The organism is Butyrivibrio sp. NC3005, assembly GCF_000424545.1.
Classification (GTDB): domain Bacteria; phylum Bacillota; class Clostridia; order Lachnospirales; family Lachnospiraceae; genus Butyrivibrio.
Window position 1 is genome coordinate 115,343 of the sequence record NZ_AUKC01000003.1, and the last position, 57,671, is coordinate 173,013.

The 57,671-nt window shown below is 33.4% G+C and carries 48 protein-coding genes and 1 pseudogene (2 of these 49 running past the window's edge); 5 read left to right on the forward strand and 44 right to left on the reverse strand.

Going from position 1 to position 57,671, the window contains the following annotated elements; translation table 11 throughout:
- From G634_RS0100470 to G634_RS17400, 26 genes are all read right to left on the reverse strand, one after another.
- Window positions 1-265, reverse strand: partial view of a hypothetical protein gene (locus G634_RS0100470; RefSeq protein ID WP_026503640.1) — the start only. Its footprint begins 1,160 nt before the window's first position; the window shows 265 of its 1,425 coding nt (coding positions 1-265); its start codon is at window positions 263-265; its stop codon lies off the left edge, out of view.
- A 119-nt stretch (window positions 266-384) separates the two neighbouring features.
- Window positions 385-1,416 carry a hypothetical protein gene (locus tag G634_RS0100475; RefSeq protein ID WP_026503641.1) on the reverse strand — a complete coding sequence of 344 codons (1,032 nt, stop codon included), beginning with the start codon at window positions 1,414-1,416 and terminating at the stop codon, window positions 385-387.
- A 9-nt stretch (window positions 1,417-1,425) separates the two neighbouring features.
- Window positions 1,426-2,886 carry an MBOAT family O-acyltransferase gene (locus G634_RS0100480; protein WP_026503642.1) on the reverse strand — a complete coding sequence of 487 codons (1,461 nt, stop codon included), beginning with the start codon at window positions 2,884-2,886 and terminating at the stop codon, window positions 1,426-1,428.
- On the reverse strand, window positions 2,883-3,041 hold the full coding sequence (locus G634_RS21035; protein WP_155830469.1) for a hypothetical protein: 159 nt from the start codon (window positions 3,039-3,041) through the stop codon (window positions 2,883-2,885). Before G634_RS21035 ends, G634_RS0100480 begins: the two co-directional genes overlap by 4 nt.
- A 409-nt stretch (window positions 3,042-3,450) precedes the next feature.
- On the reverse strand, window positions 3,451-5,124 hold the full coding sequence (locus G634_RS0100490) for an LIC_10190 family membrane protein (protein WP_026503643.1): 1,674 nt from the start codon (window positions 5,122-5,124) through the stop codon (window positions 3,451-3,453).
- 117 nt (window positions 5,125-5,241) lie between these two features.
- Entirely contained in the window at window positions 5,242-6,864 is a 1,623-nt protein-coding gene (locus G634_RS0100495; RefSeq protein WP_026503644.1) for a glucosyltransferase domain-containing protein, read from the reverse strand.
- A gap of 43 nt (window positions 6,865-6,907) precedes the next feature.
- Window positions 6,908-11,374, reverse strand: coding sequence for a hypothetical protein (locus G634_RS0100500; RefSeq protein WP_026503645.1), 4,467 nt, complete (start codon window positions 11,372-11,374; stop codon window positions 6,908-6,910).
- Between the two features lie 13 nt (window positions 11,375-11,387).
- Window positions 11,388-12,104 carry a DUF6063 family protein gene (locus G634_RS0100505; RefSeq protein ID WP_026503646.1) on the reverse strand — a complete coding sequence of 239 codons (717 nt, stop codon included), beginning with the start codon at window positions 12,102-12,104 and terminating at the stop codon, window positions 11,388-11,390.
- Between the two features lie 136 nt (window positions 12,105-12,240).
- Window positions 12,241-13,845 (reverse strand): hypothetical protein, encoded by a 1,605-nt coding sequence (locus G634_RS0100510; RefSeq protein WP_026503647.1) that lies wholly within the window; start codon window positions 13,843-13,845, stop codon window positions 12,241-12,243.
- The gene (locus G634_RS0100515; RefSeq protein ID WP_026503648.1) at window positions 13,842-14,852 is read right to left on the reverse strand and encodes a Wadjet anti-phage system protein JetD domain-containing protein; all 1,011 of its coding nucleotides are present in this window, start codon (window positions 14,850-14,852) and stop codon (window positions 13,842-13,844) included. The genes G634_RS0100510 and G634_RS0100515 overlap by 4 nt, the downstream gene beginning before the upstream one ends.
- Before the next feature lie 26 nt (window positions 14,853-14,878).
- Window positions 14,879-15,322 (reverse strand): AAA family ATPase, encoded by a 444-nt coding sequence (locus tag G634_RS0100520; RefSeq protein WP_026503649.1) that lies wholly within the window; start codon window positions 15,320-15,322, stop codon window positions 14,879-14,881.
- 168 nt (window positions 15,323-15,490) lie between these two features.
- Window positions 15,491-16,513: a glycosyltransferase family 8 protein gene (locus tag G634_RS0100525; RefSeq protein WP_026503650.1), complete on the reverse strand. Its 1,023-nt coding sequence runs from the start codon at window positions 16,511-16,513 to the stop codon at window positions 15,491-15,493.
- A 21-nt stretch (window positions 16,514-16,534) separates the two neighbouring features.
- Entirely contained in the window at window positions 16,535-17,542 is a 1,008-nt protein-coding gene (locus tag G634_RS0100530) for an acyltransferase family protein (protein ID WP_026503651.1), read from the reverse strand.
- A gap of 26 nt (window positions 17,543-17,568) precedes the next feature.
- Entirely contained in the window at window positions 17,569-18,618 is a 1,050-nt protein-coding gene (locus G634_RS0100535) for a glycosyltransferase family 8 protein (protein ID WP_026503652.1), read from the reverse strand.
- 363 nt (window positions 18,619-18,981) lie between these two features.
- A complete protein-coding gene (locus G634_RS0100545; RefSeq protein ID WP_026503654.1) occupies window positions 18,982-20,508 on the reverse strand; it encodes a lipopolysaccharide biosynthesis protein in 1,527 nt (508 codons plus the stop codon).
- 25 nt (window positions 20,509-20,533) lie between these two features.
- Complete coding sequence (locus G634_RS0100550) at window positions 20,534-21,436, reverse strand: glycosyl transferase family 90 (protein WP_026503655.1); 903 nt, start codon at window positions 21,434-21,436, stop codon at window positions 20,534-20,536.
- 183 nt (window positions 21,437-21,619) lie between these two features.
- A complete protein-coding gene (locus G634_RS0100555) occupies window positions 21,620-21,847 on the reverse strand; it encodes a hypothetical protein (RefSeq protein WP_026503656.1) in 228 nt (75 codons plus the stop codon).
- A gap of 181 nt (window positions 21,848-22,028) precedes the next feature.
- Window positions 22,029-22,169, reverse strand: coding sequence for a hypothetical protein (locus tag G634_RS21040; protein WP_155830470.1), 141 nt, complete (start codon window positions 22,167-22,169; stop codon window positions 22,029-22,031).
- Window positions 22,170-22,329: 160 nt separating this feature from the next.
- A complete protein-coding gene (locus G634_RS0100565) occupies window positions 22,330-23,151 on the reverse strand; it encodes a glycosyltransferase (RefSeq protein ID WP_026503657.1) in 822 nt (273 codons plus the stop codon).
- A gap of 194 nt (window positions 23,152-23,345) precedes the next feature.
- Window positions 23,346-24,389, reverse strand: a complete 1,044-nt coding sequence (locus G634_RS0100570; RefSeq protein ID WP_026503658.1) for a glycosyltransferase — start codon at window positions 24,387-24,389, stop codon at window positions 23,346-23,348.
- Between the two features lie 116 nt (window positions 24,390-24,505).
- Window positions 24,506-25,987 carry a B12-binding domain-containing radical SAM protein gene (locus G634_RS0100575; RefSeq protein ID WP_026503659.1) on the reverse strand — a complete coding sequence of 494 codons (1,482 nt, stop codon included), beginning with the start codon at window positions 25,985-25,987 and terminating at the stop codon, window positions 24,506-24,508.
- Window positions 25,988-26,143: 156 nt separating this feature from the next.
- A complete protein-coding gene (locus G634_RS0100580; protein WP_026503660.1) occupies window positions 26,144-27,736 on the reverse strand; it encodes an AAA family ATPase in 1,593 nt (530 codons plus the stop codon).
- 4 nt (window positions 27,737-27,740) lie between these two features.
- On the reverse strand, window positions 27,741-28,700 hold the full coding sequence (locus G634_RS0100585; protein ID WP_035798368.1) for a glycosyltransferase: 960 nt from the start codon (window positions 28,698-28,700) through the stop codon (window positions 27,741-27,743).
- 268 nt (window positions 28,701-28,968) lie between these two features.
- Window positions 28,969-30,558, reverse strand: a complete 1,590-nt coding sequence (locus tag G634_RS0100590; protein WP_026503662.1) for a hypothetical protein — start codon at window positions 30,556-30,558, stop codon at window positions 28,969-28,971.
- A gap of 309 nt (window positions 30,559-30,867) precedes the next feature.
- Entirely contained in the window at window positions 30,868-32,076 is a 1,209-nt protein-coding gene (locus tag G634_RS0100595; RefSeq protein WP_026503663.1) for a glycosyltransferase family 4 protein, read from the reverse strand.
- Window positions 32,054-33,181 (reverse strand): AAA family ATPase, encoded by a 1,128-nt coding sequence (locus G634_RS17400; protein ID WP_035798372.1) that lies wholly within the window; start codon window positions 33,179-33,181, stop codon window positions 32,054-32,056. The genes G634_RS0100595 and G634_RS17400 overlap by 23 nt, the downstream gene beginning before the upstream one ends.
- 210 nt (window positions 33,182-33,391) lie before the next feature.
- Between G634_RS17400 and G634_RS0100605 the strand changes: the two genes are divergently transcribed.
- Entirely contained in the window at window positions 33,392-34,498 is a 1,107-nt protein-coding gene (locus G634_RS0100605; RefSeq protein WP_026503664.1) for a glycosyltransferase family 4 protein, read from the forward strand.
- A gap of 82 nt (window positions 34,499-34,580) precedes the next feature.
- Here the strand turns inward: G634_RS0100605 and G634_RS0100610 are convergent, their stop codons facing one another.
- From G634_RS0100610 to G634_RS17405, 5 genes are all read right to left on the reverse strand, one after another.
- Window positions 34,581-36,269: an AAA family ATPase gene (locus tag G634_RS0100610; RefSeq protein WP_330364719.1), complete on the reverse strand. Its 1,689-nt coding sequence runs from the start codon at window positions 36,267-36,269 to the stop codon at window positions 34,581-34,583.
- Window positions 36,229-37,473, reverse strand: coding sequence for an acyltransferase family protein (locus G634_RS0100615; protein ID WP_026503666.1), 1,245 nt, complete (start codon window positions 37,471-37,473; stop codon window positions 36,229-36,231). The genes G634_RS0100610 and G634_RS0100615 overlap by 41 nt, the downstream gene beginning before the upstream one ends.
- Before the next feature lie 11 nt (window positions 37,474-37,484).
- Complete coding sequence (locus tag G634_RS0100620) at window positions 37,485-38,552, reverse strand: acyltransferase family protein (RefSeq protein WP_026503667.1); 1,068 nt, start codon at window positions 38,550-38,552, stop codon at window positions 37,485-37,487.
- Window positions 38,552-41,533 (reverse strand): YfhO family protein, encoded by a 2,982-nt coding sequence (locus tag G634_RS0100625; RefSeq protein WP_026503668.1) that lies wholly within the window; start codon window positions 41,531-41,533, stop codon window positions 38,552-38,554. Before G634_RS0100625 ends, G634_RS0100620 begins: the two co-directional genes overlap by 1 nt.
- A gap of 263 nt (window positions 41,534-41,796) precedes the next feature.
- Window positions 41,797-43,320 carry an AAA family ATPase gene (locus tag G634_RS17405; protein WP_330364720.1) on the reverse strand — a complete coding sequence of 508 codons (1,524 nt, stop codon included), beginning with the start codon at window positions 43,318-43,320 and terminating at the stop codon, window positions 41,797-41,799.
- A 212-nt stretch (window positions 43,321-43,532) separates the two neighbouring features.
- On the opposite strand from G634_RS17405, the gene G634_RS0100635 reads away from it, so the two are divergent.
- The gene (locus tag G634_RS0100635; RefSeq protein ID WP_026503669.1) at window positions 43,533-43,736 is read left to right on the forward strand and encodes a hypothetical protein; all 204 of its coding nucleotides are present in this window, start codon (window positions 43,533-43,535) and stop codon (window positions 43,734-43,736) included.
- 64 nt (window positions 43,737-43,800) lie between these two features.
- Window positions 43,801-44,031 (forward strand): hypothetical protein, encoded by a 231-nt coding sequence (locus tag G634_RS0100640; RefSeq protein WP_026503670.1) that lies wholly within the window; start codon window positions 43,801-43,803, stop codon window positions 44,029-44,031.
- A gap of 435 nt (window positions 44,032-44,466) precedes the next feature.
- Here the strand turns inward: G634_RS0100640 and G634_RS0100655 are convergent, their stop codons facing one another.
- The 3 genes from G634_RS0100655 to G634_RS0100665 all read right to left on the reverse strand — a co-directional run bounded on the left by G634_RS0100655 (window position 44,467) and on the right by G634_RS0100665 (window position 48,032).
- Complete coding sequence (locus tag G634_RS0100655) at window positions 44,467-46,128, reverse strand: ATP-binding protein (protein WP_026503672.1); 1,662 nt, start codon at window positions 46,126-46,128, stop codon at window positions 44,467-44,469.
- Window positions 46,129-46,576: 448 nt separating this feature from the next.
- Complete coding sequence (locus G634_RS0100660; protein WP_026503673.1) at window positions 46,577-47,161, reverse strand: hypothetical protein; 585 nt, start codon at window positions 47,159-47,161, stop codon at window positions 46,577-46,579.
- Window positions 47,145-48,032 carry a hypothetical protein gene (locus G634_RS0100665; RefSeq protein WP_026503674.1) on the reverse strand — a complete coding sequence of 296 codons (888 nt, stop codon included), beginning with the start codon at window positions 48,030-48,032 and terminating at the stop codon, window positions 47,145-47,147. The genes G634_RS0100660 and G634_RS0100665 overlap by 17 nt, the downstream gene beginning before the upstream one ends.
- 79 nt (window positions 48,033-48,111) lie before the next feature.
- Between G634_RS0100665 and G634_RS21045 the strand changes: the two genes are divergently transcribed.
- Window positions 48,112-48,282, forward strand: coding sequence for a hypothetical protein (locus tag G634_RS21045; protein WP_155830472.1), 171 nt, complete (start codon window positions 48,112-48,114; stop codon window positions 48,280-48,282).
- 345 nt (window positions 48,283-48,627) lie between these two features.
- On the opposite strand, the gene G634_RS0100675 is transcribed toward G634_RS21045, so the two are convergent.
- From G634_RS0100675 to G634_RS20670, 4 genes and pseudogenes are all read right to left on the reverse strand, one after another.
- Window positions 48,628-48,873, reverse strand: coding sequence for a hypothetical protein (locus G634_RS0100675; RefSeq protein ID WP_026503675.1), 246 nt, complete (start codon window positions 48,871-48,873; stop codon window positions 48,628-48,630).
- A gap of 21 nt (window positions 48,874-48,894) precedes the next feature.
- Window positions 48,895-49,821, reverse strand: a complete 927-nt coding sequence (locus G634_RS0100680; RefSeq protein ID WP_026503676.1) for a Kiwa anti-phage protein KwaB-like domain-containing protein — start codon at window positions 49,819-49,821, stop codon at window positions 48,895-48,897.
- Window positions 49,822-50,118: 297 nt separating this feature from the next.
- A complete protein-coding gene (locus G634_RS0100685) occupies window positions 50,119-50,298 on the reverse strand; it encodes a hypothetical protein (protein ID WP_026503677.1) in 180 nt (59 codons plus the stop codon).
- Window positions 50,299-50,465: 167 nt separating this feature from the next.
- Window positions 50,466-50,753, reverse strand: a pseudogene (locus tag G634_RS20670) (transposase); the annotation flags it as partial.
- A gap of 61 nt (window positions 50,754-50,814) precedes the next feature.
- Here G634_RS20670 and G634_RS17410 point away from each other — a divergent pair.
- Window positions 50,815-51,078 (forward strand): IS3 family transposase, encoded by a 264-nt coding sequence (locus G634_RS17410; protein WP_256379353.1) that lies wholly within the window; start codon window positions 50,815-50,817, stop codon window positions 51,076-51,078.
- Window positions 51,079-51,350: 272 nt separating this feature from the next.
- Here G634_RS17410 and G634_RS17415 read toward each other — a convergent pair whose 3' ends face one another.
- The 6 genes in view from G634_RS17415 to G634_RS0100720 are tightly spaced (at most 11 nt apart) and all read right to left on the reverse strand, a layout consistent with a single transcriptional unit that may run on beyond the window.
- A complete protein-coding gene (locus tag G634_RS17415; RefSeq protein ID WP_051233584.1) occupies window positions 51,351-52,271 on the reverse strand; it encodes a glycosyltransferase family 2 protein in 921 nt (306 codons plus the stop codon).
- Window positions 52,271-53,356: a glycosyltransferase family 2 protein gene (locus G634_RS19955; RefSeq protein WP_051233585.1), complete on the reverse strand. Its 1,086-nt coding sequence runs from the start codon at window positions 53,354-53,356 to the stop codon at window positions 52,271-52,273. Before G634_RS19955 ends, G634_RS17415 begins: the two co-directional genes overlap by 1 nt.
- Window positions 53,353-54,855 (reverse strand): glycosyltransferase family 4 protein, encoded by a 1,503-nt coding sequence (locus G634_RS0100705; RefSeq protein WP_026503679.1) that lies wholly within the window; start codon window positions 54,853-54,855, stop codon window positions 53,353-53,355. Before G634_RS0100705 ends, G634_RS19955 begins: the two co-directional genes overlap by 4 nt.
- Window positions 54,852-55,952, reverse strand: coding sequence for a non-hydrolyzing UDP-N-acetylglucosamine 2-epimerase (gene wecB / locus G634_RS0100710; protein ID WP_026503680.1), 1,101 nt, complete (start codon window positions 55,950-55,952; stop codon window positions 54,852-54,854). The genes G634_RS0100705 and wecB overlap by 4 nt, the downstream gene beginning before the upstream one ends.
- A gap of 11 nt (window positions 55,953-55,963) precedes the next feature.
- Entirely contained in the window at window positions 55,964-57,487 is a 1,524-nt protein-coding gene (locus tag G634_RS17430) for a class I SAM-dependent methyltransferase (RefSeq protein ID WP_081676396.1), read from the reverse strand.
- 4 nt (window positions 57,488-57,491) lie between these two features.
- Window positions 57,492-57,671, reverse strand: partial view of a Coenzyme F420 hydrogenase/dehydrogenase, beta subunit C-terminal domain gene (locus tag G634_RS0100720; protein WP_026503681.1) — the 3' portion only. Its footprint extends 975 nt past the window's final position; only the last 180 of its 1,155 coding nucleotides appear in the window; its start codon lies beyond the right edge, outside the window; it ends in the stop codon at window positions 57,492-57,494.

A 57,671-nucleotide genomic window follows, 5' to 3' on the forward strand; every position in this document is an offset into this window, starting at 1 on the left:
TCCATAAAGGCAAATTCCATATAGCAAAAATAATGTACATTGGAAAATCATACAAAGGAACATACTGCATATTTCCAATTAAAAATATCTGTTTATAGAACTGCCTGATATTTCCAGCAAAAAGAATATCCCAGAATCTAACACCCTCTAATCCGGTTTCATAAAAATCAGCATAGAAATAACTATAGAAAAGGGCTACCGCTATAAACGCATAACCATAAATCCATATATTATTTCTTTGAACTTTATTCTTAGTATTTCCCATATATGTTTTTTATAAACTCCCATCCTGCTGCTTATATTTGTTACTTGTATTTTCTGTTTCCACTATATTTACTTACAATCTGCTTGCATCTATTTTTATAATAAAACAATGCCTCGACATTACTTTGTCTTGTTTAATGCTTTAGTAAAGTTTTTAGTAAATTCTTCTCTTCCACTTGAAGATAAATGAAGCCAATCAACAAAATAGTCAACATTGCCCGTATCAAATGATATCACATCTTCTGCAACTTTTTCATCATTTATTTCAGAATTGCATGTAAACTTGCTATCCTCTATCAAATAAAAATCAACATTATTTTTCAAAAGAAGCTTAATATAGCTCTTCATAAGTCCAGCATAATTGTCCTGTGCCATAATGCTGGCATATTTGGGTGTTTCTATAAATGTAATTGGAATATTATTATTTTTACACAGGGAAATAGTTTTTTTAACATAACTCTCCTGATTCTTGTTAAAAACAACAGGCAATATTTTATCATAATCTGTTTTCTTTAGTTTAGCTATCCTATCAGCTTTAGACATGGAAACCATGCCATCAACGCCGCCTCCCATCTCAACCTGAAGATTTCCTCCTTGTAAAAACTGAGCATTTGTTATTTTATAATCTATTGGCCATGACAAAAGTCTCTCATTGCCAGTTGTAACAAACATATCCCAGAAATTTTTTATAGGACTATCCGAAAATCTGCTCATATCTTTCCAAAGCCTGCATTTAAACGCAAAATCTGTTTCCATCAAAAGCCTGCTATCTTCAACCCATGGATCAACTGTCATAGCAAAAGCATACAAGTCAACATATAAATGCCTGATTTTGACTCCCTTTTGCAAAACATATGCAAGTTCCTCGTAGCATTGAAAAGGCCTTGTTCCATTATATGATAATATATAGTTTACTCCGTCAACATTTTGATTTAACACATTTATATCGAGCCCTTTTCGAAACATTGATGATCCAATATAAATATTGACACCCTTACCATCATTATACTCGCCATTATGATAGCCCGTTATCAAAGCCTGTACTCCATAATTTGCATGAGACAACAAAAGCCTTGCATATTCATTTTTTATCAAAATAAGCATCAGCGACAATATAAGCGCAAATGCAATGCTTTTAAAAATTTTCTTCATCTTTCACCTTTAGTAATTTGCATACAAAAAGCTTCCAGAGCCTGTTACTCCGAACATAATAATAAATAATACATATAAAAAGATTCTAAAAGACTCTAACTTGTTGTATCTACCTACATGGTACTCATTATCATACTCAACTACAAACATAAATACCAGCATTATAAACAAAGTCAAAACATATGCTACGCAGGTGCTATCACTTGTAAATGGAAGTATTGAAGCAGTTATAGTCTGATAATTAATCGATATTGAATCAAACATGTGTACTACATACAATGCCGCATCCGCAAATGTATTAGCTCTGAACAAAATCCATCCAAACAGAGCAATCACGAACACTAAAATCTGTCTTAACGACCTAATAACTGGATTTATTTTATTTTCAGCTATATCTTTTTTCTTAGAAAAAACTCCAGATGTAACATTCCAAAATCCATGATATATTCCCCAGACAGGATATCTCAAACCACTTCCATGCCATAATCCGCAAATAAAAAATACAGCAAATACATTTAATTTAGATCTCAACTTAGAAACTCTGCTGCCTCCAAGAGGAAAATAAATATAGTCTCGTAGCCATGTCGACAAAGAAATATGCCATCTATGCCAAAAATCCTTCATATCTAATGCAAAATAAGGCCTATTAAAATTCATATCACAGTCAAGTCCAAACATTTTAGTAGTACCTATAGCAATTTCTGAGTAACCTGCAAAATCAAGATAAAGCTGCAACGAATATAAAACAGCAGCAATCCATAACGAAATCGAAGGATAAAACTTATACGAACCAAAAATAAGTTCAACATATGCGCTCATTCTATCTGCTAAAACAAGTTTTTTAAACAAACCCGATATAACAAGTTTTATACCATCGCCAAAAAGCTTATTATCAAATTCGATTCCCTTATTAAAAGAATCTTCTATTTGTTTAAATCTAGCAATTGGGCCACTTACCATTTGAGGAAAAAACAACACATAAGAAGCATAATTAATAATGGAACAATTTCCATCAATCTTATTTTTCCTAATATCAACAAGATAACTAATCTGCCTAAAACTATAATATGAAATCCCAAGAGGCATGATAACCTTTAGACTTAAATCCATTCTTTCAGCAAAAAAATTGAAATACTTAAAAAAGCACAGCACAATAACTATCACAATTATTCCAAACCAAAGAATAATATCTGCACTGCCTTTTATCGCTTTTTCTTTTACTTCTTTTTCTTTCGAAAGTTCCCTGCCAAGATACCTTCCTATAGCCCATGAAAACAAAGTCTGTGCTACAACAAGTGCCAAAAAGCGTAAGTCAACTAAACTATAAAATAACAAACTTTCAAGGAGCAGAATAAATACTCTGCTCCTTTTAGGAAATAAGTAAAAAACACATATGCAACTAATTATGAATAACAAAAGAGCATAAATACTCCCATTTAAATTGTTAAGCCAAAGCGAAATAAAACTCATTCGCCTCTATCCTCCCAAAAGTATCCTTCATCAAGATATCTCATCTTATAATCAGCAGTCGTCTTAGGATTTATACATCTAAAAAGCATCAGCACATAAAAGCTGAATAAAGCAACTGAAATAATATATGCAAATATTCGAAAAATCTTATTCATAGTACTCCTGAAAAAATAATGTCCTGCTTTATTGTTTTAGTAATTCGTTCGAATAACAAAAAGTATACTTTATTGTTTCTATATAGTCCGTTTTACTGTTTGTATATTTCGTCGCAGACACGCTTTCGCTTGATTATAAACGTAGTGGTACGTAATGCGCTAAAAAACAGCGCATAAGTACCAACGTTTATAAACAGTTCTGCTCATGAAATATTACAAGCCAGTAAAACTAATCTACTAAGTATTTAAAACAATAAAGTATGACTTCTTGTCACTTATAATCAGAAACTCGCATTTACTGCGAGTTTCGTGAGAACAAAAGTCAAGTGGCAAACTGGTTCAAGGCGAAGCCTTTTTTAATGGCAAGTTTGCGTGGTTTTTGGAACGCAGTGACAAAAATCTATAGATTCTACTCAGTGCGAGATGATTTAAATCCATCTTCCAATGAATTACCTCTAAACTGCAGCTCTTCAAGCTGAGCACTTTCTGGTGTGCTAGGAAAATAATTATAGTCTGACTGAGCTCCCTGTGTTGGGACATAGATTATTATATCAGAACCATCTTCATACTTTAATCCGGTTTCATGACCTTCTACTGAAAATGACTTATAGTCTGCTGGTCTAAACAATCCTGCATTTTCCACATTAAGGTCAATTGCAGAATAGACTTCTGTGATTAATACCGCACCTGCACACAAAGCTAAAATGTTATTCTCTCGAACAAGTGTTCCCAAAACCACCATGCAGATAATCCACATGTACAATTCACCATATCGAATCAAAGGTGCAGACTGCATCCAGAAAACGAATGAGCAAACTGCAACGAACATAACGAAATCTTCCTGTACAAGCTTTTCTTTCTTTACAATCTTTTTCAAAAAGTGAAGTACAAATACTATAAGCGCTATAATATCCACGACAAATAATATCTGGCTTCTAACACTTAAATTAGAATACCATACAGGAAGCCATTTCAAAAATCCAATAGACATCGGATCTTCCATGTACTGCACTCCTCTTCCCCACATGATAATACCATCACTATCAAGCTTTGCAACTGACTTTGGCATTTTCCAGTCAACATTAAATAAATCAATAGAAGTTACAGGATAAATAAGGTATCCGGAAATAATAACGTTTCTTGCCAAAAATGGTGCTACTACGATAAGTCCCATTGCTACAAAAATAATAATCTGTCTCCAGTTTTTCTTCTTTATAAGCTCAACAAGCGGATACAGTACAAGAAGCACTATAAGCCCTGCAGACAGCTTTAAAGTAACTGAATATACTCCAAAGATTGCTATAAGTCCAAATAAAGCTATACTATCCTCTTTTCTCTCAATAAATTCAAACCATTTAATAAATACAAAGGCGATACAATGCATTACAAGAGGGTCTGTATCTGCAGATCCATAGGACATTAGTCTTCCTATTATATAGATAATAGTTACTATTTTTAATAAATCAGATACTAGAACTCTTTTAGTTTTAACACTTCTAATAGTAAGCGCACAATAACAAACCATTAAAAATGCAAAAAAGCCGTTTAATGCATGAAGACTTTGACCTACTACTGAACTCCAACTATACAAAGCTCCCAGACTTTCATAAGCACTGTTATAAGCAAATCTAAAATGCAGATTCCCAAGACCTTTCACAGTTCCATATTTTTCAATCCATTCAACTGCCTGAATATGATACATATATGTATCGCCAAGATATGGTGTTGATGATCCTATCGCAAGGAAAAAAAGTCCTATTACCACTATAAGTGCTTTCTTCCATGTCTTAATCTGCCCTATAGCAGCAAAGCTTCTCTCAATTTCATTTCTAAAGCTCTTTTTTACTACAACTAGAGAAATAACAACAATAGCACCAAGAACAATATTCGCCTTAACTCCCACTCTATAAAAAAGGCTAAAGGTTTCAGCAAAAACTGTAGTGAAAGCTGTACCTATTGCAATACGAGCTTCTACTCTATTTAACCTACAGCTAAATATCTTTTCAAAAAGGCTTCCCAGTCCCCAGCCAATCATATATATGGAAATAAATGCCCAGCACCAGTTTATGCAATTAAGTATCATTCTAATAATCTCCCTCTATGCACCCTTCAAAAATTTGTTAACACGCTCACTACTACACACTCAGCATCTACAGACTTTATGAAATACCCTCAATAATAATATACTGCTTTCCCAATCTTAACCAAACAATACATTCGGAGGCATAACTGTCTTAACCACAACGACTGTTACTCCATCGTACTTAGTTATTGCAAAATCACCAGACATTAATTTCTCATACTTATTTTTAAGATTTGAATTCTCGATTTCTTCCTGCTTGTCAATACTTGGAGAAAGAAGCTGCATACCTTCATAGTTCTGAATATGTGCTCTTATTGAACTATCCTTATAGCAATATAAATTTGTAGTTGCTACAGGCCATATTACGTCATACAATTCCGGATCATATTTAATAGGACTTACGCTTTCATTCTTGTCCCAAGATGTGATGTTAAGGAAATATACTTCATCTTTCTCGTACGAGAAATCTTCCCTACTATCTAGTGATGACAATATTCTAGTGCAAAGTGTTGCATCCTGTTGCATCACAAAAGCCTGAACCTGGTATCCGTTATTATCAAACAGGAAAAAACCATACATCATCATTATAAAATCAGCCAAATATACCATTAAAAGTTTCTTATATCTTCTAACATCATATTCAGCAACTCTTTCAGCTAGCATAACAGTTCCAGCTAATAGGAATATAAACGGAAGTCTGTGTTGTCCTTTATACATAAAGGTATATCCTACCAGAGTAATCGTACATATTGCTACTGGAAGAAGTGCCACTCCAAGAACAGCCAATATTTTTCTTGATTTATCTATCTTGTTCTTATTCTCTTTAAAAAGAATACCAAGAAATAAAATATCCAGTAGATATGCAATGTATATAGTAATACTAAACTTGGGAATAATCTGAATCTTCCATATTCCCTGAACAATAAACTTCTTGTAAACCTGAATAATATTAGCTCCGATATGGGTAATAAAACCTCCTGTAAGTGCATCTTCAGCACCCTGATATCCAGTCATACTATATCCGCCAAATACTACAATTCCGATACATAGTATTAATACCATTATTCCTAGAATCACTAGAACTGATATACTCTTCCAGGCTCTGTTAAGCAAATATCTGGTACTAACCTCAGTATTATCAGCAAGTTCTGCAATAAGCCATAGTAAAACAAGTGTCAAATAGCATGACATAGCTGTTGGCATAGTAATAAGAGATAAGCCAAACAAAACAGAACCTCTTATCATCTGTTTTTTAGAATTTTCTTTTCTGGTAACGCAAAAGGCTGCAATAGTTGCAAATAAAAATGCTATTGGATAAGACACTTCACCTAGCACAATATTGGCCTGAGTAGTAGGTGATACCTGCAAAAGAGTCGCAATAGCAATACCTCCTGCATAAGACTTAATCTTAAACATCGAGATAATAAAAAGCGCCATCACAGCCATAGTAATAATAGTAATCCAGCCTGATACATAAAAAGCTCTATACCATGTTTGAATTAAATCTATAAATCCGCCGAGTATTCTTCCTGTACTTGCACCATGGAACATAAATCCAAGTCCCTTAGGCGGAGCTGGATAATTTATCATAATAATATCATCACTTCCTGGCATATTCACCATATAGTACAGATGACTTATGATACCTGATATAATCCCTGTAACAAAAATCGTAAGTGATTTTTTTACATCTTTACTACTATTTAGCTTTTCCAAAAATGTTTTAATTATACTATCCAAATTAATACTCCCTGTAAAGCAAAGTTATAATCACAAAAATATCTTAAAACAAGGTTCCCTGCTCAAATACTTCGATGTGAGAAGTTCTTATTTCTTCAATTTCACTTCCTCTTTGATGTTTTGCCTGTAAATACTGCATTCCGTTTTTCAAACTGGCCATAACAAGATTGAGCACATAAATATTGTCAAATCTTCCATAAATCGAATCACCGCCAAGACCTGACAAACATATTAACTGCGTATGATTCTTTTTTGCAAGATTCATCATAGGTTTTAGCAAATGTTCCGAATAAGTCATTCCAAACGGATTATCCATAAGAAGTACTTTACCTTCATTTCTATCTGCAAACAAATCGCTTTCATCTCTTCTTATATAATGAAGTAACGATGATAGAATAACAAAAGTTGACAAAAAGCCCTCTCCTCCAGAATTCTTGGCAACTTCTTCCCAGCTTATAGCATACTCTTTCTGTTTCTCAATTTTGTAGAGTTTAATTCTGACATTAGATGTCCCAATAATCTCATCATACATAGCTTTTGTATTTACTTTAGTTCCTATGTATTCAGCTATGCTTTCATTACGTTTGAATAACCCCATACAATGCTTTGTTATTTCTTCTATAAAATCTCTTACCTTGACTTTATAAATCTCTTCATTATCCTGCCAAGCCGGCAATGAAATGGTCAACATTTTAATATTACGCTCTCTGACTGAAATTGTCGAGTTACTATCTATTTTGCCCATCTCCAAATGAACCTGCCTTATATAATCAAGGATTTCTGATAAAATGCTTTCTTTTTCCTTCTCAATCATATCCAAATCAACAGCAATTTTCTTCATCAACGAATCATAAGCATTTACGCTTATTTCTATCTGACGAAGAATTTCTTTTGGCTCATCCAAAAGTCTAAGCATAGCTTCTAATGGCTTTTTATAATAAGGATCTGCAAATACAGGATTAAGAAATACATCATTAATACAGTCTGACAATCTGTTTCTGCATCTTTGCTGCTCTTCTTGTGCCTTCATATAAGAAGAAACAAGTCTGCCTCTATATTTCCTTAATTCATCTTCGCTCATACTCCTAAAATCTTCTTCAAATGTTATTATAGCTGATGGTTCAAGCTCTTCATACTCAGCAAGTGAAGCCATAACTGCCTTAAAACTCTGTAAAGAAGCTATAATACCTTCAACTTTTTTATCGATTTCTTTTATCTCATATCGAAGGACTTCAATCTTTTCATCAAAATTTTGCTCTATAATCTGCTCTTTTGGAAGAACATCTACAAAACCAGTCTCTTTTTTCATCTGAGAAAACATTGCCTGTGCTTTAGCTTCTAATACCGACACTTTTTTATCTTCTTCATGAAAGCGCTTTTGTTTGATATCTCTCTCGTTTTTGCAAACAGAAAGCATTTTGAGACACTTATTCTCATTTTCTTGTGATGCATCAATCTCATCAAAGCATTCTTCTGATAAACCATATTTAGCTATAGTGTTTTCAAAATTTCTCTTCGCCCTGTTTAATCGCTTTTCTTGCTCTATTAATTCGTTCTCCAAAGAGCTTATATCTGCAGAAACGCCTTTTGTAATTGCCATATATTCTGCTTCTAATTCTTCAAGAGATTTTCCAAAAGTTTCCTTTATTTCTCCATCACTTTCGCTAACATCTATTTTTCTATCTTTATAAACTTCAAATAAATCCTTTTTCGTATTCTCGTTATAAAGCTTAGACAAGAGCTGCTCTTTAAGACTTGTATTTTGCAAAATCAAATCTCTATCTTTGTCCGCAGCCTTCTTTGTCACATCTTTCCTGCTTTCGAGACGTTTTCTTTCCTCAATTTTTCTTGTCTTTTTTTCTATCTTTTGGACATACGCATCATATAGTGCAATAAATTTATCCATTTCAAGATTCTGGTCAGAAAGGACTCTTCTTTTATCTTCAATAATCCTTATTTTTTCCGCATTTTCTTTGATTTCTTCTTTGTTTCTTATACGAAGCGTCTCATTCTCCGTTATTTTTTCATCAAGTTTTAAAAGATTATCCTCGTAGTCTTTAAGCTGCGCTAAAGCCTCTTCTTTTTTTATTTTAGTTACATCCTGACCTCTTATTATTTCTCTTCTTTTGATATATTCTTCTTTTTCTTCAAGTCTTATTTTAAGCTTATCTTCTAATACCTTGATTTCTTCTTTTTTTAAAGAAATCATTTCAGCTAAAGAATCTTCATTTAAAAGTTTCTCGTTGAAATGTATAAAAAAGCTTATGTTATCAAGTTCAACAACACTTGAATTTCTATTTAAAGATTCTATAATACCATTTTCAAGTTCCTGTCTAAGGACAATAGGAACAGGCATAGAAGTAACAATCTCCTCATCTACATTCTTTAACCTTTCAAGTTCTTCTCTTGTAAGAACCAAAGAATATGGAAGAAAAGGATTTTTCCTTACAAGCTCTAAGTTTTCCTTCTCTGACTTTCCATTCTTTTTCAAAAAATACATGCCAAAAATAACCGGAATAAGATTTTTATCAAAAACCTCTTTGATAGTCAAAGGAAGTTCAGTAATAATACCTTCTTCCAATGCTCTAAGTTCTCTTATAAGCCTATAGTCATTTTCTTCCATCTGTCTGATATTCGTAGACATATCCCTTATTTTCAGGTCAAACTTCTCAATAATCTTATCTTTATCATAAATCATATCTTCTGAAAGCTGCAGATATGACATAATATCTCGTCTACTTTTTAATTGACTTTCAAAGTTTTCAACGCATTTTTTACAAACTTCAAGTTCGCTTAGAAGCCTTCTTTTTTCAACTTTGTCATCAGAAACAAGACTCTCATATTTTCTATCGAGAATCTCCATTTTTTCCATTTTCTTCTTTAAATTTTTGCACTCATTATCTGCTTCAACAAACTTTTTTGATACATCGGCCTTCTCAACTGTAAGCATACCGTCTTCATAGTATCCCAAAATATTTCTTCGAAAAACTGTATTAAATCTTTTATTAAACTCGTCTTCCACAGAAGAAAAGTTAGAAATGCTTCCTTCTAAGATTCCTAGTTCGTGCGATACCTTTGAAACCATATTTTCTGTCTCTTCTAAAAGAGCTGTTCTTTCCATAAGGCGAGACGTAATTTCATCAATTTTTGCTTGGATATTAATACTCGACGCTTTGGTTTCAGCACACGTGTCAGCATATTTTCCATAAATGACAGTTCCTAACAACTCTCTTCTAGGCTCTAAATCCTCATTTTTTCTTTTGGCAACTTCAAGCTTTGCTGATAAAGTATCTTTAAAACTTTTCTCAGATTCTCTAACTTCTAAAAGTCTCTTTGCTTCAATCTCATGAAGTTTTCTTTGAATTTCTTCAATATCTCTGTCTATTCCAGAAAGCTCCATTTCTGTCATATGAAGATTTGACAAGGTATCTTCCTTATCTGTCAAAATTGCATGAATTTTTGCAGAATACTTTTCATAGACTATTTTTCCAATCTCAGATAATTTGTCTTTTCTTTTATTATTATAGTCATCTATATTATTTTTTGCTTCTTCCTGAAGTATACCTATTTTTTTGCAAAAAGAAATAATATAGTCCCTTTGTTTTTCTACAACGTCTTGTTGAAGAGAAGCCTTTTTAGCCACTTTCTTAACACTTAAAGTATCTGTTTCATCGTCTCTTTCAACCAACTGCTTAAACAGCGTTATAGCTTCTTTTCTCTTAATCTTATCTTCATTCTCATAGCATTGACGAATGTGGCTACTTGTTATTTTATTAAATTCTTTAATTCTGCTGCCTTCATTATCAAGTTTCTTCTCAATAGCTTCTAAAAACCATTTCTCAGTAAGTCCCTTCTCATCTCTACAGTCCGCAAATAAATCAACAAGGCCGCCTTCCTTAAGATTAACCTTCTTGATAATATTCTCCCATTCTCTGTAATCAATTTTATATTCACACAGCTTATCGAAATACTGACGCTGCTGAACACCATGATTCATGTCATAATAGAAAAAATTTGCTTCCTTCGACTTTTTATATGAATCAAACAACTGCTTACATGCGACATAGTTTTTCAACTTGATATCTTTAGAACTCTTCTCCACCACAGGAAGATGCCTAATATCCCATTCACACTCGCCATCATAAATGCTGATAATAGATGTAATCTCTAATTCATCATGTGCGTCATCCTCACCAGTCTCATCGGGATTTTTGCGAATCATAAAACCATTCAAAAGTTTCCTATCGCCGCCGTCAAGAAGCCATTCAATCAAGATAAATGAAGGTTTAGTTCCTGTAAAGTAGTTTTCAAATGGACGGTCTTTCGTTCTTCTGTAATTCTTATGAACAAATGGCGCTGTAAGCATCTGCACCAGAACTGACTTACCACCGCCATTTTGCAAAGAAAGAAGCGTGCTCTTACCATTAAGATGAAAAAACTCATCATTAATTCGAATACTTCCATTATTGTAGTTTATATTTATTAAACGAATTGAATTAATCGTGCCCATTATATATCTCCTGTCACTTTGTTCTAAATGATGCACAAATATCTTGTATTCTCTTATAGTTATTCTCATTCAAGATATTATAATCCATGAAATGATCAAGTTTAACCGTGGTAAAAATCATTTCATCACGTTCAACATAATCAATTAATCCCTGCTTCTGGAGAAAAATCAAAATATTGTGAATAAATCCCTCTTTAGTGGTTTTTAGTTTTCTTCCATCTTCATCAGACCTTAAAGCTTCATATGCTGCTTGCATATCATGAAAGGCTATTCCGACTTTTTCTTCATCCTCATCTGACATCTTCTCACAGCCTTCCTTAAGCCTTGCCGAAATACTGTTTTGAAGTTCTCCAACACGCAAGAATTCTCTAGTCTTACTACTAAGTCCCTGACCATCATAAAATTCAATTAATAGTACCAGTATCACAAACTGAGACAGATAATAATCTTTATCTGTTCCACCCGATTTACACAACATTTTCTTAAGCATAGTTTTAGTAAAGCCAAGACAGGAATTTCCTTCTTCTGGAATTAAATAAATCACATTTCCATAACGCTCGATATGACTTTCTGCGATTTCTCCCTGACTCTTAACTATATTCTGTATCTCTTCATTTTCTACATATAACCTATACAAACGCTCATCTGTATCTACTTTTAACTCGTGATATTTCAACAGATGATAGAAAATTTCCTGACTTAATTGTATTGTTTCCATATCATATGCCATACTAAAACCTCTTTAAAATGTACATAATTATAGATTTTTGTTCTCACGAAACTCGCAGTAAATGCGAGTTTCTGAATGAAATTGACTAGAATCCTGCTTAGCAGGACAAAATTTCTCGTTTTCCACGATAAATACTTTAAAGCAGTACTATCTCCACTTCAGAACACCTTATTGTCTTAAGTAAATGCTCATTTGAATAAACATTTTCAAACAATACTTGCTGATTACCTATTCTGTACACATAGACTTTTTTTACTTTCTGAGCATCATCAAGCTCGTCTAATATCTCAAGAAGCATAATATTAGCTTCAAAAGTATCTTTACTATCATCTATATAAAAGCTTTTCTCTTTCCTAAGACTATCAATATCAAGTTCTGCAGCCTTTAACAATTCCACCATCACTTCCTTGAAAACATCTACAGTTGGAATCAGCTCATCAAATGCATCCTTATTCTGAGCTATGCTTTTTAACTCCGAAAGACGAATCTTGCCACTCCTATATGCGTTACCAATAACAAAATTCATGCAAGAATAATACTTTTTTCTCTTCTCGAGTCTAATTCTTTCCTGTTCCTCTTCCCAAGCTTTTTCATCGAACAAAACCTCCAAAGCCTCATCTTCATCACACTTTTTAGAAGAAGGCTTTTGAAGCTGCACAGCTGTTGATAAGTTGTATATTCGGCTTGGATCTCCGCAAAAAAGAGGTGATAGAAAGTTGTCAAAATCTCCCAGAATTTCTGGTCTTTCCAACACTTTGTCGTATACTTCTTTTCGGAAAGAAAAACGCCTTATCATAGAAGCCTTAGACATGTTTTCAAGTTCTGCCGAATATAAATCTTTTAAATCAAAATAACTATTTAGTACATTTTGGTGTTCTTCAAGTACATGTCCAAGATACGAATTTATTATACCAAGATTGTGTAGATTCTCTTTTTCCGTCTTATCTAACTCCCTGATATTTATGTGCGTATTCTCAAGCTCCTCTTTTCTATTAGTGACCATTTCTCTAAAAGCTTCGAAACGTGGTCTTGATGATGCTATCGAATCGAGATTTTCATGTAATAACTGCTCATATTCAGTGACAGAGTAGTCAAGGGCATTTCTCCTTATCCTGCGCATAGCATCTCTTGCCCGCTGAACTTGTATTCTTAACTCATTAAAAATCTCTTTAACATCATCTACTGCCTTATCATAACTTTGCTTTTCTAAATGCATTTGGAATAACAGTTCCTGAATAGTAAGACGCATATTATTTTCAATTTCCAAAGTCGAAAGAAGAAGATTATATCCATCTTCTGTAAGCTTGTAAGATGTTCTCTTGATATCTCCATTCATATAGACAATTTCATTTGTTATATATCTAATAGGAATAAGCTTGTATTCTTTTTCATCAAAATCATAGCCATCAAAAGTGCGCATTACACCGTCATTACTAAGAATAGTATTTAAAATGAATATAGAAAGCTGCCTACATTCATCGAAATTCCAATTCTTGTCGGGCCAATATTCTGATAAAGAATCCAAATATGCAGCTATATCATCAATTGTACATGGAGTCTCCTTTAACGAGTTTTCCATTAAAAAGAGCATCACAGTAAATGTAATATTTATCTGCTCATCAGATTTCTTAACATTATATTTTATCCAGGTATTCTTCTGAACAATGTTCTGAATCAATATAGAATATAGGCCTACATTACGCATTCTTCTTGGAAAATTGGCCAAAAAATCATATTTCATAAGGTATAATCCTGCACTGACAATATTTCTTGTGGTATATAGTGATTTGACTTTAGCAAGCTTTGTACAGCTTCGACATAGTCTTTATTAAAATACGCGAAAAAATCAGTACCGTCAACCTTAACCTGTCCCTCTTTCATAGAAGGAAGATTGTTAAGTTGCAGCGCTTTTTGCAACATTTTCTCGTAAAGTGCTGTAAACGGTACTATATTCAACCTTCCTTTGAAAGCCTTAGCAAAGTTCTCAAAGATACTGATTCCTTCATAATCTAAATCACCTGCATATAAAAAAGTATTCTGTTTATTTCTCATATATGGCTCAGTGAAAAATTCAAAGTCTTTAAATGCTCTACTAACCCTTTTACCTCCACCATAAACAATTGTTCCTATCTTTTTCCCTAACACTTCACTTATATTCTCATTTTCTATCAAAAACTTCCTCATCCCATAAAACGGATCTAAGTTTTCTGAAATCAGAATATTTTGCGGTTCTTCTTTGGATATTGACAAATACGCAAGTGGCTCCGCTGTCTGATACACATTCAAATCTGAAACTGACATATTACAATGCGTTAGAACTCTTGCAGCAGATATTCCATTTTCCTTTATGCCTGAAAGAAATTTCTCCCTCTGCCATATCGCAAAACTTCTTTCATTGACAGACATCATTATACTAAGCTCGTCTGCTGAATTCTCCAAGTAATCGCTTAACGCCAGAACAAAACCACGTTCAAGAAGATAAACATCCAAGTGTTTCAAATAATAATCAATGTTAATTCTAGTAGAAATTGAAAACCTAAGCTCGTTCTCTAAATCTGTAAAATCCGTTTCATCCTCATTCTTCCAATATCTAAGCGGAAGAGCTGGTTTCTTCCCATTTGTCGGAGATTTTTTTATGGGAATAATCTCTTTATTTTCTATCTTTGATAAAATATAGGCAGCTTCTTTGGTATATGAAGAAAAATGGTGCCCTTTTATTATTTCTTCATAAGTTATCTTTTTGGGCATATTATTTCCTGATTTCTTTCAATTATTCAATTATTAAAAACGCTTAATATAGCATGAATGATGTTTATAATCTTTGCTTGCATTAACCAATTCGCCATTATTCTCTTTCTGATTAAATTCATTGAATCAATTACAGTTGAATCTTTTCTTATAAAATCAGTCATGACCAGACGTATTACATCAAACTTCTGTAAATATTTATCCCATGATTTATCATCACAGGATTCATTTTGGGATAATTTTGTGTTTTCAAAGATTTCTCTACTACTTGTCGTCCTATCATAGTAGGCACAGACCATATCTACAGCCATAGTCTTACCAAACCTTCTAGGTCTTGAGATACTGATATACCTTTGATTAGTATTCAAAACAGAATTCAGATAAGTTATCATTAATGTCTTATCTACATATATATCCGAATTAAGTGCCATTTGAAATCTTTGTTTTCCTGGATTTACATATAATCCCATAATTTACTCTCTATTCTTTTGGTTAATGTTCACCTCAAAATAAATGGGGCATTTGTCTAACTATTTACGAGTTACATATATCTTCCAAAACAAAAGTATTAAAAAACAATCTTTACTTGCATTAACTAATTCGCCATTTTTTTCACACATGCCATTTTTTCTTCCTACTCAAACTGTTTTACCACTCAAATAAGTCTTCTGAATCCATTTTTTCAAAAAAAATCCAGACACTATCCCATTAATAGATTTAGGTAGCAACTTGTACATTAAATAGCGTATCACAACAGACTTATTGGCATTATACTTGTTACTGTTATAAAAACTCTCATCATAAAAAACAGAATTTTGATAATAATCCATATATATTTTTTTCATCGGATGATTACTATTACAGTACCATGGTCTAATAAATGAACTTCCACTAAAATGAACAACTACAGGTTTACTCAAAGCCATCTTGTGTTCTTCTTTTGAGTAATAGTTTTTCTCCTCTAATCCATATGCTCTACATATAGATTTATATGTCTTATACATAAAATTAGGAGATTGAACATTATAACAAAGCGGAATCTTAAAAATGTACTTATTCAAGACAACATTGATAATATCCTGATCTACAAGAGGATAATTTCCTCTAACTTCTTTCATGTGTTTTAAAATCTTATCTGTATAGTTACCTTTTTTCCACCTATCAATATTAATCAACATAACGCCAGAATTGTAATATAATGAGTTTTCAGGAATTTCTAAGGATTTAACATATTCCCTCTGTGTACAATCTACTGCCATTCCTAAAGTATATTCAATCGGAATTTCATATTCATATAAATTATTTAAATTTCCTACTACCAAAGTATCACAATCAATGTATATCGCCTTTTCTAAATTTGGCAATAATTTATCTATAAAAAATCGAGCATATGCTGTAAAACTAATTTTATTTTCTAAATTATATGAAACTGTAGTAATACTGCTGATTTGCTCTATAAAATCTTTGACATTAACATAGAACAAGTTCCGACCATACTTATTAGAAACCAATTTTAATTGCTCTTTATTATTGTCACTTATTCCATCATCTAAAATATATACATTTATTTCACCTGCATCTTTATTATTCTCAAACAGTGATTCTATCGAAACACCTGCCAAAAAAGAATAATTATCATCAGTTGCATATATAATATTCATCTTCTAATTCTCTCCAATTCTTTAATAATGATATGTAATTGGACTTAAAAATATTCTACTAAGCCATGATTTCTTTGATACATTATTTGACATTATAAGAGCAAAGCTAAAACATAACAAACTGTATAGTAAACAATTTATTACAGAACATTCAACTATTTCCTTATCACGAAGAAATTCCACGATTATTATAATAAAAAATTGAAAGAAGTATATCAATTGCGTATTCTTGCATATTACAGATAACACCCTGTCCAATGCATTTATGTTTGCTTCTTTTGATTTTGAACTATTTATAACAAGAAAAACAATTGCTGGAATCAAGCTTGCACCGCAAACTGTCATTAACATCATAAAACACAACTCTAATCCACTACTACCCTCACTACTAATATCGACAATATTAAAAAAGAAAACGAAAAATAACCACATTACCATGTTTATTGAAATGCAACTTATTGCTTTATTTCTGTCTATGCTCCAAAGTGTGCCAATCAAAAATATCATAATGTAAACTAATATTTTCCCAACTGAAGGAAGCTTATATAACAAAATAATATCAGTAAATGACAAAATAAGAATAGCACTCAGAAAAACTACTACTCTTCCCTTATCCAGTTTTCTTATAATTTCCAACAGAACAATTGAAATGCATAACACTGGAAAATACCACATATTATGAGCAGTAAGAACAAATATTTCTTTCAAACTTTTTCCAGAATCACCAATGCTATACAGCACTATTCTAAATAATGACAATATAAAAATATATGCTATAAAGCTCAAAAACAAATTCAACAATTTATAAATCCTATATTTTAGTTCATGTCTTACTGTATATTTTGAATATAAATAGCCGCTAATCAACATAAATGTAGGAACATGTGTTGTATAAAAGAACAATAGTATTTTACCTAACACTTCAGGATTTATACTCATACTCCCCCATGTATGATATAAAACAACACTTATAGCTGCTATAGCCTTTGAATATGTAATATATTTTTCTTTACCCATTGTCTTGTCCATATTATTATCACGTTATTTTTTTACTATTAGTTGTATATCTGTTTTATCCCCTCCTGATATGAATCATGATAAGGAAAAAGAACAGAATTCATCCATCCGTACCCATGTCTAAAAACGATAAAAACCCATTCTGCCATTTCCTTAGGTAAATTAACATATAAGAACCTCAAAAACTTCTCTTTGCTCCCCATTTTCGGAGATGGATATTCCTCTATATTATTCCAGGGATTTTGTTCCGTACGACAATAGTCCCACCACATTTTTTTCAAAGGATGTAATGAATTTTTTTCATGCGGTCTAAAAACAAAAGTCTGTGGAATATGTATTATTTCGGGCTTATCATACGCACTTTTGATTTCTTCTTTCGTCATAACAGGTGCATTGTTAAACCTAAGCTTATTTTTCCACTCAAAATAATATGTTATGCCATAAATGTTATACTTTAAAGGCAATTGTGCCATATCATTTTGAAATTCAGTGTTAAGAAGTCCCTGATCTTTTGATCCGTAGATATCCCCATACTTTTTAATTCTAGAAATCAAACGCTCCTCACATTTTTTATTGCGCCACTCTTCAAGATTAAAATAAACCATTTCAGCAACACAATACTTATGAGAACGCTTAAATCTACGTTCATAAAGCTTTTCTGACCAATTCATAGCAATTGGATGACCTTCAAAATCAAAATCTATAAGTTCATGCAAGTCACCTGTTACTAACGTATCAGTACCTATACTTATAAGTTTATCCACATCTGTGTTAGCAAAATACCTATCAATAAGCAACTTATAATATGTGACATAATTATTCCTATGTGCTGGCACTCCCCATGATTTGATTTCATTTTCCCACGAAGATGCATCTATAAATGTAATCTCAGACGGAATATCAGAAAAGTTCTTTTTTAATTCGTAAAAATTTCTTTTATTCTCATCCGTCATATCTCCAGAAGCTATAAAAATATTGTAAAAATATTCCTTACTTGCATTTAAATATAACGATGTAATTGCTGTTCCTAGCATAAATGCAAAATTATCACCACTCTGAAAATATATATTTATTCTTCTTTCATTCATAATTGTATCCTATTCTGTACTAATAAATAAGTTCACTGAGTTCTTAACTATACTTATAGAAAATGAATTTTAAACATCCATATGAAACTATATCAATACTTCACATAATCTATCTCACAGCTACTTTCATATTACTGTCCGGTAATATACAAAACTTCATTAGGATTATCCGTTCCATAATTATGTATTTTTCTTTATGAAAAAAGCTATAAAAAAAATTATATACATTTATTATGCCAGAATACCATGGTTCATTAATTCTTATCCCAATGTAATCTATAAAATACTTCCTAATTTGCTTAATCATATATGCTTCTATATATTTCCTAGATATCTTTTTAAACATTATCTCTCTATTAGTATCTATATCATTTTCAAAAATTTTTTTATTATATTCAAGAAACTATATAATTCTTTGTTTCGTAAATTAAGTAATATATATAACAACAATGATACTATTGCTGATAACAGCATTTTTAATAGTAGACCTAACAAATTTAAAACCACAATTTTTTGGCAAGCATAATAGCATATAAAAACCACTAAAAATGTACAAACAAAACTTTTTATCAAAATAAGAATATAAGATTTTAATTGCATTTTAAAATAATATTTAAATATATAATAAATATCTGAAGGTATATTTATGAATAAAAGTGTTATTATAGACGCTAATATAGCTCCAGCTATTCCTATTTTTCTTACCAATACAATATCTAAACATATATTAACAACTACATCTATTATATAAAAATAAGATCCTTCCCACCATATTCCTGTAACTTCGCGTAATGTTTCACATATACTAGCCATGCTTCTTATATAAGCATAAAAACAGAATAATACAACCGTATAATATGGCAATAAATACTTACTACCAACCCATAATTTAATAAAAGGTTGGTATAAATTCAATAGTACTGAAGCACATACAGTTGAAACTCCGCCTATGATAAATGTGTAATTTTTTAAAACTCCATAATTCGATTCCTTAGATTCTAAAGCAACTCCATTTCCCCAACTTGGTATGATTGCATTTTTCACGGAAGCAATAACCATTTCAACAACACTTATTAGTAGATAATAATTCTGATACTGTGCCAATAAAATCAATCCAGCAAACGATGAAATAATAATTGAATCAAACGAATTTCTTGACATTGTTCTTATTTTGCTAAGACCTATTGCTGATACTTTTTTTATAAATTGAGGAATAAAAGATTTTTCAATATTACCTTCAGACTTATATATAGTATACTTCTTATAAAAACAAATATTTATAAAGATTATATTTATAATAGGTGCAACCAACATCGCCAACGAATAAATAAAAAAATCTCTGTAAAAAACAATTATTACCATTTGAACAATATACATTATTGCTGCTGCAGTTCCACCAAAGAAATAAGCAAACTCTGCTCTTTGATCCACTTTAAAAATAACTATTTTATAGCTACCAAACAAATATGGAATAGCAAAGCTTAGTAAATATAATGAATAAATAATTTCTAGATTAACATCAGATGGATACTGACTATTCAAAATAAACTTATGTATAAATGGTATTGTTATTATTCCAAACAGAATTATAAAGGAGCCTACCATTAAGTAAAATTTTCTAAAAATATTAAGCAACCTTTTTATTTGAATAATATTCCCATTTGCATATGGTTTATGCATGTAAAACAGAATAGCAGAATCGATCCCTAAATCTGCCATATTAATAATACTTAATATCGAAGAAAATAAATTACCGACACCTGCATATTCCATCCCTATATAATGAATTATGAGTGTTCGCACAATAAAAGGTAAAATTGTTGTTACTATTGTAATATATATATATGAAACAAATCCTTTTATAGAACTCGTTATTCTTTTACTATTCATATCAGATAATAATACCTCATTTGAATCAACTGTTCACTATTTTTTTTAATTGTGATGCCAAATAATCCACGGCTTTCTCTCTAGTCAAATAATTAATAGCAAACTCTTGTGCATTATGGCCAATCTCACAAGCCTTCTTATAATTATTTTCTGCCCAGTCTAACCGTTCTGTTAAGTCAGATAAATCTGCCTTAACAGGAATATAATGCACAAATGGAACTAATTTATCTGTAAAAAACTCTTCCCATTCATCCTCAACAATAAATAATGGCCGTCCCGTAAACAATAAAATCTTTCGTCTTGATGACCACGAAATGCCTTCTATATCTAATAGATATTTAAACTTCGTCAGTTCGTTCATACTTACATGTTCAGATGTAAGACTTGATCTAATATCCATTCTACAATCATCATTAGCCATTTCTAACAATTTTTGCCTTTTATAATTGTTATTTGGATTACCTATCCAAAATAGCTTATCGATTATCGGATCAATTTTAGATGAATTCAAGATATCGTTTATTAAAATATTATAATCTTCTATACCACTTTCTTTCCAATTAATGAAATTATAATCAGGTATTAATTCAAAATTCTTATTATTTTTTTTTCTACTATAAGTATAAAACTTCCTATTTCTTACTCTGCATATATCATGGCAACTAATTCTCATATATATATTGCCGTTTAACTCATAATGAACTTTTTCAAATGCTGCTAATAGCATCTCAGCCGTTTTACACTCTCTATCATTTACATTTCCATAAAGCTTTATCTTCAGCTTATTATTTTTTTTATTATATTTAAAAACTATATCTTTTTGGCCTTCAATAAGTCTCTTAGCAACATCTATTATGTATTCAAAAGTCACCTTTTCGACTCCACCTGATCGGATAATTTCCTTTATTCTTGCTCTAATATTATTCATTTCATTAATCCTCGGAATTTTTTAAGGTAGTTGTCACCCTCCCCGTATTCCTTTCCTTATTTACTATGAGGCTTCTGCCTCGTTTTTAATTTCTTTTTCTTGCCTAGGATTCAGCCATTCTGTATCGCTGTAGTCCCATTTTATTTTGTTTCTCGTCCATCGTTAAAGATGTGCTGCTCTAGCCTATTCATAGATCTCTATTTGTTTTAGAAGGATACCTCTGTCTAAACCTGCATGTATTTGTGTTGATCTGCTTGAAGGTGTAATTCCAAGTGCATAGAGTGTCTCCAGCATCGTGACTCCCTTCATTTGGCTTCCGTTATCTGAGTGAAGCACAAGCGGTTCTTTATTCATGTATATCTTTTCTTCTCTGTATATGCGCTTTATTGCTTCTTTTGCCAAGTCTGCCAATCCAGATTATAAACTTCCCAGCCGACTATCTTTCTGCTGAAAAGATCTGAAAACAGATACAGATAGTAGTAATTACCTTTTATCAAAGAATGGCTGTTTCCAAGACAACTGTAAATTTATCCTAGCTACTCCACTTGTCAGCATTTTTATACTTTGTTGTTGGTGATAACCCCCTTCTTATTCATCGCTTCATCTCGCATCTGTACAGAGTGTTAATCCCTATACCTGTTTCCTTCTGGATATCCATTACAATAACGTCTTCCTCAGGAAGCCTGGCTACTATTACTTCTTTCATTTCTATTGGATATTTGTTATAGCTCAAATTTGTCACCGTCCCCTTGGTAATAATCTCACCACCTTTAGGAAGTGGATGACAACTCCCCTAACTCAGAGAAAAAAGAAGATACTAAAGCTATGCAAAAAGACCAAATAAAATTTTTTGTAGAACTCAACAATCTATTACTCAGCATATTACATTTACCTTAAACTTTTCCTGTTATTCCCTTAAAATAGTCCATAATCCCTCTTTTAAACATTTTTTTATTTTCATATTTATTATTTGGATCAGTCATACAAATATAATAATAATGTCGTGCACTTTCTAAAACATTCAACATCCATCTGATTGGAAGTGAATAAAACTTATAATTATAGTATAAACGATTTCTCTCCATATAATAATGTCGAATCGGAGAATGAACTGCTTGACCATTTACCAAATATCCAACTTTTTGATGCAAATGAGTTCCTCCAACCTTCCAAATCTCATAATGTTTTCTTTTTACCTGCTTACAGAAATCCAAATCTGTTCTATCAACAAAATAATTCAAATCATATCGCAACTGCTCTTTTTCTATTATTTTCAAATTCAAAACCGTTCCAGAATTAATTGCCCAAAAAACTTTTTTTGACTTCTTGTTATCAAATTTCCCATCCCAATCTTGCACGAATGGGCAAACAAGCGCAATACGTCGTATATCTTTATACAAACAAAAATTTTGCAATAATTCAACTGATAATAAGTCTAAATCACTATCTTGATCCATTAACATAAGAAAATCCATCTTATCTTTTATTGCCCGCTCTATGACAACATTATAAGCATTTGCTAATCCATTATTATTCTCATCCTCAATGTATACAATATTATTGAATTCTTTAAAGTTTTCTTTTAATGATTGTGGCGTCACTTCAGGACTATTGTCATATATGTAAACTTTTGAAAACATTTCTGCATCTCGAGTTAAATACAAAACATCTTCATCTGATATTTTATAAATAACAACCGCTTTTGAAAAATTCATTTTTCCATCCCTATCTATATTTAATTCCTCTTATACATTCATTTTGCAAAAAAATTAAATATTTTAACAATCTTCAACCTATATGTCCTTTGAATAATTACACCCTTGGTCCTTACAAATAAAGCATTTTCTTCTAACTAAATCAATTCATCATATCCATAATCATACAAAGTCTAATACTCGCATATTCATACTCACTGTTTCCAATTGCTTCTATCTGCTTCCTCTTTATGAAACAAACCTCTAATTGTGCCAATTCCATAAACCCATAATGTAATCCAGCACATAATTGGGTGACACAACCAAACTTTAATATCCTTCTTATATGCAAATCCTTTTATTGACTGGAATAAAAGAGGAAGAACAGTTATACAACAAAGTGCAAACTTAACAATTTTACCCTTTCCAACCTTACTCCAAGGATACTTACGACCTTTGCTATCAGAAAAGAACAGAAAATCTTGTATTCTTCTATTCTGTTTTCTTTTAAATGTTGCTAAATCCGGACAGAACAAATGAACTATTCCGGTTTTAACTTTAGCTACTCGAAGTTCAGGATTTTTCTTGAACAGTTCCCATAATACATCTATATCGAATAGATAATCACCTTCAAAGTTCTCAATAAGTTCCTTTGTACGCATAAAAAATCCATTTGCGCCGATTGTAGGAATCATATCTTCGCGGAACTTGATTGAAAGGTAATCTCCCATATCTTTTTCTTCTCTTTCAACTTCTGTCCATTTTCCTGTAAGGCAACAATAACGATCATAATTACCAGTAAACATGCAAAGCGGATCATTCATTCCTATCAAAGCACAATATCTGTTTATTACGCTATCTTTTTTACGGTAGGTATATTTGATTGGCTCAGAAGCAATTATTTCCTCATCTTCAAATGGAGCCATCATTCTCTCCATCCAATCTTTTTTGGGAATGATATTGTCAGAATCAAGCAAAAGAACCACATCTCCCTTTGCTTTTCTAACTCCTACTGCTTTTCCAGCTTCTGCAGTACGAAGCTTATTATGAAATACACTTATTTCAATATCATATTTTTTCTTATAATCTTCAAGACGTTCTAAAGTGCCATCTGTAGAACCACCATCGGCTATAACAATATCTATTTTTTCATGTGGATAAGTCTGGCAAACAATTGCCTCCATATAATTATCCAGAGTTCTCATACTATTAAACGTTGGTGTTACTATTGTAACTGACAGCACTTTTTTCTCTTCCATATTTTCCTTTTCCGTTACTTAATTAATAAATCACTTATACTACTAATTCTTAGACGCAATACTATTGCACTATCCTAACAACAATCAAGTAGCCCTAATTAAAAGTAACTATAATATTATTTCTTACTAAAATCCAACAAATGTCCCATTACCTGTTTAGCTGCTCTTGCATAAAACTTAACATCAGAAAAACTCCTAATGCCAGTTAGTCTTCTCCATAAGAATTCCGGATTAAATGCAACTTTATATACAGACTGAACAGCTTCGAGTATTTTCTCAGACCCCATAGGTGTCTTCATAACCGGCATTCTCTGATCGAACTCTGCATAATCTTCTGTGAGCAGCCATCCATTTTCTTTACACTCTCTATAAAGAGGAGTTCCAGGATATGGGATAAGAACTGTTGCCTGAAGCGTATGTGCCCAGCCCTTTATCAGAATCTTTCTGCCAAGTTTTACTGTGTTCTGAACCTGGGCTTCATCTTCCCATGGGTATCCGAACATAAGTGTAATATGCGGTGAAAGTCCAGCTTTCTTTGCATTTTGAAGACTCTCTACCATGTTTTCGATTTTTTCTTTCTTGACGATTCTATCAAGCGTAGACTGGTTAGCACTTTCAAGACCAAAGAGAACAAATCTAAATCCAGCTTCCTTCATGAGCTTGTACTCTTCTAATGAGAGTGCGCACAGTCTCATGTTACAATCCATGATAACCTTCTTGTTATAACCGCGCTCAATCATACCTTTGCAGAAAGTATGAAGCCATTCGCCAATAGGGAACGCTCCTGAATCATCCATAATCTCTTTTACGCCATACTTCTCTATTAAAACTCCGATTTCATCAAGAAGTTTCTCTGGAGAGCGCATGCTGTACTGAGGATACAATGTAGTCCAGCTACAAAAAGTACACTCGTGATGCCAACAGTCTCTTGCTGCCATTGTATATGTTCCAGGAATCTTGCTATAGTTTCCGTTTTTCTCACTATATAACTTCCACTTAGTAAGATCTCTGTCTATCATAGGAAGTGAATTCAGATCTTGATTTAATCTAAATGCACCTGTATTCTTTACTACTACAGTTCCATCTTCAGCCTTTTCTCTATACCAAATGCCATAGTCAAGCTTCTCTGCATCCAGTATTCCGTTATTATCCCTAAGATTCTCGCACAGGTTGTCCATTAGAAAATCATAATTACCACCTGTAAGAATATAATCGACAGGGCATTCATTCATTGTTTCTTCCGGAAATGCAGTTACATGATCTCCTACCATTACTATTATCATGGAAGGTTTCAACTTCTTAAACTCTTTCACGATTTCCCAATGAAGTTTGACAACAGGTGCCTTTGTCTCGATCATCATAACATCGATATCATCTGACAAAACTTCCTCTACAAACTGCTTATAGGTCTTCTCTTCTGCGATTCCATCATCCCAGCGAACTTCAAAACCTTTGCTCTTTAGCAAAGTAGCGCAGTAAGCAGGAACCATAGGATAAATATATGTTGGTGAATTAAACCACTGAAACTGTCTGTTCTGACCAAGAAGAGGTGTTCCCTTCACATTCTCAAGTGGTGGATATGCAATTGATATTTTCATTCGATAAAACCTCTTAATACTACTGTTTACCTGATTACATCAAGTGATAGTAACGTATTCTGACAATAAACTCTTATACACTTATTGCCAATTTCAAACTGTAATAACAGCAACATTTCTATGATAACACATTAGCTGGTATTTTTTCAAAATTATTTATATATGCATAGTAATTTTTTCAATGCTACAGTCATGACATTTAGTTTTTTCATCATAGTTTATTCCTACTAAGATTACTTCACCGATATAATCATCAAATATACTCGGGTATTTATTATCTTTTATCTGATTTATTGCAGCTTCTGATGATTTGTTCCATTTTAGTTCAACTACCAGTGCCGGACGATTAGATGGCATTCTAGGAATAAATACTACATCTGCAATTCCTCTCCCAGAAGGCAATTCTTCAACTTTCAAATACTGTTCTATACATGTAATATATGCAAATTTAATTACATATCTTAACGCTTGTTCATTATTATAAAAAGTAGGAGCATACTCAGATTCTCTTATTTCATCAATCCTCTTAGCAACATATTGACTATCTAACTTCAATGTAGCTTCCAGTATTTTTTCTGATTTCTTTATCAACTTCGACATTCTGGAATTATCGCGGTTTTTAAACAGACTCACAAACTCCGTTTTAACCTCTTCATTTGGAATCCTTACTACTTGATTGTCAATATCATACGTAAGATATCCCAAGTGAATTAATAACGTTAAAACATCATCTTTATTACCAAAATTCTCTACATCATTATTAAATGTGCTCACATCAACATTAAGACTTTCACCTGCTATCAGTCTGGCAACATCTTCTTGAAGTCCCTTATAATCCATATTTATATATGCCAAAAGAGATTCTGTTGCTGTAGTTCTTCTCCAATATGAACCATACCTTTTCTTTTCAATAGCATTCATTACCGAATAAGGATTGTATATAGATACAGAGTTTTCAAAATGATATCCATCATACCATTTTTTTATCTGTTTCAAATCCATGTCATGTTTCTTGCATAACAATTCCACTTCATTTTCTGTAAAACCAGTAAACATTGCAAATTTGTCCGGATTTAACACTGTATACTCATCAAAATCCGATATAGCAGACTCTGTACCATCCTTTTTTATAGGTAATATTCCTGTCATATATGCTGCTGCAACTACCTTTGATGTAATATTTCCGTTTTTGAAAATGCCTCTCAAAAAGTTCAAATATGCATCCTGCTCAGCTTCATCACTCCTGAATTCGCGAATAATTGCATCCCACTCATCAATAATGAAAACAATCTTTCGCCCCGTGTGCTCTACAAACTCCAATAAGATTTGTGCAAAATTTTTATTCCTATCAACATCCGGAAGGTAACTTAACATTTCTTCTAGAATAGTTTCTTTTATTGTATTGGTGATATCTGCAATCTTTTTTCCGTTTCCTTTTAAATCGGATATAAAACTTGTAATATCCAAGTATACAACATTGTACATATTCAGATATTTTTTGAAATTTGCAGTCTTACTTATATCTAATCCAGAAAAAAGACTTTCAGAATTGCACGTACAGTCATAATAAGCACATAGCATATGTGCAGCAAACGACTTACCAAATCTTCTAGGACGACTTACGCAAACAAGTTTTTTTCTAGTCTCGACTACGCCATTGATAATATCTATTAAATCTGTCTTATCAATATATTCTAACTTTAGTATTTCAGCAAAATCAGCATTTCCCGGATTTATATATACGCCCATATTTTTACCTTAATAGCTCTTTTGACAACAATCCTCTAACAAACTTTACACCATATCCTACGTGAGTACAGAATATTCCCAGCATTGTTAATCCCCATACCGCAAACGATCCTGCATTATGAATACTACATGCAAGAAGAACAAAATAAAGCAACAATACTCCACCATATATGTACCATACAAAAGGCAAAAAAGCTCCAAGAATAGGTCCTAAAATAAGTCCCAATACAAACAGACTCGGCACAAAATATGTAAACTTTCTAGAAGTTTGCGGAAGCACTTTTGCAAAATATCCGCGATGCTTTGCATAATTTGTTGCCTGTTTTAAATGCTGTTTAAACATTCTTCTTCTATGATGATATACGAGTATCTCCGGATCATATAATATCTTAAATCCGCTATTAACTATATCAAGACAAAGCTTGGTATCTTCGCCTGGATAGAAGTTAGAATCATATCCACCGATTTGTTTAAACAGTTCTGCGCGAACTATAAGATTTACGCTTGGAAGATCATCGACTTCTCTTTGTTTCTCAGGAAGATAGCGGTATGTGTATCCTCCACTGCACATCTTTGATTCATAGGTCTTGCCAGATGCCTGCTGCCAAATATCATCTTCTGGGGCAGTAACTGCCGGACCACCAACTGCGCCATACTCAGAATTCTGCAGATATTCTGCTGCCTTAGTAAGCCACTTGGCTGATGGATATGCGTCATCATCTATAAAAGCAATGATATCTCCCGTTGCATATTCAAGCGCCATATCTCTCTTTTCTGCAGGGCCTGTTTTTCCACTTGGAATAATTCTAACCTTATCTCCCATCTCTGGAAATGTTTCATCTGTTGGTTCATCAGGGAATATAAGAATCTCATAATCCTGATATTCCATTGCCTTGTAATGCGGCATAGCTGTACGTATATAATCATTTATCTCTTTTACTGGTATTATTATCGAAAACTTCATCACAAAAATCAAAAGCTTAAAAAGCTTTTCCTTTCTACTATATTATATGGTAATACTAGCCAAAGCATATATTTGGCTAGTATTCTTGTAACTTCAATTCAGAAATCCTCATTTTCATTATATTCGTAAGAATACTCTTTTGACCTAACTAAAGTATGTAAATATATCAAAATCCCAAACATCAAAAAACGCAAACACCACTATTATAATGCATAACGAGATATAAATCATCTACATAATTTATCTACATAAAACGTATTTTTTGTTATCATTTGAGTCCTTTAACTATTTCATCCGCAGAATCATAAACAAAAATAGAATAATATCCGTTCTCAAAGACTTTTTTTCCATTTTTCAGAAGTGGACATTGATCAAACCCCCAGTCATCAACTCTATTGTAGAAAATAAATGTCTTTCCTTTTGGAAGAGTCTTAGCATGATCTGTGGACTGAAGCCATTCCAATATATCTATATTATCCTTGCCGTTAAGTCTCCATCCTATATTCCACATTTCAATTTGACCATTTGATAATTCAGTCAGGACATTAGTCTGCCAAAAGGAGCCAAAGCCTTGTGTATATCCATTATCAAGTAAATATTCAACTGCCTGTTGTTGAGCATATTGTGAATGAATAGCATATTTGGGTTGTGTTTGTTCTCCTAAAGCGGATGCTCTTGAAGAAACAAGAACACAAAGCACAACTATTACAGCTAATATATCCTTCGTTACTCTATAGTTCCAATTTTCTGTCTCAAATTCTATTATCACCATCAAAACAGCAAACGGTATAAGCGTCAAAAAATATTGAGAACAATAATGATCTATAAAGTAAAACATCATCAAATGCACAAAAAGTGCAGAATGATAGAACATCACTAATAATTGCTGAACATAGTCAAGTTTTTTATATATAAACAAAAGTCGAATCGAGCATGCAAAAACAAGAACAGCTAATAAAATCCCAAAACAAGATGCAATTCCCAAAAAGCTAAAAAGCTTTGCTCCTGACTGATACCCGTAATAGCAAAAATAATCCCTTACCAAATCTTCCAATTTTATGGAAAACTCTTTTTTCCAAGCAATGTTATCAAAAGTATTAAAATGATAGTTATTTACAAGTACAAATCCATTATATCCCCAGCCTAATATACCAAAAATCATCATCGCAGCTGATATACACCATTTATTCAAGGATTCTTTCTTTTTATCTAAAAAAACAACTATCAAACAAGCCAATACCAAAGGAATAAATGTTGAATATACTAAACGTATTCCATTCAATCCGCATAAAAAAGAAGCTATGAGGCATAAAAGAACTTTTAATTTTCTATCCTTAGCATCAAAGTTCTTTAAACACCATAAAAACATTAAAACTAAAATCACTGCCAGAATAATATGCGACAAATAGTACAATCCCCAAATAGCATAAAAATAGTACTCTCTTCCAAATGGCCAAGCCATTATACCCGCCCCAAACATGGCGCCTTCTTTGCTACATCCTGCCATCTTAAAGAAAAAATAAGCAGATAATACTGCTACAAGAATCATCAAGAATCCTCCGATAAGCCTAGCTCTATGCCAGTTACCCGGATACACATATATACCGATTCTCAAAAACCATTGCTGGCAAAAAACTCTCAATTCTGTAGAATAATACCATGTCTTTGAAAGAATCCCGCCTTCATCATTAAGTTTTTTAGCCAGCATCATCTCAGAAGCCATATCTGAATCTACAAACCATTTACCTGGAGATATGTACAAATACATATCATATATTAATCCTGCTATCAGAAACATTGTAGCCAAAATGTTTTTCAAGTTCTTTTTTATAAAATCTTTTATTTTAATACGTTGCATCTTCCCTCCTATATCTACTCATTTTGTCACTTTCAAGCTCTATTGATTTTGCAGCTATGGTACTTAAAATTCTTGCTTCTATTTTTATTATCTTTATCATAATTTATTGCAACAAGTAGAATATTTCCTGTATTCTAAAAAACATCCAATAGAAACAGAACATTTCGCCTCTCTTCCATTCTTCCAATGTATAGAAGCTTTTTCCAATCTTATCCATATAACCAAATAACTAAATCACATGCCTGCTTATTATGATATCAAAATTTTAACAACGACCTAAAAATCTGGGCGTCTATTGATGATGCATCATTAAAAAAAACACTTTTCTTTCCCAACGCCTTCATACGCTTCCACGAACAATCTTGCACGTTCATCCCATGTATACCCAGCTCTAATTGTTAGCGAAGCTTTTTGCGCCATTGTTGCTACCAAGTGCTTGTTTTCTAACACTTCATGCATTCGTCCAGCCCAAACATTCGCATCTTTATCTGTTATTATCACACCGTTTTCATCATTATCTATTAAAACATTAGAACCGCCATTTTGAGTGGTAAACACAATGTTGCCGTAGTACATAGCTTCGAGCAGAACCATCCCAAATATCTCATATCTGGTTGGAAGAAGGAATGCATCCGTGAGCTTATATATATTAGAAAGATACTTCTGTTCCATTTTCTGTTCCCAAACCAGACTATTACCGATTCCCAACTCCGAAATCTTATTCCGAACCCTGTTACAGTATTCGTCGTCTCCGGTTCCTATCATATACAGCACCGCATCTTTAGCATATTTCCTGTATTCTGAAAAAACATCCAATAAAAACAAAACATTTCGCCTCTCTTCCATTCTTCCGATGTATAGAAGCTTTTTCCCACTCTTCTGCTGACTTATTTTGTCAAAAAATGCACTGTTACACATTTCGCATTCGGCCAAATTACCCAGTATATCTGATTCGCTATGCTTTTTAGAACTACTTAGCATTTCAGAATCCATTCCTACGCCTACCATTGCAATATTATCAGGCGATATACCCTTACTTACCAAAAAATCTTTCGCCAGATTACTCTTAGCCATAAATTTTGTATGCATTTTTTTATATGTAGGAATAATGATCGGGTCCAACAATTTGCACATCAGATTGTATCTTTTGTTAAACTCATCAAAATATGGGCCATGGTACACCACTGTTTTTTCCGGATATTTTTTTGCCAAAATAACAGATTGAACTTGATTATATTCACAAGGTTGCAATATATCATAGCTTTTCAGAAACGACTCTTCAAAAGAATAAATACAATTTTTTAGAATTGTTTTACCTTTTTTATAAAAAACTGTTATAAACGCTCCCTGGCCGTTATCAAGCCTGACTTCCCGCTCCTCTCCATCAGTCCAGAATACAATATCACATTCATGTCCCATTCTGGATAACGCCTTCGCCAGACCAACCTCCTGAATATTATATGTATTATGGCAAACATCCATAAAATTTGGAATGTTACGTATTATTAGTATCTTCATTAAATAATTCCCTTCGAACTTCCTCATTAGGTATTCTGACAGTTTGCTTTTCAAAGTCATAAGCCAAATATCCCAGATGTATTAACAAAGATAAGACATCGTCACGACTATCAATTGATGTCATATCATTTTGAAAAGTTGATGTATCAACCACCATTTCATTTCCACCAATCATCTGAACCAAATCTGCCTGAAGATTATTTTTGTCCAAACGTATATATTCTAACAAAGCCCTATACGTTTCTGTTTTTGACCAATATGAGTCATACACGCCTGTTCTAACCGCCTGACAAACAGAATTTGGATTATATATATCCCCAACACTTTGAAAATTATATCCATCATACCATTTCTTTAATTTATCAAAATCAACACTATAATTTTGAGCCAGTTTATTAATATCTTTTGTTGTAAATCCAACATATTCTGCAAAAATAGATGGTTGAATCATTGTGTACTCACGAAAATCAGAAATTGCAGATTGATGCCCGTATTTTTTGATAGGTAGAATTCCTGTCATAAATGCTCCAGCTACTACTCTATCTGTGACATTTCCATTCTTGAAAATTTCCCTTAAGAAATTAATATATTCTTCCTGAACAGATGAATTTTCTTTATATTCTCTAAAAAAAGCATCCCATTCATCAATTATAAAAAAGAATTTACTATCATATTTTTCTCGAATTTTAACTAATAATTCTCCCAACGAGCCGCCGGAAACCTCAGGAAAATTATCGTTTAATTCTTTTGTTATTGATTCACGTATATTTTTAACAACGCTTTCCACCGATGCGTTTTTCGAAACAAAGCCTGTAATATCCAGATAAATTACATTAAACTTATTTAGATATTTCTCGAAACTTTCTTTTTTGGATATCTCTTTTCCTTGAAACAGCTCATATGAATTACACGTTTTATCATAATAAGCGCATAGCATTTTGGCTGTATATGATTTTCCAAATCGTCTCGGCCTACTTATACAAATAAGCTTATCCGGAGTATTAATAGACTGATTTACTATATCAATCAGTCCTGTCTTATCAACATATATTCCGTTTACTATCGATTCAAAATTCTCATTTCCTGGATTTATATATATTCCCATGTTATTCACTCCAAAATACAGCATAATTAATTCCGCACTACATATTATAGCATCAATCCTATGCAAAATATGATATGATTTATGTATTTAATGATTATGCACAGAGTCCAAATAAACCTTGTCATATGAAGAGGGATTCCTGCAAAGAATAAACTCTTATTTCAGCAAATACAACAATATTTAACTTTGCAAAATAGAAAGGCAGCCCAGATGAACATAGCATTTTTAATATTTTCTTTCAACATTGGTGGAATAGAACGATTACTAATAGATATGAGCAACAACATGTCGGCAAATGGTCACAACATTTTCCTTATTGTTATTAATGATGACTTTAATAAAGACTTATTAGGACTACTCTCTCCAAAGGTCCATATCATATTCCTGCACCGCCAGATGGGTGAAAAAAAGCTTTTCCCATATATGTTAAAGCTAGCTAAAATAGTAAAAAGAAATAAAATTCAGGTTCTCCATTGTCAGGGAATAAACTGCGTCATCTTCTCTTTTATCGTTAAAGCTTTTTCACATAAGACTGCTATTCTCAACACAGTCCACGATAATGGAAACTATACCAGAACATATTCGAAGAAAAAAATTTTCTTGGCGCACCTTTTGCTTGATATGACTATAGCTATATCGGACTCGGTAAGAAATGAGATTTTGTCGCAAGGTATTGATTCAGACAAAGTTGTTACCATTCACAATGCAATTGATATTGATAAATTTCAATACGTTCCTAGAAAAGAAAAAAAATTTAATAAAAATACCCCTATTGAAATCGTAAACGTAGCAAGATTTATGCCGGAGAAAAAAGGGCAGGATTTGCTGGTAAATGCTGCCAAAAAGCTTGTTAAAAAATATCCATTACTTCATATCACATTTGCTGGGGCTGTTGCTAGGAATCAAGAAGAAAGCTATCACAAAATCCTTGAATACATCAAAGAAGCAGATTTAGAAAAAAATATTTCTTTTGCCGGAAATGTTGATAATATCCCAGAACTTCTCTCTACAGCTGACCTTTTCGTGCTTCCATCAAGATATGAAGGATTCGGAATCGCACTTGTAGAAGCTCTTGCAACAGGACTTGTAGTAGTTGCATCCAACTTGGAAGGACCTGCTGAAATTATGAAATGTCATCCTGAATATGGACTTTTGTTCGAGCCAGGTAACGCAGATGATTTAGCAGTCAAAATCAATGATGTGATAACTAATTTTTCTTCCTATAATCCAGAGCTGATTTCTCAAAAAGTCCGAAAAGACTACAATATGGACAATATGTGTCTGCAGCATATAAGCTTATATAGGGCGCTTTTATAAGAGTAGCGCCCCATATAAGTTTACTATGTTGTATATATTGCGTTTCTCTAATACTTTGTACACTTAAATAAATCACTACTTGCTATAGCATCTTAACTTTGCATCTTTTCTTATAGCAAGCTATGCCATATTTCCTGATTATATCCATTCCGTCATCAATCAGTGACCTGACATAGTCTTTATCGTTAATTTGTTTTAGAGCATCATCACAATAAGCTTCTAATCTCTCATCCTCAGCATATTTTATTTCTAATACCACGCCTACTCTCTTCTCTGCTGATTTTATAATAATATCAGCAAATCCCTCTCCGGATTCTCTATTTGAAACAACTGCATTAGAAACGGCACTTAGTATTCCCAACAAATATCCGTGATAGAAATTCTCTTTCATTTCTTTTTTAACATTAGTATCACGAATACTGATATGACTGATTAGATAGTCACCAAAAATCTTTTCTATTTTCTCTAACCTGCCCTCTATTATTGCATCAAAAAGGCATGCGGCTTTTTGAGAATTATTAATAGCATCTTTTTTCAAATACTGATAGATATTGCTCTTTACAAGTGAATATATCTCCCTATTTGGAATAACTAGTTCATATTCTCCATATTCATTTCTGGATCTCATTGTCAGATATCCAGTCATGTATAGAACGCTCCAGATATTATCAATTGAATCACTTATATCCCTATAGGTAAGTTCTGAATGAATCTCTTTTTTTACTGATTCTCCTGATAGCAACATTTCTATCTCATGCTTGGTCTGATCATTTGCTCCTGCAATCATATCATAGAGAAGGTCATTGCCGCTTGTGTTGGACCAATACAATTCCGGAGCTGCATCTTTATCTGCTCTCAACGTCTGCACATAGTTTATAACATCCCATGGACAATATACATTAGCCTTTCCAAATCTATATCCGTCATACCATTCTTTTACAAGATTACACTTTTCTTTAAATCCGTAATTATCTAAAAGCTTTTCAACTTCTTTATCTGAGAAACCAAACCATTCACTAAAACCAACATCTGATATAGACTGAACTCTAAGATTATTTAATCCAGTAAAAATGCTCTCTTTGGCAATTCTTAAACACCCTGTAAGGACTGATAGTTTCAAACTATCATTACTTTTTAGGACAGCGCTTAATAAATCTCTTATAAGTGCTGACATCTCATCATAATACTTTCCAAGGTGAGCTTTATCAAGTGGAACATCATATTCATCTATTAACAGAACAACTTTTTTCTCATAGTGTTTTTCTAATATATGAGTCAGATTCATCAAACTGTTTCTTAGAACCATATCATCCATTGCAAATTCGCCATTTTTCACCTCGACAATTGCTTGAAAGATAGATTTTTCTTCATTCGTTAATTTATCGTCCTGTAATACACCTATATACTTAAGAGCTTCTTTTCCGATGATTGTCTTTATTTGAGATTTAGCTTCATTAATGTCAATGCCCGAAACATCTTTCAAGGTAATAGATATGACTGGATACTTACCAAGATATTCATCACACATATCTTTTTCTTCTGATATCCTAAGCCCATCAAACAAAGAATTATCTGTTCCTATGCCAAAAAAAGCTTTAAGCATGCTCATATTAAGCGATTTACCAAATCGCCTTGGCCTGGTAAACAGCGTAACTTCGGCCCTATTCATCAATAAGTCTGCAATCAGGCCCGTTTTATCAACATAGTAATAATTTTCTCTTATTATTTTTTCAAAGCTTTCTATTCCAATCGGTAACGCTCTTGTAGTCATATGCATCCTCTTTTTTCACCAAACAGCTACTTAACCTTCTCCACATAATTGCCAATATTAAAGTTAGCATAAGTCCAAGTGCTGCCTTTACTACAGTATATACGTACTCTTCGCCAATAGTATGCCACACCACAATCTCTGAATATCTAAGCACTGTTCCATGAACTAAATACAGTATTCCACTAAGCAACGCAAGATACTGAACAGCAGGCATAGTTAGAACCTTTGAAAGACTTCCCTCTTCTTTTGCAAAAATCCATATAAAAATACATGCTTCCATGCCAAATATAATAGAAATACCATTTGGCATTGTTTTCAAAAAAGCCTCGCAATTGCACTTAGTAACAACAATATTAGTTATCAGCATCAATAAAACTATAGCGATTTCACAAATAGTATATAGTAACGCTGAGCTCTTTATAGTTAATCCACCTTTTTTATCAGAAGCGTTTTTATCAATTGCTAAAATTGACTTGTTATCTGAAACTGATAATATCTTCTTATTGGCTGATTTTTTGGAAATCTCTCCTGGCATTTTTTGATTCAAAAACTTCAAATGATACAAACACCCAAGATTACATCCAATAAAAAATTCAAATATACGATAAAAAGGATTGTAATAGGTAAACCACTTTCCTATATCATAATTTACATAAGCCACTCCTACTCCCAGCAACATCATTATTATAAAAGAAAATAGAATATTAGCTTGTAATTTTTTCTTATTCTTCTTATACAACATCATTTGTATTACCGGAAAAAGCATGTAAATAAAAAACAATGCGCTCATATACCAAAAAGATGGTACAATAGGCGGAATTCTTAATGTCTCTGGAACAAATGACTGCACCAGTAAAGCCTCTGCAATAAAATCTATAATCAAAGTTTTTATAGTATTGGCACTATCTGAGTGTAGTATTTCCAAAATATATGGAAATACCGCTGCACACAACACGATAAAATATAAAAGATATAGCTTTTTTATCTTGTTAAATGCATAAAAAAAACAATTCGTGGGACTTATTTCTATTTTCTCATTATAGTGATTATAAGTCATACAAAAACCTGATAACAGAAAAAATATAGTAACGCCAATTGCTCCACCGTACTCAAAAAAATTTGTTTTTTTAAAAAAACAATGGTAAAAAAACACCATAAAAAAAGCAATTACTCTAATCCCCTGTATTGCCTTATTTTTCTTCATTTTCCTCTCCTTTAATCCCCTAACAAAAGCTTTGAAGCTTTTTCGTTCTTCCTTATACCTTTAATAACAATCCCACAAAACAGCATTAACAAAACAGTTTCTAACAGCAAGATAACTGGATTAAAGAAAAGTTTAGATGTCAGCTTTGGCATGCAATAATTCTCGAACAATCCACTTATAATGTATATTCCTATCGTATTTCTTCCTATTTTGGAAAGTTCTAACACCACTTTGCTATTTTCTTTTCCACTAATAATAATCTTTACAAAGAGAATAAAACAAATGCATCCGACATATCCAATAATCCACCTAAACGTATTATTATAGATTTGAGTACAGACATCTTTACTCAGCAAAGTTACACCAGTTGTATACGCATAGGTATCTCTAGTCATAAATGGAAACATTAACACAAATATCCCCGAAAAAAGAATCAAAGTTATAATCTCGTTCTTTCTAAAACATGAAATAATCCTGGTATCTTGCAGATTAAAATGGTGCCAGTAAAATCCCGTCACAAAATAAATGCTGCAATATTTATAACAATTAAAACTGTATGAATCAGGTGTAACATGCATTAAAGCAAATATGCATAGTAAATACACAGCCTTACAAAGGCTATTCTTTATCTTTAATACAGGAATCATTAATACACTGTATATAAGAAGTGCCCACAAAAACCACCAGTTTTTCACAAACGTTTCAAAATACACCCTAATGCAATGAAGAGGATACGGGTATTCAGCCCACTTTAAACCTCGTATAATCGTCACCAAAAAATGCACCAGATTCCACATAGCCATAGGAACAAAGATTTTGTAAAATCTCGACCTGCATATTTCTCTTATAGTGTGCCTTTTTGCTGACATAGAAAAGAAATAACCACTTATGAGCATGAACAAAGGCATATGAAATGTATAAATAAGTTTGAATAAAAAGTTACCAAAAAACAGCCTATCATCTGCTAGATACTCTCGTCCAGATCCAAACTGTATATTATGCCCCATTACTACTAATATAATTCCAATTCCTTTAAGAACATCTGGAAGAACCATCCTTTTTGAAGATACCAAATTCATTATTTTTTCTCCATTTTAATAGTCACAATAGCTCTTACAATAAGTATTATAAAAAAGGCCAATCCAATAACACTTATTACTCCACCAGCCAAAAGGCCTACAGTATTGTATGTAAATGCTATTTCATGCTTTCCTTTAGGAACCTTCACAGCCATAAAGCCATAGTCCGCCTTTTTTATATCAGTCTTTTGACCATCAATCTCACATGACCAACCATCGCTATACGGGAAGCTAACAAACATCCATTTTGCATCACTTATTTCATCTGTTCTAAAGATAAAACTGTTATCTTCATGTTCTCTATCCGTGATAATATTTGAGTTTTCTAATAACTTTTTGTAGTTATCCTCATAATCAACCATCTTATTAAGAATTAATTCAAAACCATCATAATTATAAACAGCATCATCCTGAAATGTCAGTTCAACGCATCCATTTTGAATACAAGATGACACATTTATTAAATAGTCATAATTTCCATGATAGAACCACTCAATCTTTGGATCCCAGATTCTAATCGATCTATCAGCTAATTGGATATTATTAGCAAACTCCGGATGAGATGTCAGATTTTTTATCTTCAAATACAACTCACATCCATAGTTATCAACATCCTTCATACGAGAATCTGTACTATCAAAAACAAGCTTAATCTTAGCGCCCTTCTTACCAGAAAGCGTTTTATCATCAGTTTTAACATCTTCAAACTCCATCTTAAACGGAATTTGTTCCTGAACTTTGACATAGTCTTTAGTATTAAAACTACTATCTCCACTAATTGCTTTATAAGTGTTACCAGATGAATTGTCATAGCACTCTTTAACACTATACTCATTATTAGGAGTTATTCTATTGTCCACAATAACCGCTTTAGTAAGAAGATTCATCTTAGAAATATAATCAAGCTCTTCTACTTGATCCTCGCCTATAGCCTCATCATACATAATGCCAAGAGGAAGAAAATGGTCATTTTTTACTATTTCCATTTCTTTTCCCTCTGAATCTGTATTCTTGGCATACGAAGATACACTAAATAAAGACTCTAGAATCTTCCTCGAATCAAGTCCTTGCAGACAAAAAGTCTGGATAATTGCCGGTGAAACTCTCATTTTCTCGAAAAAGTTAAAAATCTGCCCGTTGCACAAACTATAATACATATATGTGCTGTTAATACCAAGTTGAAGCGGTGCATCTAGCGAAGTATCATTTACATCAATCCTGTTAAACTCATTTTCCCTGCTATTACCTGCAAATTCAGATAATTTCGAATCTTTAATCCTGCAATCAACAAAGTTTAATGCAATAAAGTCAGAAGCAGCACCAGAACCACCTATTTTAATCGGCGCATTTTCAAGAAACATAGTCAATATCATATTTACCAGCATTAAGGAAAGTAGCATCCTTTGAAATTTAAAAATACTTATATTACTAGCCTCTTTGCTACGCAATTTGCCGACTTTTTTATAATCTTCTTTTTTGCAAACTTCTTTTTTACAATCTTCTTTTCTGTCTATCACTTCATTTTGATTAGTAATAATTTTTAAAATCTTATAACCCACAGCCCACAATGCAGAGTATATAGCAACCCTGACAAGCTTCTGTGATGCAGTAGTATCCGAAATACCAATTCCAAATATTAAAACTGCATAAGTTATAAAGTAACACCAAAGCCTTCTTTTAGACATATGACTTATAAAATCATCAAGATAATCCAAAGATGCAAATATTAAAAAGAAAATTCCAATATAAATCCATCTAATCTCAGGATGAGAAAATCCATTCATTATCGTGCATACTGCTGGAAAAAAATATCCTATAACTGAAACAAGACATAATAAAGAATTCTTAGTACCTCTTCTTAAATGATTTTTCAATTGCTCTTCTTGATGTTCTTCTGAATAATCCTCTAAATCTCCTTCTATATATTGTCCCAAGTTTTTTCCTGAATATTTCCTGTTACATTTGCCACTACAAATATAGTAAATATTGCTAATACAACAAATGCAAATAAAAAACATCATTATTGTAAGCACTAGTCCATATTCATACAGTCCCCTTGTAGGTAGCATAATATTAGACAACACTTCTTTTAAATGCTTCCATTCGTAGACAAAATAACTATTAAAAAAAGACACATTCGTGGACTGTCCTCTTTGAGTTTGAAAATAGTAAATAACCTGAGGAAGAAGTAAAAACGCCGACATAGCTACGCCGACAGTCGCAGATGCTGCAATATTAAACAGTCTTTTTAAAATATCACTTGCCTTAACTGCTTCACTTTCTCTATCCTTAATCATGAAAAATAAAGATAAGATAAGATAAAAAAGACATGCCAAAATGTCCATGTACAAAAAATAGAACCCGCACATAGACTGTAGAAAAATCACGCATATAAAATATATGTTATCTTTCAAAGATGCCTTCTTCTCTAAGATTTTATCTATTCCGAGTATAATCAATGGGAAGTATACAGGACTTGAAACAAAAGTAAATGCTGAAAGCCCTATTATTATAGTGGAAAAACTAAATGCATATAAAAGTCCGCCAATAATAGCCTTAATATCATCGAACTTCTTGAATCTTGCATAAATGATGAAATTAAGTCCGCATAAATACAACCTTACAACCACCATTAATGAAAAGCAATAACTCATATACTTCTCAGGAAAAAAGACTGATGGCAAAGTAAAAATATCTCCAAGTCCGTAAAAACCCAAAACACCTATGATATCATCACCAAATCCAAGTGTAGTATCATAAGTCGAAAAGTGTCCATGCAAAATATCGGGAATTAAATTCCTATATATCTTTGCAAGCTTACACAAAACAGGATAGAACTGATTAAAATTGTCATTAAACGATACAAAACTTCTGTGCAAAATAATCTGCGGAGAAAAGATTATTCCTCCGCAAATAAAAAACAGTATTGAATACTTTATAAAAATGTTTTTCTTTTCGAATTTATCAAGCAAAGTCTTCATAATGTCTTCAACAACCACTTATACTTTTATTATCTTATTTTTCCTAGCAACAAAAACAATATAACACCAACAAATAAGCGCTGTAAACAGCGAAATCATTTGGTGACAATATAGAACAGTATTATTGCCTCCTCCTAACCCTATTGAATGGAATGGTGACAATATCATTCACATTATTTAAGTACAACTTTTTCTATTATACAGGTATGTTTCTTTAGCTTTTTATCATAACTTATCCCTACTATTATTACAAAATCTACTTTTCATTCTTCCGCAACAAGGCCTTTAAATCTCTGAATATATTTTTTTCTCTTAATCTGATCTATAGCTTCGTTAGCTGTCGAGTCCAACTTGAGTTCTAATACTATTCCGACTCTTTCATCATATTTAGGATAAAAAATAAAATCAACGAATCCTTTTCCACTTTTATCTTCTCTATGCACATCGAATCTATCTCTTGCAGATAAATATGCCAAATTTACTACAGCAGATAAATCCGATTCATTATTATATTGTAAAATCGGGGTTTCAGAATCATGAATTTCCTCTAAAACATCTGCTATAATATTCCCTTCACAATTTAATGTTGCTGATACAACTTTCTCTGATTCCTTTGATAATCTATGCACATAACCCAGGCTTTCTTCCTTGCAAAGCATATCAGCAAATTGTCCCATCAGCTCTCTGTTAGGAATCATCACATATCCTTTTGAAAAACTTAGAAAGCCATACACAACCATTGCTGATAATATTTCATCTCTCGTCTTAAGGTTCATTGATGTAGCTGCATACTCCTTTGCTTCACATCTAACCTTTTCTCCCGATATCATTAATGCCAAATCATCTTTTACACCATCAACATTGTTCTTTATATAATAAAAAATTTCATCATAAGGACCTGAACTTGTCCAGTAATTTCCTAAATTATTGTTTGTAAGCGCAGCTATTACAGATCTAGGGTTATATACTCTATCCCCTAAAAACGTATGATAACCATCATACCAATCTCCCAGCTCTTCTAATGTCAATCTTGGATTTCTCACAGTAGTTAAAAATGATTTGAACAATTTCTCCACTTCATACTGAGAAAAGCCAAAAAACTTGCTGAATTTTTCTTCACTTGCCATAGTGTATTCTAAAAACATGTTCAATTCTGAACCACTAGAGTATTTGGCAATAGGCAATATCCCCGTCATATATGCCAGTTCTACGTATGCCTGATCCTTAAGCAAATTTTTCAAAAACAGTAAATATCGCTCACGATCACGTTCAGTTATAAAATTCATATGGAAGACTGCATCCCATTCGTCAAGAATAAATATAAACTGAGTCCCTGTTTCATCAAATATTTTTCGGAGATATTCTGTTACTGTGCTTCCTTTTCTGCATTCCACACCACTAAATTCTCTTATCAAATCATCAATCAGTATACTCTTAATAGTTTCAATATAACAATCATAACTATCGCACATATCATCCATTTTACTAAAGTCAATACTAATGACATGATGCTTATTTAAGTATTTTTTATAAACAAGACTATTTTCCACGTTACACTGTGAAAACAGCTCATGAGAATCAAATGCACAGCAAAAGAAAGCAGACAACATATTTGCCGCTGCTGTTTTTCCAAATCTACGGGGTCTGGTAATACATATATAGTTTTCAGTAGTCCCTATCCTGTCGCTTACTTCACATATAAGATTTGTTTTATCAACAAACCATTTACTATTCCTGATTTTTTTGTAAAGTACATATGAATCTCTAGAATCCAAGTACAATCCCATTGTTTATGCATACCTCCGCAAGTACATTTTAACCCATTCAATCATAAATCTTGATATTATTAATCACTTAATACAATCTCTAGGCAAAAAGCTTGACTGTATTCCACATATCACTTTTCAAACCAATAGTATAATCCGCAAGTACTCTCTGCCAAGATCTATTAGGTACTTTTTTGAACGTTTTCATTTATCAACTGTTCTTAAAGCATCAAATGCCAAGAAATCAAAAGGCGCATACACCGCTCCAGATAATGAGTTATGCATTTGCTTTGATGTTTAGGAACAAATCAATGTATATGGATATGATTCTTGGTAATAACGAATTATCTTTTGCCAAAGATACATACTATCGTTTCATGAAGAGTATCAGCATAAATTGGATTCGTTTTACTACACTTCTTGCTGCCAACATATGATGCTTGCAGTAGAAAACCGTGAATCAGAAGATCCGAGGACTTTAGGTGAGCTATTTGCTTATTTATGGATGAAGTTGCCGACGTCACATTTGCCTATGCTTTCAACATCATCATGGAAATTTTCTCGAATATGATGATTGAAGAATTTGACCTCAATGAAGAAAAAATATCTTCAATGATAGACAAGTTTGTTTCCGCACTTACACCTTCCATGCAGCGCCATCTTCAGGCGGCAAGATTGGTACTTAATTGCCAATTTCTATTGAATTTTCAAAGTTCAATCGCGGTTTTATAACTGCGAAGTTTCAGTTAGTAAAAAATGCTGACGTTTTGATATATTCCTAATTAAAATATTTAAAAAAGGAATTAGTAAATAGAAAACCAAAAAGCAAGCAGTAAAATTTTTATCAATCTCAGTTATGGGAATAAGCGCTTTAATAAAGGATAGCAACGTATATTTCTGATATCCAGCAATAAAGAATATAGCCATGAATACATACTTATAAAAAAGCCATTCAAAGACTAACTTAGCAAACTTCTTAGCTGTGATATTGTGCTCACACATGAAATAACCAGTTATCAAAACGAAGGAATTTATACCTATTTTCCCCCTGTTTTTGCTACGTAATCTGATTTTCCAACAGATTCAGTATCCATGTCCAATTCCTCTTTGAGATTTAAATAAAAGCCATATAAAATTCTATAAACCATTACCCAGTTCTGATAATTCCTATGCTTCTTTCCATTCAACAATATTACGCTTATCCCTATTATAAGAAAACTCAACACCAATCTTATGAATGATCTGACCTTTCTCTTCCGCATTAACAAGATATTTATTTACATACTCTTTCTTTTCAATCTGTTCAAGCGCTTCCTCAACAGTTTTCTCGAACTTAAACTCAAAAATGTAAAGATGCTTACCAGCTTCCATTACTGCATCTATTCTGCCTATATTAGTTGCCTCTTCTACATCAATATCCATTCCACACAAAAAGAAGACCGTATACATAATAGACTGATAGTATTTCTCTTCTGCAATCTGAATAGAATATGGAATATTAGCAAAGACATTTTCCATATATTTTCTAATATCGTTGCTATTTCCTTCTCTAGCAGCACGCTTAATAAAATCGACTGTGGCTGAAAAGTCAGCAAGATCCTCATCTACAAATAGAGACACTATACTCTTTTGAAAAGAATCTCTAACTTCTTTATTAGGAAAATGCATTGGATAATACGAATCACTTAATCCATCCTCCGGAACATCACCAATTGTCATATATCCTGTCTGGTATAGCAGCTGCATAAATTTCTGTTTACCAATTTGTTTTCTGGATATATTATCTCTGATACCTTCTACGGAAAATGCAAACTCAGTAATATCAAATACGCTAAATGTATCTCTTGAAATAATAGGATTTCTGACATCATCAAGTGTAATATGTATTAACTGCATGGTCTTGGTTAATACTTTTGGTGTTCCAGTTTCAAACCAGTAATTTGAAAAAATACCTTCACTCCTAAAAAAAGAACCTATAGAAACAGGATTATAAACGCTTTCCTCCCTGGGAAAGAATCTAAAGCCATCGTACCATCTTTTCAAGGCCTCAAGAATACCTTTTCGATCTAGCAAAATTCGATTTTCATCATATATCCTTTTTTTTACCAATTCATCTATATATTCGCCAAAGTACATTTCAATTTCATCTGCAGTATATCCAAACATACAAGCGTACTTTTTATCCATACTGATGTCCGTCAGGCTATTAAGCTTACTAAAAATAGACAGTTTAGCAAACTTAATAACTCCGGTCATAAATACAAAACGCTCATATTGCTCATATCCCTTGATCATTTGGTAGAATGTTTCCATGAAGGTACGAAAGACTTCAGCTTCATCCTCATTTTCCAAATGCTCCATTATTGGCTTGTCATATTCATCAATAAGAACTACAACTCCCACAGAATTCTTGCGATACAAGCCCTCTATGAGTTCGCCAAAAAGAAGGGCTGGGTCTTCGTTTTGAACTCTAACCCCATAGCTTTCAGCAATATTGTTAAGTGTCTGAACAAGCCAGGAAGATAATAAATCTATTCTTGTCAGATTTGCTCTTCCAAAATCCAAATGAATAATCGGGTACTCTTCCCAGTTATAATTGGTTTCTTTATATATATAGCAATCTTTGAATAATTCTTTTTGACCTCTAAATATAGCCTCTATGGTAGATATAGTAAGACTCTTACCAAATCTTCTGGGGCGAGCGCAGAAAAACTGCCCCTTGGCAGCCGTGACTATATCGTACAGATATTTCGTCTTATCAATATATATGCAATTATTTTCAATTAAATCTTTAAACGAATAAATTGAGGTTGATATTTCTTTGCTCATAGTTCATTTCCCCTAATATGCAAAACAAAACACTTTACTACTAATCCTCAAGTTTCTTGCACGGGTTCTCCAGAATATCTGATCAACTAACGCCTATGCAATCAAACTAGCGTATTTAAGTGAATTAGTATTATTATTTATGCGTATGTGTTTAGTATACGCTTAGCACAAATTCCCCGCAACTATCACAAATGCATAGTTTTTTGTCACTTCGTTCCAAAAACTAAGCAAACAAGCCATTTTAAGACGACTTCGTCGTGGGCTTGTTTGCCACTTGAATCATATTCTCACGAAATCCGCAGAAAATGCGGATTTCTGAATCGAAGTCACAAGAATATATAACTTCTTGTCACTTTGTTCCAAAAGTCATGCAAATGGAGCGTAGGTGGAATTTACCTCTTCACTGAAATTATAATTCAAATTATTGCGCCTGGCACCTAGATTCTTGCTACTCCACCCCTTCCAACATTTCTTCAACAGAATCATATACAAAAATGTAATAGTACCCATTTTCAAAAACCATTTTTCCGTTTTTGAGTAATGGACACGTATCAAAACCACGATCATCAACTTTATTATAAAAAATAAATGTTTTGCCAATAGGTAAGCTCTCTGCATGTTCTAAAAGCTGAAGCCATTCAAGTATTTCTAAATTATTCTTTCCATCCAAGCTCCATCCTATATCCCACATTTCTATCTGGCCATTAGATAGCTCTGTTAAAACATTGCACTGCCAAAAGGAGCCAAAACCCTGATAATACTCATTTTCAAGCAGGTATTCAACCGCCTGTTTTTGTGAATAGGAGGAGTGCCAAGCATACTTGGGTTGTGTTTGTTCTCCCTCTACAGATGCCTTTGAGCAAATGCAGACAGCCGCTGCAATAACAGCTACAATTATCTTTTTTATTGCAACATAATTCCATTCTTCGCTTTCGATCTCTATTACCACCATCGAAATAGCAAATGGTATTAGAGTCAAAAAAACTGTGGACAGTAGTAATCCAGAAAATAAAACATCAATAAATGAACCCAAAGCGCAGAATGGTAATATGCCACCAACGTCTGTTTATCAGAATCGAGTTTTTTAAATACAAAAGAAGACGAATAGAGCAGAAGAAAACAATAATTCCAAAAAGGATGCCCACAACAGAAGCAATTCCAATAAAATTAAAAATGTTAGCTCCTGGTTGATAACCAAAATAACAAAAATAATCTCTCAATAAGTCTTCTATAGATCTTGGAAATTCAGAATAGCAAGAAATAAAATCAAATGTACAAAAATGATAATTCTTAGTTAATACCATTTCATTAAATATCATCCCAGCTCCGCCCAAAATCAGCATCAACATTGAGAGATACAGCTTTTTTAAGGATTTTTTCTCTTTATCAAAAAAGACCAATATCAAGCACGTAAGAACTAGTGGGACAAATACTGAATAAATCAAGCGAATTCCGTTCAATCCACACAAAAAAGATACTAAAAGACACAACATTATTTGGAGCTTAAAAGTTCCTTTTGTTTCTATTTTCTTATAACAGGATATAAACAATGAAATCAGTATCATTGCCAATATAATATGAGATAAGTAATATAGCCCCCAAATAGCATAGAAATAGTACTCTCTTCCAAATGGCCAAGCCATAATACCAGCTCCAAATGCAGCGTATTCTCTTCTACATCCTGCCATTATAAGAAAAATGTAACTGATCAGAACAGTTACCATTATCATCAGTAATCCACCAATAATCCTAGCTCTATGCCAATTGTCAGGATAAAACAATAATCCTATTCTAAGAAACCATTGCTGGCAAAATACTCTCAATTCTGTAGAATAATACCATGTTTTAGAAATAATGCTTCCATTCTCGTTTAAATCTTTAGCCAGCATCATTTCGGAAGCCATATCTGAATCATCCGGACAAATGACATCTCATAATGATCTTCTTAGAATGTAATTAATTACATTCTAAGGAGGGTATGAAATGAGGTGTCTTGAACCAATGAAAATCACTGAAATCCTTCGTCTGCGGGAAATGGAGCTTAACCTTCGCGACATAGCAGCGGCAGTTGAATGTTCCAAAACAACCGTTGGCGAAATCTTAAACAGGTGTAAGGAGTGTGGGCTCACATATGATGAAGCACTGCCAGATTAAATAATCTGAGCTCCTATTATTACGTAGATCACCTCCTTACAGAGCTACCAAAGCTCCGTGACGAGAATGGAAATATAGATACGGCATGTCTGGATCATTTATACCATAGTCCAAGACATTACCTGATAACTGCCGTAAACCACGCCGCAAATAAACTGCGGCGTTTATTTTACAGGTGGGCGGATTATTTGACGCTTACGCTTTAACTAAATTTTAAAATCCCGTATCCTATTTTAGTCAAGAAGGATCCCAGAAATACAAGCTTTCTAGAATCCTTCTTGACTTCATAACCGTTTTTCTTTGACTAATTCCTTGACTAAAAACTGACTTTCTTGACTAAATCTACTAGATCTTGCTTTCTTTCGCATCTTGTATTGTCAGCGTGTACTTCTCATCATCTGATACAAAAAATTTTCCAAAGAGTATAATCGCTGAAATCAGTAGTCCCAAAAGGATTCCTGTGATACCGATTATCTCCATCCATTTGTCGTCGCCACCATCCACCAGACTCTTGATATCAACGAATATAACGGTAATCCACAACGGCAAAAACGACAGGAAGTACATGCTAAAAGAAATAAAAACCGACATTTCCTATCTCCTTCTGCTTACCTAGTCTTTCGATTCGTCAACCTCCACCGGAACTTCTTCCAGGACATCCCACATAGCTTTACCGCAAAGAACCTTTACAAGATTTTCGGCATCAACCTTCTGTGATGTGTCAAACCGCTTATCTTCCGTCAACGGAATCTTGAAGTATTTTGCAGCTTTCTCTCGATTTTTCTTTTTTGTTAAAAGCTGTAGCTTTGATTTACTGAAAGCTGCAAAACGTCTTGGATTTTGTCCTGAAGAAGCAGTGCTACGAAACATATCTGGATCAGAAATAATTTTCATCTCTTCTATCTCATCAATAGCTTCACTGCACTTAAGTTTATAGGCGCGTTCCATATTGAACAGTGTTTCTCCAGACATGTCCAAGAAATAAACTGTCCGGTCATATATGATGACATTCATGGAAGTACGAAGGTTTAAAACCTTATCAGGAATTTCCCAAAACTTGCCTTTATCATGCCAAAACCGATTCTTTAACGTTGTTATCGGTGTATTCATCGATATCAATTTAATCTGATGTTCTTCACCGTTGCACCTCATGTTCCCGCAAAGGACATATGCCTGAGCTTTCAAACTGAGCGGATCTGCTTCCGTGTCGGAATCTGCTATTCCTTGGAGGAGTGCATCCAAATCAATTTCTATATCGGGATTATCTTCACTGATCCTATAAATTGTTGTGGAATTGCAAGTACCGTCGTACTCACGAACATCCACATACTTATTCAAATTATTCTTCTCTTCGCCAGTATAGCCGGATGAAATGTCTTGAATTAGAACACTCAGTCTTTCAGAAGGTTCTAATTCAATTCTTCTACAATTATATGTCGTACCATGACGTTTTGAATGAGCAAAGCTGAGTAAATGTGCATGCCATTCCTTACAATCAGGCAATGCGCTAAAAATCTCCTTTACCAAATCTAATGACATAAACTCATCTCTCCTTTACGTAGTAGTGTCTATTCTATGTTGGCCAAGCTTACCCCAGCTTCTCCTTAAGATCCGCCTCAAACTGCTGTATTTCAACCAAGCATTCGTCCAAGCCAGCAAAGATCTCTTCTTTTGACAGTTTCTCTCCAAATGTGATCGTCTAGGTCCTAAACAGTTAAGAAAATACCCTTCAATTCCGAAAGGCTATTAATCACAGCCATACTACAACAATCCATATCCTCTGGAATAAAGATACGACACTCTGGCACCAATCGCCTTGTTATTAAGTTTGCCGATCTATTGCATATAAATGCCAGCACTATAAATATTCTCATCATCTACACGCCATACTAGCAGATAATTGTTTTCATCTAAGAACCTAATAATAAAATCATCAGTATATCCAGGGTCAATTACTATTATCTTGGGCATTTCCTCATAAAGCGCCTCAAAGTACTCATCCATTATAATAGGCATAACCTGACCAATCGGGAACTGATAAGAATATCTTGTTGCATGTTCTCTCTTACTTAATACATATATTATATCCCAGTTTCCATATACTGTTGTAGACCTTTCTCGTTAGCATAATATGTTGTGGTCAAGCTTTTTTGTAACGGCGTAGCCTAATAGCCGCCACAAGGCTATAGAACCTCGTAGCGCGCCTCAAAAGGCGTTTTATAATTGTTATAAGAATGCGGGCGAGAATGGTTGTATTCAACGTACGCATAGTCTTCTACGGCGTTGTAGAGTTCTTCTTCCGCATGATAGTAGTGATGGTTGATTAGGTCATTTTTTAATGTATTGAAATACCGCTCCATCGGTGCGTTATCATAAGGATAGCCCGCTTTGCTCATGCTTTGAGATATTCCAAGGTGCTCACAAAACTCGGTAAAATCTTTCGATGTAAACTGACTACCTTGATCCGAATTATCCCGAATTCGGCATAATTCGGACCAAGGCTGTCATTATACAAGTATTAGTTTTACCAAGCTGGTTAAAGACAAGGGGCTTAGGCAATCGATGTCTAGGAAGGCCAATTGTTGGGATAATGCTCCACAGGAAAGTTTCTTTGGGCACATGAAAGATGAGATAGATCTGTCGGAATGTCAAAAATATAGAGAAGTGAAAGCAATCATAGATGATTGGATGGACTACTATAACAACGAAAGATATCAGTGGCAGTTAGCAAAGTTATCTCCAAATGAATATTACAATTACATTACCACAGGAGTGTATCCTCTTGGGAATGTTTGATATATATAATATGTGCTGTAAATATATATATACCTATAGCTTAATTTGTACTTGACATGGGGTACACTTTAGTTAGCCTTCTCTAAAAAACTACTAGTTTTTTCGTCTTTTTAGAGTTTCTCATATTAATGCTAACTATCCTAGGCGCAGACTTTTAGGTTTACCATAGTTATACAGTACCTTAGGAATATGGTGCAACTCACCATTCAAGTATGCCTTTATTCAGTATTCATAGTCTTCTGCCAAAAACAAATCCGAATCATAATCCTCTATTATTTCTGCAAGCTGCTTTCTATAAAAATCTTATGATACCCTTTTTCTACTATTGATTTAGGCGCAGTTATAATTCTATAAAAAGAACTCTTAAAACGCCTCATTAAATCTTTGCTCTTAAATCCTTTGTCCTTTAAATAATAGCCTCTTCTCACACTATTATACATTTTTTTATCATCTATAAGACTTAATTGCTCCCAATAAAAGGTATTTCTATCATTCTGATTATTGCAGTAAGCAATCAATTCCTCTTCATGTGCAGCCTTTGCCCTGTAGGTTTGTAATCTTATTTCATTTCTCCTTGTAGCAGTCAGGCTCTTGTCATGCCAACCATAGTCATACAAATTTTTTTTAAGGTGGACCATATTTCCGTCCAAATAGGCGCGAATCCAGTATTCATAATCTTCTGCTAAGAACATATCTGGATCATATACCCCTATCCTATCAGCCAATTCCTTCTTGTACAGAAAACATGCCCCAACTGGATTTATATATACCATTTCATCTGGCTCAGGCTTCTTCATCTCTTCTCTTAGACTTCCATCCATGTTTACTATAGAAAAATCAGTATATACAAAATCAACCTGAGGGTTATCATCAAGATATTTAACCATAGTTTCTATGGCATCTGGATGATATTTATTATCGTCAGATGTCCATGTTAAATATTCACCAGTAGCCATTGCAAAACCATTATTTAACGACCGTGGCAATTTCTGGTTAGTCCCATTATTTACAACTCTAATACGATTATCTCTTCTAGCCCAGTTTTCCATTATTGACTTTGTATTATCGGTGGAGCAGTCATTGACAATAATAAGCTCAATATTATTATAAGTCTGATTTACAACACTTTTAATTGCGTCATCAATGCTACCTTCCCCATTATATACAGGAAGCACTATACTAACTTTCTTCATCAATGTCTCAAAACCTTTCTCAGTAATACATTTATTTTTGTTTTTACTAATGTGTTAATCCATTCTGCCTCTAGCATTGACCAATTATGCCCAGAAATAAATAACAAACTCTTTCCTAAAGGCTGAGGCAACAAAAAGCCATCTAGATTTACATCCTCAAATACCCCTGTTGCTAATGCCATATCTTTGATATCCTTACTCCGGCTGTGAACTTCGCCGAACTTTACGTCTCTCATCATCCATTCCAGGATTACATTCAAAAGATATATCCGATAAATATCCAATTGACGGCATATTTTTTCGTTATTAGTTTTTTCATAGAATGGTTTTAAAAAATTGTATAATTCATCTATTTCCAATGCTTGTTTTTTGTCTCTATTTCTGACCATAGATGTCTCAACAACTCGGTAATAGTATCCTGTAATACTATTATCCACAACAACCTTTTGACAAGATAATATATAGGGATAAGAAAATGCGGAGTCTTCACCAATTCTTATGTTTTCAGGAATACTAAGTGCATGTTCTTTAAGTTTACTTGTCTTATATATTTTCATACAGGTAGATGGAAAAACAGAGAAATCATACCACCTCTCGTTCTTACAATTAACATTTTCAAAAAGACCGCATAGATTTTCTCCTGAGTATATCCCTGATTCCATGTGCTGTTGTATTATTTCGCACTTATCTTTTGAGTAATACTGTGTAAAACTAACTGCCACTAGATCAGGTTTCTCTGCAACAACTATTTCCATCATTTTTGAATAATAATCAGCAGAAATGAAATCGTCACCGTCAACAAATGCAATATACTCAGCTGTAGCCTCTTTAATACCCGTTTTTCTGGCCGCAATTAGTCCAGCATTTTGCTTATGTATAACTTTCACTCTACTGTCTATAGCAGCATATTCATCGCAAATTATGCCCTCTTGTCCCTTCGAGCCATCATCAACAAGTATTATTTCCAAGTTTTTATATACCTGATTTATTATGCTATCGATGCATTCTCTTAAATATTCTTCAACACCATAAACCGGCACAACCACCGAAAGCAGTGGCAAATCCATCTTTTCTATCTTTGTCATGATAAGAATCCTTTCACCGCTTTTAATACTTTCTTTGCATATCTAGGAGCCCCTAAAACCCGTTGTCCCACTTTATAGTCGAAACTATTATTTAAAGTATTGTCATACCCCAACTTCATTTTCTCTATAAGAACAGGCATAATATTTCTGTCAGTATCATTCATATCCTTAGCCTTATAATATGCCCTATCTTCTATGGTTTTCCCCTCGCACACGATAGCTATGATATCTTCCCATACCTTTCTATAATCTATAGCTAAGAGATTGTCAAAACTCCTCCTTGCATCCTTCTCCAGCTGAGTATATAGCCCAGCGTCAGACAAAACTCTTACGAGGTTCTCTGCCATACCAGCAACATCCCCAGCTTGTGCTGTTAGCACGCCAAGGCCATCCTTTGTAAGTGATAGAAACGGCATGTCATACATTACAAGCGGTATGCCATATGCTTTAGCTTCCAGAACCACCATTGGATAGCCTTCCATTTTCGAGGTAAATAGCATTACTCCACAAGATTGATAGAACTCCGTAATCTCATCCACAGACTTCTTGCCATGAAATACAATAGATGCTGATAGATTGTTGTCAGATGCATAAGCCTTCATCTCACCTATCAAAGCTTCATCTCCATCTCCGACAATATCAAGTACCGCATCAGGCATTTTTGCATGAACTGCCTTAAATATCTGCATTGCTTCCATAGGATATTTCTCGTTTGAGATTCGACCTATGAGCAAAATGTGCTTTCTAAGCCTATCTTTGCCTGGTGTACTAGATTTAAGATCTGCCGGAACAGGGTTATGAACTGCATAAGAATTGCATCCACATAGCTGATAGAATCTAGCATTTGTGTCAGACAACGACACAACAATGTCAGCCAGTTTAAACGCTTCTGGCTGATAGAGTGCCATCTTTCCACTACCAAAGCACCACGAAAAATGCCCATGGCAATATAGCACAACAGCTATCTTCATCATTTTCATGAGCATGCATTCCCATATGAAGTTTTGATTTGTCCAATCATGATATACGAGCAGATCAACTTGCTCAGATAGACAATATGTTTGAAGCTGTTCTAACCGTTCAAACATATTGCTTCCAGATATAACAATCCTTTTCACAGAATCAGGATAAGGATAATCCAAGGGATTCTCTTCTTCCCCTGTAAAGAAAACTACATTATAGCCCATCTCTACCCACAGAGTCATAAGCTCGGCGTTTACACGCTCTACGCCACCGTTATAACCTCTATGGTAGATTGTTGCTATAGTTCTAGGCCTCTGCCCCCCCCGAACTGCAGTTTGTATTCTAGAGAAAAAAGATACGGCTTTATCGAAAGACCATGTGATAGAAAGTGCTGCTAATACTTTTGCTGTGCCATATTTTCCCCACATATCTCTTAATTCAAAAGAAGTAGCTTCATAGACATCTTTATCAAGAGACGCAGAATTTGTATATGCTAATTTTCTACATTCATTAACTATTTGCTTATTAGAAATCATCTACTTAAAAGCGCCTCCACTATTCTCTCACTTGCACGTCCATCACCATACGGATTTATCGCATGCGCCATATTTTCATATGCATCAGAATCATCTAAGAGTTTCTTAGCTGATTCGTAAATATCATTTTCTTCAACACCAACAACCTTGACAGTTCCAGCTTCTACAGCCTCAGGTCGTTCTGTCTCTGTTCTTAGTACAAGAACAGGCTTCCCAAAGTGTGGAGCTTCCTCCTGAAGTCCTCCAGAATCTGTCATAATCATAAAGCTGCGTGCTAACAGATTATGCATGTCCAAAACATCAACAGGATCAATAAGCTTTATATTAGAAACATTGCCAAGCACATCAAATACAACATCTCTAACTGCCGGATTCAAATGTACTGGATATACAAAAGTAACATCCGCATACTCCACTGCAATTTTTTTTACAGCATTGCAAATATTTCTTAATGGCTGTCCAAGATTTTCTCTTCTATGGGCAGTCAGTGTTATAACCCTACTCGAGCTAAAGTCCAACGTATTCAAAGCTTCATCTGAAAACTTGTAATCCGATTTGACTGTATATTGGAACGCATCTATTACTGTGTTGCCTGTAACAAAGACATTATTATTTATTCCTTCACTTGACAGATTCTTCTTATTATCCTCTGTCGGAGCAAAAAACATAGTGCTTATTCTGTCAGTCAGAAGCCTATTCATTTCCTCTGGGAATGGAGAATAGATATTGCCTGTTCGCAGCCCCGCTTCAACATGTCCAACTGGAATCTGCTGATAAAACGCAGCCAAAGCTGCGGCATAAGATGTAGTAGTATCACCATGTACTAAAACCACATCAGGCTTTTCCTTCTGTAACACGGGCTCAATCTTTTCAAGTATAGATGTTGTAATAGTCGTAAGAGTCTGTCTATCCTTCATGATTTCCAAGTTATAATCTTCCTGAACATCAAAAGCATCCATAACCTGCTTAAGCATCTCTTTATGCTGACCTGTAAGACAAACTACACACTCTATATTTCTTTCTTCTTTTAATTTCAAAACCAGAGGGCACATCTTTATTGCCTCTGGTCTTGTTCCAAACACTACAAAAACTTTCATACTTGTTCTATTTATCCTTTTGTGATTATCCAAGCTCTGAATAATCCGTCATCCTTGTTTTCATAAGGAACAGATTTTACAATCTCTATAGTTCCACCACATTCTGCTGCAAAGGACTCCATATCTTCATCTGAAATCCACTGTTCCCACTCATATATCTCTAACTGCCCCAATTTTTCCAGCGGTTTATCAATGATTAATATCTTTCCACCAGACTTTGTAATTCTATACATTTCCTTGAAAGCTGCCTTTAAACTGATAGCATGTTCAAAACTCTCACAGGCATACACAATATCAAATCTATTGTCCTCATAGGAAATGTTGGTCATACTTCCGAGGCGCTTTTCCTTTACAACATTAACAGCAGACATCACATGCTCTGATATATCAGATGCATAATAATCATTATTAGGACAATCTTCTGCAAGTCTTTTAAGATATCTTCCCTTGCCACAGCCTATATCGCAAACTTGTAGTTTATTATTTTGTACTGCTGCGGACTCAATTGTTTCATTTACAAGCACGTACCTTCCATCATTTTTATCAATGTTATCCATGAAAGATGATGCTTGTTTCTCAAACTCGAGCTTCTCTTTTAATGCCAATGCATCTAAGAAGTACTTTACAGCCCAACTTATTTCCGCTTCAGGAAAATAATATGGTTTCTTTCGTCCTCTATAAAACTTAGCTATAAAGCCTGGTGCAGGATAACTTCCATACCATCCACCAGACTCATTTTGTAATTCAAGCGCATAGTAAAATAATGAATTACCTTTTTCTAATTCCCCAAGCTTGTACCATACAATAGCTAACTGAAAACATCCTGTTGAGCATACCCACGGAACATCATTAAGACCTGGTATAGCACCCTTTGATGTACGATACTGCTCAAGTCTATTCATCGATTCACGACAGAGCTCTACTTCTCCAAGGTCATATAACCCTTCCATAACGTATGCATAAAAATGAGACAATAAGCTAAAATTCTTGATTCTATCAAGCTTATTTGTCTTGTAATATTCAAGAATCTTATCTACTGCTTCCAAATATTCCGGCTTATTAAAAATATTTCCTGCTTCTCTAATAGGTGACAAACAATAGATATGGATAAGTTCTGAGCAAAAGTCCTCGTTATTCCCCCATGCATCTTTACTTGGTGTGGTAAGTCGACCATCTGTCTGCATATTAGAAAGAATCCAATCACAGCCCTTAATAATATGCTCATCAACAGCCGGTAAAATATCTCTTATAGCTACAAGACCTTTTAAAATCTGTGCTGAATCAAAAACATATGGGGCTACATCTCTACTATCGTACCATGAACCATCATCCTTCTGTATTGAACATAAATACTTTGCATATGCTATTGCTAAGTCACGTTCTCCCCACTGAAGAAGTGAAGGAATATAGTATCCTGTCACCTCTGGATAGATATAAGGCTCTTTAGAAGTTACGGTGATACCGTTTCCGTTAATAGTTTGATTTTCAATCCACTTTATTGCTTTTCTAAAATTTTCTACCTTGTTGGCATTCATTTGTTTATCTACTCCTTATCATTCTCATCAGTAGTCTCTTAGGCAGGCATAAAAAAGTTTTAAATTGTCTGATTCTTCTCTCTATCATTTCTTCATGCAATATTTTTCTTGCACCGCTTCTTGTATTCAATTCACAAGCCCGATTTTCCTTTGCAAGAGGACCATATATCCATTCCAAATCAGA

Coding starts and splice junctions, on each gene's coding strand:
- G634_RS21035 (WP_155830469.1), bottom strand. CDS start 3,041: ATGAATAAGATTTTTCGAATATTTGCATATATTATTTCAGTTGCTTTA.
- G634_RS0100625 (WP_026503668.1), bottom strand. CDS start 41,533: ATGAAGACTTTGCTTGATAAATTCGAAAAGAAAAACATTTTTATAAAG.
- G634_RS0100545 (WP_026503654.1), bottom strand. CDS start 20,508: ATGAATAGTAAAAGAATAACGAGTTCTATAAAAGGATTTGTTTCATAT.
- G634_RS0100530 (WP_026503651.1), bottom strand. CDS start 17,542: ATGGACAAGACAATGGGTAAAGAAAAATATATTACATATTCAAAGGCT.
- G634_RS17405 (WP_330364720.1), bottom strand. CDS start 43,320: ATGGGATTGTACTTGGATTCTAGAGATTCATATGTACTTTACAAAAAA.
- G634_RS0100505 (WP_026503646.1), bottom strand. CDS start 12,104: ATGGCATATGATATGGAAACAATACAATTAAGTCAGGAAATTTTCTAT.
- G634_RS0100515 (WP_026503648.1), bottom strand. CDS start 14,852: ATGCCCAAAAAGATAACTTATGAAGAAATAATAAAAGGGCACCATTTT.
- G634_RS0100605 (WP_026503664.1), top strand. CDS start 33,392: ATGAACATAGCATTTTTAATATTTTCTTTCAACATTGGTGGAATAGAA.
- G634_RS0100570 (WP_026503658.1), bottom strand. CDS start 24,389: ATGGAAGAGAAAAAAGTGCTGTCAGTTACAATAGTAACACCAACGTTT.
- G634_RS21045 (WP_155830472.1), top strand. CDS start 48,112: ATGAGGTGTCTTGAACCAATGAAAATCACTGAAATCCTTCGTCTGCGG.
- G634_RS0100590 (WP_026503662.1), bottom strand. CDS start 30,558: ATGCAACGTATTAAAATAAAAGATTTTATAAAAAAGAACTTGAAAAAC.
- G634_RS0100640 (WP_026503670.1), top strand. CDS start 43,801: ATGGATGAAGTTGCCGACGTCACATTTGCCTATGCTTTCAACATCATC.
- G634_RS0100705 (WP_026503679.1), bottom strand. CDS start 54,855: ATGATTTCTAATAAGCAAATAGTTAATGAATGTAGAAAATTAGCATAT.
- G634_RS0100675 (WP_026503675.1), bottom strand. CDS start 48,873: ATGTCGGTTTTTATTTCTTTTAGCATGTACTTCCTGTCGTTTTTGCCG.
- G634_RS0100620 (WP_026503667.1), bottom strand. CDS start 38,552: ATGAATTTGGTATCTTCAAAAAGGATGGTTCTTCCAGATGTTCTTAAA.
- G634_RS17400 (WP_035798372.1), bottom strand. CDS start 33,181: ATGGGAATATATATAAATCCAGGAAATGAGAATTTTGAATCGATAGTA.
- G634_RS0100665 (WP_026503674.1), bottom strand. CDS start 48,032: ATGGCTTCCGAAATGATGCTGGCTAAAGATTTAAACGAGAATGGAAGC.
- G634_RS0100510 (WP_026503647.1), bottom strand. CDS start 13,845: ATGAAATATGATTTTTTGGCCAATTTTCCAAGAAGAATGCGTAATGTA.
- G634_RS17430 (WP_081676396.1), bottom strand. CDS start 57,487: ATGAATGCCAACAAGGTAGAAAATTTTAGAAAAGCAATAAAGTGGATT.
- G634_RS0100585 (WP_035798368.1), bottom strand. CDS start 28,700: ATGAAGTTTTCGATAATAATACCAGTAAAAGAGATAAATGATTATATA.
- G634_RS0100615 (WP_026503666.1), bottom strand. CDS start 37,473: ATGAAGAAAAATAAGGCAATACAGGGGATTAGAGTAATTGCTTTTTTT.
- G634_RS0100480 (WP_026503642.1), bottom strand. CDS start 2,886: ATGAGTTTTATTTCGCTTTGGCTTAACAATTTAAATGGGAGTATTTAT.
- G634_RS0100520 (WP_026503649.1), bottom strand. CDS start 15,322: ATGGGATTATATGTAAATCCAGGAAAACAAAGATTTCAAATGGCACTT.
- G634_RS0100550 (WP_026503655.1), bottom strand. CDS start 21,436: ATGAATAATATTAGAGCAAGAATAAAGGAAATTATCCGATCAGGTGGA.
- G634_RS17415 (WP_051233584.1), bottom strand. CDS start 52,271: ATGAAGAAAGTTAGTATAGTGCTTCCTGTATATAATGGGGAAGGTAGC.
- G634_RS0100535 (WP_026503652.1), bottom strand. CDS start 18,618: ATGAATGAAAGAAGAATAAATATATATTTTCAGAGTGGTGATAATTTT.
- G634_RS0100685 (WP_026503677.1), bottom strand. CDS start 50,298: ATGCCTATTATAATGGATGAGTACTTTGAGGCGCTTTATGAGGAAATG.
- G634_RS0100490 (WP_026503643.1), bottom strand. CDS start 5,124: ATGATACTTAATTGCATAAACTGGTGCTGGGCATTTATTTCCATATAT.
- wecB (WP_026503680.1), bottom strand. CDS start 55,952: ATGAAAGTTTTTGTAGTGTTTGGAACAAGACCAGAGGCAATAAAGATG.
- G634_RS0100655 (WP_026503672.1), bottom strand. CDS start 46,128: ATGAGCAAAGAAATATCAACCTCAATTTATTCGTTTAAAGATTTAATT.
- G634_RS0100595 (WP_026503663.1), bottom strand. CDS start 32,076: ATGAAGATACTAATAATACGTAACATTCCAAATTTTATGGATGTTTGC.
- G634_RS0100575 (WP_026503659.1), bottom strand. CDS start 25,987: ATGAAAATATCAATTGCATATCCACCACTTGAGAATGTGAAGGGAACA.
- G634_RS19955 (WP_051233585.1), bottom strand. CDS start 53,356: ATGACAAAGATAGAAAAGATGGATTTGCCACTGCTTTCGGTGGTTGTG.
- G634_RS0100525 (WP_026503650.1), bottom strand. CDS start 16,513: ATGAATATTATATATGCAACTGATGATAATTATTCTTTTTTGGCAGGT.
- G634_RS0100610 (WP_330364719.1), bottom strand. CDS start 36,269: ATGACTACAAGAGCGTTACCGATTGGAATAGAAAGCTTTGAAAAAATA.
- G634_RS0100580 (WP_026503660.1), bottom strand. CDS start 27,736: ATGGGCGTATATATAAATCCGGGAAATGCTGATTTTGCTGAAATACTA.
- G634_RS0100475 (WP_026503641.1), bottom strand. CDS start 1,416: ATGAAGAAAATTTTTAAAAGCATTGCATTTGCGCTTATATTGTCGCTG.
- G634_RS0100565 (WP_026503657.1), bottom strand. CDS start 23,151: ATGAATTTTTCAAAAGCGGTTGTTATTTATAAAATATCAGATGAAGAT.
- G634_RS0100680 (WP_026503676.1), bottom strand. CDS start 49,821: ATGTCATTAGATTTGGTAAAGGAGATTTTTAGCGCATTGCCTGATTGT.
- G634_RS0100635 (WP_026503669.1), top strand. CDS start 43,533: ATGCCAAGAAATCAAAAGGCGCATACACCGCTCCAGATAATGAGTTAT.
- G634_RS0100500 (WP_026503645.1), bottom strand. CDS start 11,374: ATGGGCACGATTAATTCAATTCGTTTAATAAATATAAACTACAATAAT.